At 34.5% G+C, this 57671-nt stretch carries 52 protein-coding genes, 1 tRNA gene and 1 other RNA gene (1 of these 54 running past the window's edge); 30 read left to right on the forward strand and 24 right to left on the reverse strand.

Annotated elements, in window-relative coordinates:
• Positions 1-205 precede the first annotated feature (205 nt).
• From HCX49_RS20620 to HCX49_RS20645, 6 genes are all read right to left on the reverse strand, one after another.
• Complete coding sequence (locus tag HCX49_RS20620) at positions 206-772, reverse strand: OmpH family outer membrane protein (RefSeq protein WP_031287178.1); 567 nt, start codon at positions 770-772, stop codon at positions 206-208.
• 117 nt (positions 773-889) lie between these two features.
• A complete protein-coding gene (locus tag HCX49_RS20625; RefSeq protein WP_132772033.1) occupies positions 890-1423 on the reverse strand; it encodes an OmpH family outer membrane protein in 534 nt (177 codons plus the stop codon).
• A gap of 582 nt (positions 1424-2005) precedes the next feature.
• The gene (gene bamA / locus HCX49_RS20630; protein WP_132772032.1) at positions 2006-4573 is read right to left on the reverse strand and encodes an outer membrane protein assembly factor BamA; all 2568 of its coding nucleotides are present in this window, start codon (positions 4571-4573) and stop codon (positions 2006-2008) included.
• A gap of 121 nt (positions 4574-4694) precedes the next feature.
• Positions 4695-5432, reverse strand: a complete 738-nt coding sequence (locus tag HCX49_RS20635; RefSeq protein ID WP_132772031.1) for an isoprenyl transferase — start codon at positions 5430-5432, stop codon at positions 4695-4697.
• A 418-nt stretch (positions 5433-5850) separates the two neighbouring features.
• Positions 5851-6738, reverse strand: a complete 888-nt coding sequence (locus HCX49_RS20640; protein WP_021188282.1) for an NAD kinase — start codon at positions 6736-6738, stop codon at positions 5851-5853.
• Positions 6739-6812: 74 nt separating this feature from the next.
• Positions 6813-7475: a CBS domain-containing protein gene (locus HCX49_RS20645; protein WP_132772030.1), complete on the reverse strand. Its 663-nt coding sequence runs from the start codon at positions 7473-7475 to the stop codon at positions 6813-6815.
• Positions 7476-7705: 230 nt separating this feature from the next.
• On the opposite strand from HCX49_RS20645, the gene HCX49_RS20650 reads away from it, so the two are divergent.
• Entirely contained in the window at positions 7706-8539 is an 834-nt protein-coding gene (locus HCX49_RS20650) for a 1-acyl-sn-glycerol-3-phosphate acyltransferase (RefSeq protein ID WP_132772029.1), read from the forward strand.
• Positions 8540-8543: 4 nt separating this feature from the next.
• Positions 8544-9503 carry a GNAT family N-acetyltransferase gene (locus tag HCX49_RS20655; protein WP_021188280.1) on the forward strand — a complete coding sequence of 320 codons (960 nt, stop codon included), beginning with the start codon at positions 8544-8546 and terminating at the stop codon, positions 9501-9503.
• A gap of 30 nt (positions 9504-9533) precedes the next feature.
• Here the strand turns inward: HCX49_RS20655 and HCX49_RS20660 are convergent, their stop codons facing one another.
• The 4 genes from HCX49_RS20660 to HCX49_RS20675 all read right to left on the reverse strand — a co-directional run bounded on the left by HCX49_RS20660 (position 9534) and on the right by HCX49_RS20675 (position 13368).
• Positions 9534-10847, reverse strand: coding sequence for a DEAD/DEAH box helicase (locus HCX49_RS20660; protein ID WP_021188279.1), 1314 nt, complete (start codon positions 10845-10847; stop codon positions 9534-9536).
• Between the two features lie 107 nt (positions 10848-10954).
• Positions 10955-11275 (reverse strand): GNAT family N-acetyltransferase, encoded by a 321-nt coding sequence (locus HCX49_RS20665; RefSeq protein ID WP_132772028.1) that lies wholly within the window; start codon positions 11273-11275, stop codon positions 10955-10957.
• Positions 11276-11433: 158 nt separating this feature from the next.
• Entirely contained in the window at positions 11434-11850 is a 417-nt protein-coding gene (locus HCX49_RS20670) for a VOC family protein (protein ID WP_132772027.1), read from the reverse strand.
• A 126-nt stretch (positions 11851-11976) separates the two neighbouring features.
• The gene (locus HCX49_RS20675) at positions 11977-13368 is read right to left on the reverse strand and encodes an arginine decarboxylase (RefSeq protein ID WP_132772026.1); all 1392 of its coding nucleotides are present in this window, start codon (positions 13366-13368) and stop codon (positions 11977-11979) included.
• 109 nt (positions 13369-13477) lie between these two features.
• On the opposite strand from HCX49_RS20675, the gene argS reads away from it, so the two are divergent.
• The 5 genes from argS (at position 13478) to HCX49_RS20700 (ending at position 19475) form a co-directional block, all read left to right on the forward strand.
• Positions 13478-15262, forward strand: coding sequence for an arginine--tRNA ligase (gene argS / locus HCX49_RS20680; RefSeq protein ID WP_132772025.1), 1785 nt, complete (start codon positions 13478-13480; stop codon positions 15260-15262).
• An 8-nt stretch (positions 15263-15270) separates the two neighbouring features.
• Positions 15271-16353, forward strand: coding sequence for an oxidoreductase (locus tag HCX49_RS20685; protein ID WP_237682863.1), 1083 nt, complete (start codon positions 15271-15273; stop codon positions 16351-16353).
• Between the two features lie 9 nt (positions 16354-16362).
• Complete coding sequence (locus HCX49_RS20690) at positions 16363-17556, forward strand: NAD(P)/FAD-dependent oxidoreductase (RefSeq protein ID WP_132772024.1); 1194 nt, start codon at positions 16363-16365, stop codon at positions 17554-17556.
• A 69-nt stretch (positions 17557-17625) separates the two neighbouring features.
• An RNA gene (gene rnpB / locus HCX49_RS20695) (RNase P RNA component class A) lies at positions 17626-18004 on the forward strand.
• Between the two features lie 55 nt (positions 18005-18059).
• Positions 18060-19475 (forward strand): sigma-54-dependent transcriptional regulator, encoded by a 1416-nt coding sequence (locus HCX49_RS20700; RefSeq protein ID WP_132772023.1) that lies wholly within the window; start codon positions 18060-18062, stop codon positions 19473-19475.
• 22 nt (positions 19476-19497) lie between these two features.
• On the opposite strand, the gene HCX49_RS20705 is transcribed toward HCX49_RS20700, so the two are convergent.
• The 3 genes from HCX49_RS20705 to HCX49_RS20715 all read right to left on the reverse strand — a co-directional run bounded on the left by HCX49_RS20705 (position 19498) and on the right by HCX49_RS20715 (position 21693).
• Complete coding sequence (locus HCX49_RS20705) at positions 19498-20160, reverse strand: HAD family hydrolase (RefSeq protein WP_021188276.1); 663 nt, start codon at positions 20158-20160, stop codon at positions 19498-19500.
• Positions 20161-20234: 74 nt separating this feature from the next.
• Positions 20235-21242 carry an acyltransferase family protein gene (locus tag HCX49_RS20710; protein WP_132772022.1) on the reverse strand — a complete coding sequence of 336 codons (1008 nt, stop codon included), beginning with the start codon at positions 21240-21242 and terminating at the stop codon, positions 20235-20237.
• A gap of 76 nt (positions 21243-21318) precedes the next feature.
• On the reverse strand, positions 21319-21693 hold the full coding sequence (locus HCX49_RS20715; protein WP_132772021.1) for a hypothetical protein: 375 nt from the start codon (positions 21691-21693) through the stop codon (positions 21319-21321).
• Between the two features lie 439 nt (positions 21694-22132).
• On the opposite strand from HCX49_RS20715, the gene HCX49_RS20720 reads away from it, so the two are divergent.
• Both HCX49_RS20720 and HCX49_RS20725 read left to right on the forward strand, forming a co-directional pair.
• A complete protein-coding gene (locus HCX49_RS20720) occupies positions 22133-22630 on the forward strand; it encodes a hypothetical protein (RefSeq protein ID WP_132772020.1) in 498 nt (165 codons plus the stop codon).
• A gap of 168 nt (positions 22631-22798) precedes the next feature.
• Entirely contained in the window at positions 22799-23467 is a 669-nt protein-coding gene (locus tag HCX49_RS20725) for a sterol desaturase family protein (RefSeq protein WP_237682864.1), read from the forward strand.
• Positions 23468-23655: 188 nt separating this feature from the next.
• On the opposite strand, the gene HCX49_RS20730 is transcribed toward HCX49_RS20725, so the two are convergent.
• Positions 23656-23743, reverse strand: a tRNA-Ser gene (locus HCX49_RS20730).
• Positions 23744-23866: 123 nt separating this feature from the next.
• Positions 23867-24751 (reverse strand): bestrophin family protein, encoded by an 885-nt coding sequence (locus HCX49_RS20735; protein ID WP_132772019.1) that lies wholly within the window; start codon positions 24749-24751, stop codon positions 23867-23869.
• A 68-nt stretch (positions 24752-24819) separates the two neighbouring features.
• Here HCX49_RS20735 and HCX49_RS20740 point away from each other — a divergent pair, with 68 nt between their 5' ends.
• The 3 genes from HCX49_RS20740 to trxA all read left to right on the forward strand — a co-directional run bounded on the left by HCX49_RS20740 (position 24820) and on the right by trxA (position 26894).
• On the forward strand, positions 24820-25674 hold the full coding sequence (locus HCX49_RS20740) for a glycoside hydrolase family 25 protein (protein ID WP_132772018.1): 855 nt from the start codon (positions 24820-24822) through the stop codon (positions 25672-25674).
• Between the two features lie 180 nt (positions 25675-25854).
• Positions 25855-26598, forward strand: a complete 744-nt coding sequence (locus HCX49_RS20745; protein ID WP_132772017.1) for a rhodanese-like domain-containing protein — start codon at positions 25855-25857, stop codon at positions 26596-26598.
• Positions 26598-26894, forward strand: a complete 297-nt coding sequence (gene trxA / locus HCX49_RS20750) for a thioredoxin (protein ID WP_132772016.1) — start codon at positions 26598-26600, stop codon at positions 26892-26894. Before HCX49_RS20745 ends, trxA begins: the two co-directional genes overlap by 1 nt.
• Before the next feature lie 12 nt (positions 26895-26906).
• Here trxA and HCX49_RS20755 read toward each other — a convergent pair whose 3' ends face one another.
• Both HCX49_RS20755 and HCX49_RS20760 read right to left on the reverse strand, forming a co-directional pair.
• Positions 26907-28205, reverse strand: coding sequence for a hemolysin family protein (locus tag HCX49_RS20755; RefSeq protein WP_132772015.1), 1299 nt, complete (start codon positions 28203-28205; stop codon positions 26907-26909).
• Positions 28206-28343: 138 nt separating this feature from the next.
• On the reverse strand, positions 28344-29687 hold the full coding sequence (locus HCX49_RS20760) for a Gfo/Idh/MocA family protein (protein ID WP_132772014.1): 1344 nt from the start codon (positions 29685-29687) through the stop codon (positions 28344-28346).
• 253 nt (positions 29688-29940) lie between these two features.
• On the opposite strand from HCX49_RS20760, the gene HCX49_RS20765 reads away from it, so the two are divergent.
• Together HCX49_RS20765 and HCX49_RS20770 are read left to right on the forward strand one after the other, a co-directional pair.
• Entirely contained in the window at positions 29941-31053 is a 1113-nt protein-coding gene (locus HCX49_RS20765; RefSeq protein WP_021189724.1) for a phosphotransferase enzyme family protein, read from the forward strand.
• Between the two features lie 67 nt (positions 31054-31120).
• Complete coding sequence (locus HCX49_RS20770) at positions 31121-31774, forward strand: carbohydrate-binding family 9-like protein (RefSeq protein WP_165905964.1); 654 nt, start codon at positions 31121-31123, stop codon at positions 31772-31774.
• A 23-nt stretch (positions 31775-31797) separates the two neighbouring features.
• On the opposite strand, the gene HCX49_RS20775 is transcribed toward HCX49_RS20770, so the two are convergent.
• The gene (locus HCX49_RS20775) at positions 31798-32136 is read right to left on the reverse strand and encodes a DUF2853 family protein (RefSeq protein ID WP_021189726.1); all 339 of its coding nucleotides are present in this window, start codon (positions 32134-32136) and stop codon (positions 31798-31800) included.
• A 239-nt stretch (positions 32137-32375) separates the two neighbouring features.
• Here HCX49_RS20775 and HCX49_RS20780 point away from each other — a divergent pair, with 239 nt between their 5' ends.
• The 6 genes from HCX49_RS20780 (at position 32376) to HCX49_RS20805 (ending at position 37327) form a co-directional block, all read left to right on the forward strand.
• Positions 32376-32624 carry a type B 50S ribosomal protein L31 gene (locus tag HCX49_RS20780; RefSeq protein WP_021189727.1) on the forward strand — a complete coding sequence of 83 codons (249 nt, stop codon included), beginning with the start codon at positions 32376-32378 and terminating at the stop codon, positions 32622-32624.
• A gap of 165 nt (positions 32625-32789) precedes the next feature.
• Complete coding sequence (locus HCX49_RS20785; RefSeq protein WP_168128030.1) at positions 32790-33923, forward strand: putative sugar nucleotidyl transferase; 1134 nt, start codon at positions 32790-32792, stop codon at positions 33921-33923.
• A gap of 6 nt (positions 33924-33929) precedes the next feature.
• Positions 33930-34697: a triose-phosphate isomerase gene (gene tpiA, locus HCX49_RS20790; protein WP_132772011.1), complete on the forward strand. Its 768-nt coding sequence runs from the start codon at positions 33930-33932 to the stop codon at positions 34695-34697.
• A 9-nt stretch (positions 34698-34706) separates the two neighbouring features.
• Positions 34707-35549 (forward strand): 50S ribosomal protein L11 methyltransferase, encoded by an 843-nt coding sequence (gene prmA / locus HCX49_RS20795; protein ID WP_132772010.1) that lies wholly within the window; start codon positions 34707-34709, stop codon positions 35547-35549.
• A 4-nt stretch (positions 35550-35553) separates the two neighbouring features.
• On the forward strand, positions 35554-36924 hold the full coding sequence (locus HCX49_RS20800; RefSeq protein ID WP_132772009.1) for a Mur ligase family protein: 1371 nt from the start codon (positions 35554-35556) through the stop codon (positions 36922-36924).
• A 73-nt stretch (positions 36925-36997) separates the two neighbouring features.
• Positions 36998-37327, forward strand: coding sequence for a helix-turn-helix domain-containing protein (locus HCX49_RS20805; RefSeq protein ID WP_021189733.1), 330 nt, complete (start codon positions 36998-37000; stop codon positions 37325-37327).
• A gap of 119 nt (positions 37328-37446) precedes the next feature.
• On the opposite strand, the gene HCX49_RS20810 is transcribed toward HCX49_RS20805, so the two are convergent.
• The 3 genes from HCX49_RS20810 to HCX49_RS20820 form a co-directional block, all read right to left on the reverse strand.
• Entirely contained in the window at positions 37447-37617 is a 171-nt protein-coding gene (locus tag HCX49_RS20810) for a hypothetical protein (protein WP_165902458.1), read from the reverse strand.
• A gap of 153 nt (positions 37618-37770) precedes the next feature.
• Positions 37771-38331, reverse strand: coding sequence for an SMC-Scp complex subunit ScpB (scpB, locus tag HCX49_RS20815; protein ID WP_132772008.1), 561 nt, complete (start codon positions 38329-38331; stop codon positions 37771-37773).
• Positions 38332-38336: 5 nt separating this feature from the next.
• A complete protein-coding gene (locus HCX49_RS20820) occupies positions 38337-39461 on the reverse strand; it encodes a CofH family radical SAM protein (protein WP_132772007.1) in 1125 nt (374 codons plus the stop codon).
• A gap of 266 nt (positions 39462-39727) precedes the next feature.
• On the opposite strand from HCX49_RS20820, the gene HCX49_RS20825 reads away from it, so the two are divergent.
• From HCX49_RS20825 to HCX49_RS20860, 8 genes are all read left to right on the forward strand, one after another.
• Complete coding sequence (locus tag HCX49_RS20825) at positions 39728-41044, forward strand: D-alanyl-D-alanine carboxypeptidase (protein ID WP_132772006.1); 1317 nt, start codon at positions 39728-39730, stop codon at positions 41042-41044.
• 51 nt (positions 41045-41095) lie between these two features.
• Positions 41096-42394 carry an MFS transporter gene (locus HCX49_RS20830; protein WP_132772005.1) on the forward strand — a complete coding sequence of 433 codons (1299 nt, stop codon included), beginning with the start codon at positions 41096-41098 and terminating at the stop codon, positions 42392-42394.
• A 24-nt stretch (positions 42395-42418) separates the two neighbouring features.
• Entirely contained in the window at positions 42419-43147 is a 729-nt protein-coding gene (locus tag HCX49_RS20835; protein ID WP_132772004.1) for a (Fe-S)-binding protein, read from the forward strand.
• Between the two features lie 31 nt (positions 43148-43178).
• The gene (locus HCX49_RS20840) at positions 43179-44066 is read left to right on the forward strand and encodes a sugar phosphate isomerase/epimerase family protein (RefSeq protein WP_132772003.1); all 888 of its coding nucleotides are present in this window, start codon (positions 43179-43181) and stop codon (positions 44064-44066) included.
• A gap of 345 nt (positions 44067-44411) precedes the next feature.
• Positions 44412-45995, forward strand: a complete 1584-nt coding sequence (locus tag HCX49_RS20845; RefSeq protein ID WP_132772002.1) for a peptide MFS transporter — start codon at positions 44412-44414, stop codon at positions 45993-45995.
• Between the two features lie 61 nt (positions 45996-46056).
• On the forward strand, positions 46057-47649 hold the full coding sequence (locus HCX49_RS20850) for a peptide MFS transporter (protein ID WP_132772001.1): 1593 nt from the start codon (positions 46057-46059) through the stop codon (positions 47647-47649).
• Positions 47650-47831: 182 nt separating this feature from the next.
• On the forward strand, positions 47832-49598 hold the full coding sequence (locus HCX49_RS20855) for a peptide MFS transporter (RefSeq protein WP_021189744.1): 1767 nt from the start codon (positions 47832-47834) through the stop codon (positions 49596-49598).
• Between the two features lie 52 nt (positions 49599-49650).
• Positions 49651-51183: a peptide MFS transporter gene (locus HCX49_RS20860; protein WP_132772000.1), complete on the forward strand. Its 1533-nt coding sequence runs from the start codon at positions 49651-49653 to the stop codon at positions 51181-51183.
• Positions 51184-51247: 64 nt separating this feature from the next.
• Here the strand turns inward: HCX49_RS20860 and HCX49_RS20865 are convergent, their stop codons facing one another.
• A complete protein-coding gene (locus tag HCX49_RS20865) occupies positions 51248-52249 on the reverse strand; it encodes an acyl-ACP desaturase (protein WP_132771999.1) in 1002 nt (333 codons plus the stop codon).
• A gap of 182 nt (positions 52250-52431) precedes the next feature.
• Here HCX49_RS20865 and HCX49_RS20870 point away from each other — a divergent pair, with 182 nt between their 5' ends.
• Both HCX49_RS20870 and HCX49_RS20875 read left to right on the forward strand, forming a co-directional pair.
• On the forward strand, positions 52432-53670 hold the full coding sequence (locus HCX49_RS20870) for a cysteine desulfurase (protein ID WP_206368643.1): 1239 nt from the start codon (positions 52432-52434) through the stop codon (positions 53668-53670).
• Positions 53671-53686: 16 nt separating this feature from the next.
• Positions 53687-54106 carry a SufE family protein gene (locus tag HCX49_RS20875; RefSeq protein WP_168128031.1) on the forward strand — a complete coding sequence of 140 codons (420 nt, stop codon included), beginning with the start codon at positions 53687-53689 and terminating at the stop codon, positions 54104-54106.
• 107 nt (positions 54107-54213) lie between these two features.
• Here HCX49_RS20875 and odhB read toward each other — a convergent pair whose 3' ends face one another.
• Both odhB and HCX49_RS20885 read right to left on the reverse strand, forming a co-directional pair.
• A complete protein-coding gene (odhB, locus tag HCX49_RS20880; protein WP_132771997.1) occupies positions 54214-55446 on the reverse strand; it encodes a 2-oxoglutarate dehydrogenase complex dihydrolipoyllysine-residue succinyltransferase in 1233 nt (410 codons plus the stop codon).
• Between the two features lie 65 nt (positions 55447-55511).
• Positions 55512-57671: the 3' portion of a 2-oxoglutarate dehydrogenase E1 component gene (locus HCX49_RS20885; protein ID WP_132771996.1), read on the reverse strand. It continues 579 nt past the right edge of the window; only the last 2160 of its 2739 coding nucleotides appear in the window; its start codon lies off the right edge, out of view; it ends in the stop codon at positions 55512-55514.

A 57671-nucleotide genomic window follows, 5' to 3' on the forward strand; every position in this document is an offset into this window, starting at 1 on the left:
GTAAGGTAAGGTAAGGTAAGGTAAGGTAAGGTAAGGTAAGGTAAGGTAAGGTAAGGTAAGGTAAGGTAAGGTAAGGTAAGGTAAGGTAAGGTAAGGTAAGGTAAGGTAAGGTAAGGTAAGGTAAGGTAAGGTCATAAAAAAAACAGCAGACCTTGAAGGGACTGCTGTTTTTTTATAACCTGAATTTATTTCAGGATTTAATTAATTATTTTTTTGCTGGAGTTGCAGGAGCAGCTGTTGCAGAAATACCTAATTTTGTTTTTAAAGCAGGTGTTAAATCATCTCCGCCTTGGAAATAAGGAATGTTTGTGCTTGAGATATCAAAAACATAAGCAAATCCTTTTTCTTTAGATACAGCAGTAAGTGCATCTGATACTTTTCTATGAATAGGAGAAATCAACTCTTCTTCTTTTTTGTTTAATTCTTCTTGAGCAACACGTTGGTTTTCGTTGATACGAGTTTCAATATCGCGTAGTTCAGTACCTAATTTTTGTAATTCAACATCAACAGTCTCTTTGTTTGCTTCGCTTCTGTTACGTGCTTTATCATTTGCTTCTTTTTGTTTCGTTTGATACATCGCATACATATCTTGAAGCTCTTTCGTTTTTCCGTCGCTTAAAGTTTTCAATTGGCCTTCCGCTGTTTTGAATTCTGGTGTTGCCTGAATTACTTCAGCTAAATTAACGTGACCAATTTTTTGTTGTGCCTGAGCTAACTGAGTAGCGAAAATAACTGCTACAAATGCAATAGCACCTTTAAATAAATTTCTCATTCTTTTCATTTTAATCTTAAATCGTCTCTTCAAATTATAATGAGACAAATTTTTGTGTTTCTAATTTAATACTTACTACTACTGGTATTTGTTCTCGCAATATTAATAAACTAATATTTAGTTTGCAAGTGCTGAATTAGGTTTTAATCCTAATTTAATAATGACGTCATTACTTTTATCCAATTTTGGATTTGCATATAGGAATGTTACTTCTTGACCTCTATCCAATACAAGATCGAATCCTTGCGCTTGTGCTATATCTTGAATTGCTTTGGACACGCGTTGTTGTATAGGTTGAACCAGTTGCTGACGTTGTTTAAATAACTCGCCTTCAAAACCAAATTTTTGTTTTTGATAATCTTTTACTTCTTTTTCTTTTTTCACGATTTCATCTTCGCGACGTCTGCGCATATCTTCATTTAGTAAAACTTGATCATTCTGATAAGCTTTATACATTTTTTCTATTTCAGCATATTGTTGATCTACCTCTTGTTGCCATTTTTGAGAAAGATCATCTAACTGTTTTTGTGCGGCTGTATATTCAGGGATATGCTTTAAAATATATTCTGAATTAACATAGGCAAAATTTTGTGCAAAAGTAGCTGATATGGTAACTACGACAAATGCTATTACTAAAACTATTTTTTTCATATTCTCTGAAAGTTTTATAGACTATAATATATTATTTAACACTAATTTACTTTAAGACCATGGATAAACCCAATAGTTTAATTTGGGAAAATCATCTCCAGTAAACTTACTGCCCAAAAATAATAAAAAAGAAGCAATCTATGCGATATTTTTCGGGTTTAACACTATTTAACTTGTTTGCCCTTTTTCCTTCATGTTATGAGTAGTATAGATTCTAGTGATTAATGATGATTTGATGAATTATCATTTTTTTTTGTTGGAACTTTTATTGAAATATTATCAATGATATGTAGCATTTAATGCGTGTTTTTTATTTGTTCCGTTAAATTAGTAGTATCACTTATAATCGTTTTTTATAGGTGCTTTTTCGAGGGGGTTATAATCGAGTTGCTGGATGTGAGTATGGTATTTTATACTTTTGGCATAGGAGATGAAACGCGTTTTTAGAATAATTGAAAACTTAGTGTTTAAAACAAACTTCTCAACCCTTTTAGGAATTGGTGGTAAAAAGAAAGGCTTTCACAATGGTGAAAGCCTTTCTTTTTATTTTGATAGTACCTGAGGGTTGGATAAATCCAGCGATTAAAACCCGCCCATATTTTGCATGATACTGAATGTGAAATTTTGTTTCCACTGGCTACTTTGTAAACCTGGGATCGGATCAAATGCGTGACCGTAATCGATACCTAACATACCAAATATAGGTAAGAAGATACGTGCACCAACACCCGCTGCGCGTCTTACTTTAAATGGATTGTATTCAGAGAATTTGTTCCAAGTATTACCAGCTTCAGCAAAAGCTAATACAAAGACTGTTGCTTGTTCATTTAACATGACAGGATGTCTCAATTCCATTTGGTACTTGGTGTAAATTGGACTACCTGAACGCATAGCGATATTAACGTTTTGTGTTCCTTCTGGAATAATGGAACCATTTGCATAGCCACGCATCGCGATGATTTCAGATCCCTGTAGGAAATCAAATCCTTGCATACCGTCACCACCTAGTTTGAAGCGCTCAAATGTAGAGATTCCTGTTTTGTTGGAGTAGCTACCTAAGAAACCGAACTGTGCCTGTGCTTTGAACACCAATTTACCAGCAATCTTTGCATACCATTGTGAATCAAATTTCCATTTGTGGTATTCAGTCCATTTGTATTTAACTTCCGGTGCAGATGTTTCGTAGTTAATTTTGTTAAACAATGAATATGGAGGCGTAAGTTGTACTGAAAACTTTAGATTAGACCCTGAAGTAGGGTAAATCGGTGCATCAATCGTATTACGGCTGATTTCCTGTGTTAAGTTAATGTTGTAAGCAGTACCGTTGTCAAACAAGAAATAGTTTGAATAGTTCTGTAATTTGTAACGTTGGAACGAAAGGGAAGTATTTACCTGGAACCAGTTGTCTGGCCATTGTACACGCTTACCTAATGTTGCGGTAACACCAGTCATCCAGATACGGTTAAGATCTGAATCTTTTACCATCTGCTCTCCTGTATAGTAGTTAAAACCTCCGTAAGAAGAGCTTGATGTATATGCGCTAAGACCAAAATAAATTGGTTTTTTACCGCCTAACCAAGGTTCTGAGAATGAGAAACTATAAGATTGGTAACGTTTACCTGAAGTTTGTCCACGAACACTCAATTTTTGTCCATCACCGCGTGGTAGTGGTTTCCAAGAGCTCTTATCAAAGAAGTTACTTGTCGAGAAGTTATTGAACGTTAAACCTAAGGTACCGATAATTTGTCCAGCACCGTAACCGCCTGATAGTTCAACTTGATCGGAAGGTTTTTCTGTAACGTTATAAACGATATCTACGGTTCCTTCAGCATGGTTAATATTTTCTGGAACTGGATTTGTTTTCTGTTCGTCAAAATTACCCAACTGTGCAATTTCACGAACAGAAGTCATGATAGCTTCTTTTGAAAATTTTTGACCTGGTTTTGTACGAATAGATCTTAATACTACGCGATCATTGGTCACGTCATTTCCTTTTACTATAATATTGTTGATGGTGAACTGTGCACCTTCATATACGCGTAAATTTAAATCAATTGTATCGTTATAAATACGCGTTTGTTCAGGATCAATTGAGAATGTCAAATAACCATCATTCATATACAGAGAAGAAATATCATCACTATTTCTTCCTCCACCCATCAATTTAGTCGTTAATTTTTCTTCACTAAAAATATCACCTTTACGGATTCCTAAAATTCTATTTAAAACTGTGTCTGTATATTTTGCGTTTCCTGACCATTTAATATTACCAACATAATATTTAGGGCCTTCATACACATCGATATTGACTAAGACATTTTTATCATCAACTTTAATTACGGAATCTTGGATAATTTCGGCATCGCGGAAACCTTTGTTTTGCATTTTCGCAACTAAGGTTTCTTTTGCTTCTTTATATTTTTCTTCTTTGAATTTTCCAGGTCCAAAAATACGGAACCAAGCTTTTTGCTTAACCCCTTTTAAGTTCTTACGAAGCTGTTTTTGTGTGAATTCCTTATTTCCGGTAAATGTTATCTTTTTAACACGAACTTTATTTTTACGGTCAACATCAGCAATTAATATCTCATTATTAGCTTGAGTAGTATCTTTAATAGTACTAATCTTAATTTCTGGATATAAATAAGCTTTCTCTCTTAAAAAACGTTGAATTGTATTGCGTGTTGTATTGATCAAGTTTTCATTGACAACTTTACCTGCGTTATCTTTTAATCTTTTACGAACTTCCTCTGTTTGACTTTTACTTAAACCGTTAATGTCTATACGGGTTAATCGAGGTCTTTCGTTAACACGAATGTTTAGAAAAATAGTTTCACCTTCTATTTTTTCAGCCCATAATTGGACATCATCAAAAAGTCCTTGTGCCATCATCACTTTCACGACATTTGATGTGGCCTCACTAGGAACTTCAATATATTGGCCAACGACAAGTTTGGAGATGGTAATTAATACATTGTTGTCAAGATGCTGCGTTCCCGAAACAGTAACACCACCAATAATATAGTCTTTAGGGGATAAATAACTTATCTGGTCGGGGTCATTCAGGTTTATAGCAGTTCCATTCACTTGAGCTTGTGCGAATTGTGGTTGGGTACATGCTAAAAATAATATAACAAATAGTATGCGCTTCATTTATAAATTTTTATTGATGCTAAAGTACACCAATCAGTTGTTAATTTTTGTTAATTAAGAAAAATTTAAGAACCAGCAGATATGAAGGTTTAAAATCAGTCAGCAAAGTTACTAATAAAGATTAGATCTGTTCACTTGTTTTTCCAAATCTTCTTTCTCGCTTTTGATAGTCAAGAATTGCCTTAAAAAGGTCTTCTTGTTCAAATTCAGGCCACATCTTATCTAGGAAACAGAATTCAGCATAAGCAATCTGCCATAAAAGAAAATTACTAATTCGATATTCTCCGCTTGTTCGGATTAATAAATCTGGGTTTGGTAAGTTTGAAGTGTAGAGATTTTCCTGAAATACCTCGGTTGTTATATTCTCAATTTTCAGATCTCCTTTAACAACTTTTTCTGCTATTTTTTTTGTTGCTTGGACGATTTCCTCCTGCGAACTATAACTTAATGCTAATGTTAGTATACATTTATCATTGCCGGCAGTTAAATTCATTGTTTCCTGCAATTTTTCTTGACAATTTTTAGGGAGCTTAGATAGATCTCCAATTGCATTTAAACGAACACCGTTTTTTTGGAAAGTTTTCACTTCTTTTTTTAACGAAGATACCAGCAACTCCATTAACGCTATTACTTCTAGTTTGGGTCTATTCCAGTTTTCTGTTGAAAAAGCATACAAAGTAAGGTGTTTTACGCCAACCTGTAAAGTTGCTTCTAGTGCCTCTCTTACAGCTTTTACTCCGCTTTGATGACCAAAAATCCGTAATTTTCCTTTTTCTTTTGCCCATCTTCCATTGCCGTCCATAATAATAGCAATATGTTGAGGAAGATTGTTTTTGTCAATATGATCTATTATGCTCATTTTCTATTTCTTTACTTCTGCCTATCTCACGATTGGTAAAAACATTTATTTCTAAATATATGCTACAAGTGTATCGTTTTTTCGTAAGATAGTTGTTGAAATTGGCCTGATGCCTGTTTTAATTTCAATCGTGTATACTTATTTTAATTTCGTTGTATACAAACTACCACTGCAATTAAATTATTAAATTAGTGTGAAGTGCTACGTCAGATTTCCTTGTATCAGGTGTGATTTTCATTTGAAAAATGTAATTTCCTAATATCCTCAAGAAATTGCGCTTGCCATTAAGCAATTTTTTCTTCATTAATTTTTAAGTATTGCTGCATAAGGATAACTTATATTAACCAGATTCTTTAAAATATCGTGCGGTAAATATAAATCTTTTTGACGAATAGCGGATTACAAATTCATGTTAACGCTAATAATTTCTTACATCTAAGCCCCAAAGTAGTTTCTCCCGGAGTGTTTCAAAATAGCTTTCACCTTCTAATCTGATTAAATTAATATAGAATGGCGCTTTAGTTATTTTTAGTTTGACATTACTTTCTATTGTTTCATTTTTAGAATCGCAGCTCAATATATATTTTTCGGAACGACTTTCAATTTCTAATGCTAATTCAAATTCAGATGATATAACTACTGGACGAACATTTAAATTGTGTGGTGAAATTGGGGTAATTACGAAATTGCCACTTCCAGGCATAATGATAGGTCCTCCGCAACTTAATGAATATGCCGTAGATCCTGTTGGTGTCGCGATAATTAGACCATCGGCCCAATAGGAGTTTAAAAGTTCGCCATTTAAGTACGCATTTACTGTGATCATTGCAGAACTATCATATCTAAAAACGGTAATATCATTCAAGGCATAATTACTGTTTCCGCCAAATAATTCTCTGTCAGGCGATTCTACGGCTAGTAATGCTCTTTTTTGTATTTTATAGTTTTTAGCTAGAATTTGATCAATTGAAGGTTCAAAATCTGTTTTATTTATGGATGCTAAGAAACCTAATCTTCCGAAATTTATGCCTGCAATAGGGATTCCGGAATTATGGATTAGTGATACTGCTGATAACATAGTTCCATCACCACCCAGGCTTAACATAAAATCTGTGTCTTTTGGCAGATTCTCATTAGAGCTGTAAGTGGAGAAGGTTTTATTACAGTCAAATTGTTTTTGTAGAAAAGTATAAAAGCTGTCGTAGATCCAAATCTCAACATTTTTCCCATTTAAATATTCCAGTAAATGCTTTACATGGGGAATAACTGAAGGACTAAATTCTCTACCATAAATTGCTATTCTCATATTGTACAGTATTTTTTATTCTAGCAGTAATGATTGCATTATTTTGCCAAAGATGAGAAAAAACTAGCGTATTGCTAAATATTGATGTAATTCATGAGTTGTTGGTAACGATCTTCTAAATCATCAAATTCTTGCAGTGTATTGAAAGATGCAATGACTTTATAATTTTGTCGTGCGAAGGAAGATAGTAGAGAAGCGATGTTTGACTTATTTACTTTCATTGTCACAAGCAATGTTGCATTTTCAGGGACTGTTTTTGTTGAACAGTTTAAAATTTGAGCATTTTCTGCTTCAACTAGATGTGCTATTTTAGATAAAGAAAAATCATGTATTCCAATTTCTAAGGTAATAATTGCTCCTATATCATTTAGTGATTGCAATACTGAAATCGTTTTTACCAACTCTAAAGAAGTCAATACTCCTTCAAATTTATTGTTTTCATCTAACACAGGTAAAGTACTTATGTTATAAGCTGTCATTAAACGGATCGCATCGTATGGATGTTGATTTGCCTTGATATAAATTGGGTCAGTTTTTAAATGAACAGAAGCAATTGTATTTTGATCATCAAGGGCATTCAGTAAATCATTTTGAGAAATAAATCCTAAATAATTATCACCATCAACAACAGGCAACAAATGAAATTGGAAATCTTCCATTCGATCTAAAGCAAAAGCAATTGTGTCAGATTGCTTTATCGTCGTGTTTTGTGAAAGAGGAATGTTCGCTATATACATATGGATAATTTATCTGTATACTATTGACCTTAAATTTAGTAAAATGTTTAAAGAAAACCTTTTTTATTAATAAAAAAGCTTTCTTGCATTAAAGGTCATTAAATTTTTACTTTAACTTTGCACAGTTTATATATTATTGATAATGGATTGTACAAATTTTATCTACTTTTACAAAAGTGCGATTTATATTTTGAATATATAATGAAGTTAAATCATAGTACTGAAATTTTATGAGTGAGGTTGCAAGTCGGAAATTTATTGAAGTTAGAGAAGTAATTCGCAAGAAAAGTCCCAAGTTGATAAAATGGATTCCATCTTTTTTATTAAAGTATTTGGAACGAACTATACATGAGGACGATATCAATGATATTATGACTCGGTTTTCGGACTTGAAAGGTTTGGATTTTGTTGATGCTTTAATTAAAGATCTAGGCGTTAATGTTGAGCTAAAAGGTGCGGCTAATATTCCGATTGATGAAAGCGTTATTTTTGCTTCAAATCATCCCTTAGGTGGATTAGATGGAATTGCTTTTATGCATGCTATTGGACAGTACCGTAAAGATGTTAAATTTTTAGTCAATGATATATTGATGAATGTCGGTAATCTTCAGCCGCTATTTATACCTGTAAATAAATTAGGGGGACAAGGAAAAAGTGGGATCGCCGCCATAGAGGAAGCTTACGCGTCTGATAGTGCTTTATTGGTATTTCCTGCGGGTTTAGTTTCTAGAAAACAGGGAGACGGAAGAATTGAAGATCTTGAATGGAAGAAAAGTTTTATAAATAAGGCAAAGAAATATAAAAAAGATATCGTACCTGTCTATATTGAGGGGAAAAACTCTAACTTTTTTTATAATTTTGCAAGGCTAAGACAGAAGATTGGCTTAAAGGCAAATTTGGAAATGCTTTATCTACCTGATGAAATGTTTTCTCAACGCAACCAAACTGTGACGATTGTTATTGGCAAAAAAATATCTTACACACATTTTGATCAATCTAAAGGCGAAAAAAAATGGGCTGAAGAGGTGAAGCGATTGGTTTACGGAATGTCTCAAGAAAAATAGAATTATGCAAGAAATTATTGCTCCTGTTGATAGAAAATTGTTAAAGGCAGAATTAGGTAAAGATGCTTTTATACGATATACCAACAATGGAAATAACGAAATATATTTGATTAACTATCATAATGCACCTAATGTGATGCGGGAGATAGGACGATTAAGAGAATTGACGTTTAGAGGTGCTGGTGGTGGAACTGGTTTATCAATTGATATTGATGAAAATGATACATGCGAAGATTGCTACGATCAATTGATTGCCTGGAATCCTGAAGAAGAAGAAGTTGTTGCAGGCTATCGTGTCATCAAATGTGCCAATGCTTCGGTAAAAGATGGTGTCCCAAATTTATCAACAGCTCATTATTTTCAGTTTTCCGAACGATTTAAAACGGATTATTTGCCCTATACAATTGAATTAGGCAGGTCTTTTGTCCAACCAAAATTTCAACCAGCAATTGATAACCGCAAAGGAATCTTTTCTTTAGATAATCTATGGGATGGATTAGGTGCATTAGTGATGATTAATCCAGATATTAAGTATCTTTTCGGTAAAGTGACCATGTATCCGCATTATAATAAAGAAGCCCGTGATTTGTTGCTTTATTTCATGGAGTATCACTTCCCTGATCATGAAAATTTAGTGGTACCAATCCCAAGTTTAAATTGTGAAAATGATTTTTCTAAATTTGAAGGTATTTTCGATGGATTAGATTATAAGGAGTCTTATAAATTATTAAATAGTAAGGTTCGTGCGTTGGGTGAGAATATTCCTCCTCTGATTAACACTTATATGAATCTATCTCCAACGATGAAATCGTTTGGGACAGCAATTAACGATGAGTTTGGTGAAGTTGAAGAAACAGGGATTTTGATCATTATTGACGATGTTTATCCTGTGAAAAAAGAAAGACATATGAATACTTTCGAACGTGATCGGGAGTATGGTAATAAAAAACCAAAGAGAGGCTAAGCCTCTCTTTTTTTGTAATTATTTTTTGCTTTAAGAATCTCTTCTTCTCGAAGAAGTTCTGTTTCTATTTTCAGATCTTGGACCGGATGACGTTCTTCTTCTATTTCCTCCAGGACTAGCGTTATTTGAACTTTGGCCATTTCTGGATGTAGATGATGGTCTGCCAGATTTCTTTGCTGTACCAGCTTTCTTTGGTGCTACACCTGAGATATGTAAAGCATAGGGATGCTTCTCAACTAAAGGGATCTCCATACGGATGGATTTTTGGATATCTAGTAAGAATGCATATTCTTCTTCGTCGCAGAATGAAATCGCTTGACCATCTTTACCTGCTCTACCTGTACGGCCTATTCGGTGTACATATGATTCTGGTATATTGGGTAAATCATAGTTGATTACAAATGCCAACTCATCTATATCAATACCACGTGCAGCGATATCGGTAGCAACCAGTACACGTAGTGTACGATCTTTGAAGTTTTTAAGGGCATTTTGACGGGCACTTTGAGATTTGTTTCCATGAATGGCCGCAGATTGAATATTCTTTTTTGCAAGATCTTTAACGATGCGATCTGCACCATGTTTAGTTTTAGAAAAAACTAACACGTGATTTATATTTTTCTCCTTTAAAACATGGATTAACAAATCTTTTTTATCGTTTTTCTTAACGTAATAAACTTCCTGTTGGATCTTTTCTGCAGTAGTAGATTCTGGAGTTACTTCAACCTTGATAGGATCAACAAGAATATGATTTGCTAATTTCTGAATCTCAGGTGGCATTGTTGCTGAGAAAAATAATGTTTGTCTTTTTTCAGGTATTATTTTAATTAGCTTCTTTACGTCATGGATAAATCCCATATCTAACATACGGTCAGCTTCATCTAAAACAAAAAATTCTAAATGTTTTAAATCGATATATCCTTGACCGTATAGATCTAGTAAGCGGCCTGGTGTAGCAATAAGCACATCAACACCTCTCTTCAAGGCATCACGTTGTGGTTGTTGTCCGACACCTCCAAAAACAACTAGACTTTTAAGTGGAAGATCTTTGGAGTATTGATTGAAATTTTCTTCAATTTGAATTGCTAGTTCACGTGTGGGTGTTAAAACTAATGCACGAATATTTTTTTTCGCAGTTTTAACTTTTGAATAACTTAACATTTGAAGTATAGGAATGGCAAAGGCAGCTGTTTTACCAGTACCTGTCTGAGCGCAACCTAATAAATCATTTTTTCTAAAAATAATAGGAATCGCCTGTTCCTGAATTGGGGTAGGAGTAGTATATCCAACAGCTTCCAATGCCTTAAGGATTGGTGCTATGAGTTTTAAATCTTGAAATTGCAATCTAATTTATTTATTTGTAAGCGACAAAGGTAGCTTAATTTTATGGATTGCAACTGAAATTTGTTGAAACATTTATTTTTAATATGATCTAAAAATATGATTAATACCTACTTATCCTCTTGAAATCCTTCAAAACTTGGGTCAACGATTTCTTTCCATTCTGGATGTTTTTTTATATACGCGTATACCAAAGGGCATAATGGAAAAAGGGTGTAATGATGTTCTTTCAGGTATTGTAATGTTTTTTCAATGACAGCAGTTGCTACTCCTTGACCCGCTAATTGAGGGTCGGATTCGGTATGAATGAGCCAAACTTTACTAGGTCTTTCTTTGAATGCGATAAAGGCTTGGTATTCTCCTATATGAAGTTCAAAATGATTTAATTGATCATTTTTAGTTAAAGGTAAGTTGATAAATTCTTCTTTCATGGTTTGTTATATTTTATATGGATATAATATCAATTGCATGCATATTGTTTTGACGGGTCGAATGATAATGGTGCTTCGGGTAGACAAATAATCTTATTTTTAGCATAAGAGTTTCCTGGTAGCACTACTGGCGATCTCAGTCTGTTATTCATCTTATTTTAGCATGCTTCTTCTAAACCCTTTATATTAATTTTTTTCATCTTGACCAAAGCTTCCATTGCTTTTGGATTTGAAATGAGCATATGAATTCTTTTAGGAATTATTTGCCAAGAAAAACCAAATTTGTCTTTTAGCCAGCCACACATATTTTCTTGACCTCCATTTGCGGTCAACATATTCCAATGGTGATCGATTTCTTGTTGATCTTCACATTCAACGACAAATGAGACAGCATCTGATGGTTTATATGATGGACCTCCGTTAAGTCCCATAAATCGAGTTTTGTTAATTTCAAAAATAACGACCAGAGAATTGGATGAGATGATTTTTCCATCTTTAAATACTGAACAGTAGAAGTTTGCTGCATCTTGGGCTTGACCATCAAACCATAAACAATTATAAATTGAATCTGTCATAACTATGGTTGGGTTAAAGTATTATATACCTAAAATACAAATTAATCATGAATAACAGATATTAAATAAAACAAAAAAGGTTAGAAATGAAAATTTCTAACCTTTTATTGTGAGTTGACTACGCGCTTATTGGTAGCCCAATAATTTCATAACCTGTTTTGAATTTTGTTCCTCACCAAAAACTTCGTAATTGAATGTTTCGTCGCGGTTACGGCGAATCAGTACATGCTTTGGAGATGGTAATAAACAATGATGTATACCGCCATAACCACTCAATACATCTTGGTATGCTCCTGTATGGAAGAAACCTAGATATTGTAATTTACGTGTTTTAGGCATGAATACTGAACTAGTATGTGCTTCTTGATTGTAATAATCTTGGCCATCACAAGTAATACCACCTAGGTTTACCCGTTCATATTCAGAATCCCAATTGTTGATCGGAAGTAAGATATATTTTTGATTTAAAGCCCAAACATCTGGTAAGTTTGTAATAAATGAGCCATCAATCATAAACCATTTTTCACGATCATTTTGTAATTTACGACCTAAAACCTTGTAAAGGATACCTGATGCTTCGGCAACGGTATATTTACCAAATTCAGTAATAATATCCGGTTCCATTACTTCATGTTGTGCACAGATCTGCTTGATCCTGTTCACAATTTCATTGACCATGTACTCATAGTCAAAATCATGCACTAATGAATCTTTGAAAGGCATGCCTCCACCGATATCTAAAGTATCTAAGTCTGGGTTTACTTTTTTAAACTTACAGAACAATGTAACATATTTTTCTAGCTCATTCCAGTAATACGGGGTATCCGATATACCTGAATTGATAAAGAAATGTAACAGCTTTACTTTGAAGTTAGGATTGTTCGCAATTTTGTTGTTATAGAATTCTATAACTTCTTCGATACGAATACCTAGTCTTGAAGTGTAAAACTGTGAGTCTGGCTGTTCTTCCGATGCGATACGGATACCTAAAGCACATGGTTCATCCAATTCAATTTCATCATCATAGAGATTGAATTCCTCTTTGTTATCTAGGACGGGGATAATATTCTTATACCCATCATGGATCATGTCGATGATATACTGTTTGTATTGGTATGTCTTAAAACCATTACAAATCACTGTAATGTCTTTTTTTACTGTACCTTGACGTTCTAAGGAATCGATCATCGGCATATCAAATGCAGATGATGTTTCTAAGTGAATCTCATTCTTCAATGCCTCTTCAACAATATGTTTGAAGTGGGAAGATTTGGTACAATAACAATATTTGTAGGACCCTCTGTAGTTGTGTTTCAAAATTGCGGTTTGAAACAAAATTTTCGCTTGTTGAATTTTTTTGCTGACGATTGGCAAATAAGTAAAACGCAACGGCGTACCGTACGTTTCTATCATTTCCATTAAATTCAAATCGTGGAAATACAATTCGTCGTCGATGATTTCGAATCCGTCTTGCGGAAAACCAACACTTAGGTCAAGAAATTCCTGATAGCTCTGCATTTTTTATTATTTTTGCAAAGATATACTTTCAATATGAATACAAGAATAGCGAATGTGAATTATTTTTGTATTCTATTTCAGGGAGTTGCATATTTTACATAATCATTACATGGCGAATTCTATTCAAAACAGACTTATTGAAGTCACTGTTCAAGCTGTAAAACAGCTTTATAATGCAGATATTTCTGAAAATCAAATTGCTCTGCAAGAGACACGCAAAGAGTTTGAGGGGCAAATTACAATTGTAACTTTTCCTGTTACCCGATTTTCTAAGAAATCTCCTGAGCAGACTGGTACGGAAATAGGTGAGTATTTGAAAACTCATATCTCAGCTATTACTGATTTTAACGTTATTAAAGGGTTTCTAAATATTTGTCTTTCGGATGAATACTGGATTTCTCTTTTAAACGAGACTATCGTGAAATCTGATTTTGGGGTATTTCCTTCGAATGGTAAAAAATTAATGGTGGAGTATTCTTCTCCAAACACCAATAAGCCGCTTCACTTAGGCCATATTCGTAACAACCTATTAGGATATTCTGTTGCAGAGCTTTTAAAGGCTTATGGTTATGATGTCATAAAAGCCAATCTGGTAAATGATCGCGGTATTCATATCTGTAAATCTATGCTTGCATGGCAAAAATTCGGAAATGGAGAAACTCCTGAGTCTACGGGTATGAAAGGTGACCATTTGGTGGGTAAATATTATGTAGTTTTTGATAAAGAATATAAAAAAGAAATAGAAACACTCAAAGTTGAAGGTCAAACTGAAGATGAGGCTAAGAAGAATGCGCCATTGATTAAAGAAGCACAAGCGATGTTACAGCAATGGGAAGCTGGTGATGAGGCTGTGATTGATCTTTGGAAAACAATGAATACCTGGGTATATGCTGGTTTTGAAAAAACGTATAAGCAACTAGGTGTTAACTTTGATAAATATTATTATGAATCAAATACGTATTTGTTAGGAAAAGATATCATTCAAGAGGGTTTAGATAGTGGTGTTTTCTTTAAGAAAGAAGATAACTCTGTTTGGATTGACTTAACTGCCGACGGATTGGATGAAAAGCTTGTCCTGCGAGGCGATGGTACTTCTGTATATATTACTCAAGATTTAGGTACAGCTCAATTGAAATACGATGAGTTCAAGATGAATGATTCTATTTATGTGGTCGGTAACGAACAAGATTACCATTTTAAAGTATTGTTTTTGATCTTAAAAAAACTTGGTAAATCTTGGGCAGATGGCTTATTCCATTTATCTTACGGGATGGTCGATTTACCTTCTGGAAAGATGAAATCGCGTGAAGGTACAGTTGTAGATGCTGATGATTTGATGAGTGAGATGATCGAAACAGCGAAAGAGCGCACAGAGGAACTGGGTAAAACGGAGGGCTTGTCTGAAGAAAATAAAAATGCACTTTATAATACCATCGGTATGGGGGCTTTGAAATATTTCTTATTGAAAGTTGATCCCAAAAAACGTTTATTGTTCGATCCGAAAGAGTCTGTTGATTTTCAAGGAAATACAGGTCCTTTTATCCAATACACTTACGCTCGTATTAAGTCTGTTCTTTCTAAAGTAAATTTTGATGAACAGTCGAAAGTATCGGTGCCAGTATCCATATCGGCTTATGAGCGTGATTTGATTATGACTTTGGGTAATTTTCCAAGTATTATAGCAATCTCAGCTCAAGAATTCAGTCCAGCGCAGATGTCTAATTATATTTATGATGTAGCTAAATTGTACAATAAGTTTTATCATGAAGAGACTATTTTAAAGGCAGAAATTGAAGAAGTGAAGAATTTCCGTTTGCACCTTTCGGCTTCTGCAGCAAAAGTTATTGCAAAAGGAATGAGTTTATTAGGAATTGAAGTTCCTGAACGTATGTAATTTATCTCATGATGGCTCAAAAAATCCGTGTTGGTTTAATTGGTTTTGGTATTTCAGGACAAGTATTTCATGCTCCTGTTATGCGATCTATTGCTGACCTAGAATTAGTAAAAATAACTGCTCGCAAAGCGGAGCAAAAATTAATTGTAAGTGAAAAGTATCCTACAGCGTTGGCTGTAGATCATGCTGACGAAATATTAAATGACGATTCCATTGATTTGGTGGTTATTGCTACCTCTAATGATATGCACTATCCTTTTGCTAAGCAGGCATTGCTAGCAGGGAAACATGTGGTAGTCGAAAAACCGTTTACCAATACATCTGAACAGGCTGATGAATTGATCGCATTGGCAAAAGAAAGTGGTAAAATTTTATCTGTATATCATAATTTAAGATTCAACTCAGATTTTAGAACGATCAAAGAGGTGATTAAGGATGAACGATTGGGGCAGATCAAGAATTTTGAAGTTCGTTACGATCGTTTCCGTAACCATCTTAGACCGGGTGCGTGGCGAGAAGATAATCTGCCTGGTTCAGGAATCTTTTATGATCTTGGAGCGCATTTAATTGACCAGACGCTACAACTCTTCGGTAGACCAAATGCTGTATTTGCAGATTTGACTATTCAAAGACCTGGAGCGGGGGCAATTGATAATTTTGAAATACTACTTTACTACCCGGAAATGCGTGTTTCTTTGAAAGGAGGGATGCTTGCTAAAGAGCCGACTCCGCGATACACTGTATTTGCATTAAACGGAAACTTCCTTAAAAATGGTGTTGATCCTCAAGAGGAATTATTACGTGCTGGTGCATTTCCTGATGAAGATCCAAACTGGGGCAAAGAAGATCCAGCTATTTATGGTAAATTAAATTTACTTTGGAATGGCGAAGATCTCGAAGAGACCGTTACTTCGAAATTAGGCAGCTATCCTGATTATTACCAAAATATAGCAGATGCTATTCTTGGGAAAACTCCTCTAATTGTTACAGCAGAACAAGGACGTGATGTTATTCGTATTATCGAACTGGGGATACAAAGTCAGGCGGAACGCCGTGTCATTTCATTAGATAATGAACTAATAGGCTATTAATATATAAATATGAAGCAATATGATGCCATTATAGTTGGGGGAGGGGCGTGTGGGCTCATGTGTGCTGCTCAAGCTGGATTATTAGGTAAGCGAACTTTAGTGATTGAACGAAATGATAAAGTTGGAGCTAAGATTCTAATTTCGGGCGGAGGAAGGTGTAATTATACCAATTTGGGTACTGACATCGATAATTTTGTGTCTGAGAATGCAGACTTTTTAAGATCTGCATTTAGTCAATGGACGGTAGATGATACATTGAGTTTTTTTGAGTCGCATGGTATATTTGGTGAGGAGAAAACGTTGGGACAATTATTTCCTTCTTCGAATAAGGCTAAAGATGTTGTAGCCGTTTTTACTAAGATCTTATTTGCTACGGATCAGGATATAAGATTAAACACGGTTGTTAAAGCTATAGAAAAGCTTGAGGATGACTTTGTCTTAACAGTGGAAAGTGAAAAGGGCATTCAGCAGTTAACGACAAAGAAAGTTGTTATGGCCAGCGGAGGTTTACCTGTCGCGAAGTTGGGAGCCTCTGATTTTGCTATTCGTACGGCTAAGAAATTTGACATGGCAATTGTCCCTACCGCACCTGCTTTAGTACCTCTAACTATTACAGGAAAGGAGGCTGAATGGTATGCTTCTTTAGCTGGTAATTCAGTTTTTTCTAGAGTTTATAATCATAAGATTAGTTTTGAAGAGAACATCCTTTTTACGCATTGGGGCTTAAGTGGTCCTGCGATTCTACAGATTTCATCTTATTGGCGTGCTGGAGAAGAGTTTTATATTGATCTTTTACCTCGGTTTCAATTGGATAAAATAATCAAAGATGAACGTAATGAAGGTGGAAAACGTTTGGTTTCGAGTATCTTGAACGATTACTTTACTAAACGTATGGTGGAGGCACTGGGTAAATTTCTTCCTTTAGAAACTAAAATAGCATCTTTAAGTAAAGCGGATGCAAAATTGATTATTGATACTATTCATAAATTTAAAGTCAAGGCTGCTGGAGATAAAGGGTACGATAAAGCAGAGGTAATGCGTGGTGGTGTTTCTACTGCAGAGCTGCATGCTAAGACTCTAGAAAGTAAGCGGGTAAGGGGATTGTTTTTTGGAGGAGAGGCTGTTGATGTCACCGGTTGGTTGGGAGGCTATAATTTTCAGTGGGCTTGGGCATCTGGTTATGCTATAGCACAAGCACTTTAAATTCAAAATTTCATTCTTTTCTTTATTTATAGGGAATAATTATCAATCTAAATCCTACCTTTGCAGAAGAAGCAAACTGGTTCTACCGCTGCTCCCTTGAGGAGGAGAGGAAAGTCCGGGCAACGCAGAGCAACACGCTTCCTAACGGGAAGGATGCTGTTACAGCAGACAGAAAGTGCCACAGAAAATATACCGCTTTTCGGAGTAAGGGTGAAAACGTGAGGTAAGAGCTCACGGTCTTGTATGGCGACATACATTGCGGTAAACCTCGTGTGTTGAAAGACCAAATAGGTTGCGAAATTCGAAGGCTGCTCGTCTTCTTTTAGTTTAGGCTAAGATTCGTAATGGGTAGGTTGATGGAGCTAGTTAGTGATGACTAGCCTAGATAAATGGTAGAAACTCCGATTTTTTCGGTTTACAGAACCCGGCTTATAAGGTTTGCTTCTTTTTTACTATATTACCAATAATTTAGATAACCTTTAAGGAAGAGTAATAATACTTTTATGAGTACAATATTAATTATTGATGACGAACGGGCAATCAGAAATTCACTAAGAGACATCTTAGAGTATGAAGATTATAATATACTAGATGTAGATAATGGTATTGAGGCCTTAGAGATCATTAAGAAGGAAAAAATTGATCTTGTTCTTTGTGATATTAAAATGAATAAGATGGATGGTATGGAGGTTTTGGCAACTGCCCAAAAAACAAATCCAGATCTTCCTTTTATTATGATTTCGGGTCATGGTACGATAGAAACTGCTGTCGAAGCCGCTAAAAAAGGTGCCTTTGATTTCTTAGAAAAGCCACTTGATTTAAATCGTTTACTTATCACGGTAAGGAATGGCTTAGAGAAGGTCTCATTAGTTACTGAAACTAAAGTTTTAAAGAAAAAGGTAACGAGCTATAAAACCAAAGAAATCTTAGGTAAATCTGAAGCGATTAGTCGTATTAAAGAAACAATTGATCGGGTTGCACCTACGGAGGCTCGCGTACTTATTACAGGTGCAAATGGTGCCGGAAAAGAACTTGTTGCACGTTGGTTGCATGAGAAATCTAATCGTGCAGAAGGTCCTTTAATTGAAGTTAACTGCGCAGCAATACCATCGGAATTAATTGAGTCTGAATTATTTGGTCACGAAAAGGGATCTTTTACTTCCGCTATTAAACAACGTCTTGGTAAATTTGAATTAGCTACCAATGGTACACTTTTTCTGGATGAAATAGGCGATATGAGCCTTTCTGCCCAAGCTAAGGTGTTAAGGGCTTTACAAGAGCATAAGATAACCCGTGTAGGTGGTGATAAGGAAATTGATGTGAATGTTCGTGTTGTTGCAGCGACGAATAAGAATCTCTTTAAAGAGATTGATGAAGGGAATTTTAGAATGGATTTATACCATCGCCTTTCTGTAATTCTTATTCACGTACCTTCATTGACTGAACGTGTGGATGATATTCCTTTATTATCGAAAAATTTTTGTGAAGAAATTTGTAATGAATATGGGGTTCCAATAAAAGAAATTACACCTGCTGCATTAAAAGAGTTGAGTAATCTTCCTTGGACGGGTAATATTCGCGAATTACGTAACATGATTGAACGCTTAATTATTTTAAGTGATAAATCTATTACGGATAGGGATGTTATTGCATTTGCAAATCCTTCAAACACGGTGAATGCTATTTCTTCTCATGCACATACGGATAATGGATCTAGCCATACGACTCAAAATGGTGGAAAGGTTGATCTAGATAACTTTGCTTCTTTTCAAGATTTTAAGGATTTTGCAGAGAAGGAGTTTATCAAATATAAATTAGAGAAAAACACGTGGAATGTTTCTAAAACTGCTGATGATTTAGATATTCAGCGAAGTCATTTATATAGTAAGATCGAAAAATTCGGTCTTAAAAGAGATTAGAAAAAAGGGCTTGATAATTTTATCAAGCCCTTTTTAGTAATTCTAAAATCTTGTAAGTTGATATCTCCGTGTAGTCATTGATGTATGCATGACAGGTTGGAAGTTGATCTTTGGTGTGGGTAGATAATACGCCAACTACTGTCATTCCCGCATTCAGACCAGCTGTAATTCCTGAAAAAGAATCTTCAAAAACGACGCAATTTATAGGCTCTACCTCTAAATTATTAGCGGACGTTAGATAAACTTCTGGATGTGGTTTATGATGACTAACATTTTCACTACATAAGATCGAACCCATTTTGGATCGGATATGAAGTGCATCTAAGATTAAATCCATATTTTCTTTAGGTGCAGAAGTGGCCACTCCAGTTTTTAAATCATTTCTCTTGAGGTCTTCTAAAAATTCTAAGTAACCTGCTATTGGTGTGATCTGATCTTTATAAATAATTCTAAAGAGTTCTTCTTTCTCAAACTCTAACTTGATCAATTCATCAGGAGCTATTGTTCTCTTGAAAAAATGTTGCATGATATAGCTATTGTGTTTACCATACATATGCTCCTGAAATTCTTCTTCACTACTTTCAATATTGTATTTTTTGAAAAATGCTTCAAAAGCTTTAGCGTGATAGGGATTGGTGTGACAAATAACACCATCCATATCAAAAATAACTGCGTAATTACTCATAGTGCTAAGGTACATTTTTGACATTAAAATATGATATTATCCTGGTTAAGTTTTGTCATTTGTAACTTAAAAAACTAGGAACAAAAAATAATTCGTATTTGTTTTGCTTGCTTAGCGGGAATTTTAAAGTGATTTATTGCTTTGTTAATGAGTTGTTGTTGTAGAAATGTTGCTATAATGGATAGTGTGAGAATAGCTATCCAATTTAAATACCAGTTTTCTAAATTGATCAAGAATAGAAATAATATATGCCATAGATAAATCCAAATTGTTGAAGAGCCTATGAAATTTAAAATAGGTTTGTTTAATTTTTGAATAGTTGGTTTTATACAAAATATAAGTGAGAAAATACTTACTGCATAAAAAATATAAAACGAATGTGGTGGATATTTCAATGCTCCAATATCAAATGGTATTCCCAGGTGGAATTTAAAATATATCAAGCCTCCAATACTTATCAAAGCACTTATGATAAATAATAGTGTTTTAGTTCTTACATCATAATTTCGGTATTGTGCTCCTAGCATGAAGAAAATGAGAAAACCTAAGCTATAGGTGCCAAATTGATTGAAGTATTTTTGTACGCCTGGTTGAAATAAATCAGTTGAAAACTGAACGACCATTTCATAAATGGCATAATAAATCAGTAATTGCCATTTATTTTTAATGACTTTACTGAACAATGGCCCTAGGATGGCAATCATTAAAAAGATGCGTATAATCCAAACATAGCCAAAGCCATCTAATAGCAGATAGCTCGAAATCATAATATCTGGAAACTGTGTGTAATTGATCTTAAAGGATAAGGGGAAAAAGTACTGAATGATGTAAAATATCGATAAGAAAATCCATACGGGTACAACAAGACGGAAAAAGCGTTTCCATAGATAGGTTGTAAAATCGGTTATGGATTTAAAGGTTTGATTTTTGTTCCCAAATAAATATCCTGAGATAAATACCATTAAAGGAACATCAAAGTTTCTGATTTGAAAAATTGTAAAGGGTGGGTTTACATGTGCGAGAATAATGCACAATAAACCTACACTACGTATAATATCCAGTGAATTGTCCCTTTCTAGCATCTTTTTTTTGCGAAGATAGTGAATAGGTGAAATTTGCAAAGGACTTATACGTATAATCGAAAAAAAATATTATTTCTTACTCTGGCTTCTTCAGTAGATCTTGAATTGTTGCGGAAATTATTGCAGGATCTTCACCATCTTCTAAAAGTGAAAAAGCAATATAGGTGGCATATATTTCAATACTGAAAGTTTCGTGTTTGTCAGCAATAAACCCGTCAATTTGTTGTTCGTTACAATCAAAACCAATTTGTTGTAATTCATTAAAAAGGTTTGTTGAAATCGTTGCATGATCTTCGCCACATGCGAATGCAACTAAAACATGAAATAGAAATTTATCGATGATTTCACTATCAGTTTCTTTGAATAAAGATAAAATATGTTTGTAATCAAACCTTGTTTTTGCACTGTTAACAATGCTGTCCCAAATTTCATATTCTAAAGTTGCTTCCATACTTCAGCTGTTTTTTATTTATAATCGGTAATCTAAATATACTGAAAAACAATTAGTAATGAAAGCTTTGTTAGAAAATTTTTATTCGTTATGAAATTCTTTTTTTTGCTTTTTACGTCAACAATTGATAAAAAGAAAAAAGAATCTCCCCAATAAAGCAACCCAGCAGTATTCCTAATATTATCGAACCAGTTACTTTAAACCAAGAGGGAGTTTGTATTAATTGTAATTTCATGATGCAAAACTCGTAATTAGATTGGTTTTCCTAATCAATTTTGGTTTCATTAGTTTTATTTGTAGTCGTTTACTGACGTTGTATTTTCAACCTATTAACCAATGAGAATTATATCTGATAATTTTTTAAGATTTAGCACTTTTTTTGAGTAATTTTAAGAGAGCAAGAATAAACTGACACATTTAATTTTAAAACCTTTTATTTATGACAATTAAGATTCTTTTATTTTTTTTAATGATCGGTTCTCATGCTTCAGCACAAGAATTGAATCTTCTTAAAATTCGTAAAGAGTATTCTTTAGCAGTGAAAGATGAAAGTATTTGTGAAAATAATCTGAATTTACTACGGGCTAAAGCGAAAGAAACGACTGATAGAGGTTATTTAGCTGTTTATGAAATGGTTTTTGCTAAACATATGGGTAATCCATTCCGGAAACTTGGTCAATTTAATAAAGGTAAAAATTTATTAGAGACCTTAATTAGGGAAGAACCTAGTAATGTTGAACTTCGTTTTATCAGGTGGAGTGTTCAAACTCATGCACCTTCTATTTTAAATTACAGCAATGATATCAAAAAAGATAAATCTTATATAATTGACCACCTATATAGTCTTCAGCATCGGGATGTAAAAGAAATTATATATAAATATATCAAAGGTGCAAACTCTTTTAGTGAAGATGAATTGAAAGAATTGATGAAATAATGATTTTTAAATTAGATTTCTTTTATAGATATTTTTATAGGTTTAACTTTTATGTTTAAAAAGTCAGTAATGTGACTTTAACTTGATGAATGGTGTTTTATATATTTTTTTATAATTATTATTTTTGCAAAAGATAATCTGTAGCAATTTTATTAATAAATTAATTGTATGGCAAAGCGTAATTTTGTTTCAAATTCCACTGAATCTTCAAGGATGTTTAAAAGTGATTTTTTAGAATCATTGACAAAAGTCCATTGGAGTGTTCCTTTAATATTTTACTTACCAATAATTGGTTACTTTTCATGGACTGCTTTAGGTCCTGGAGATATGAGTATTCTTTGTTATATCCAGTATTTTGTCTTTGGACTTGCTTTCTGGACTTTATTCGAATATGCATTACACCGTTGGGTTTTTCATTATCATCCAACAACTAAGTGGGGTAAGAGAATAGCATTTATTTTTCACGGTGTACATCATGATTATCCAAAGGATAGATTAAGATTGGTTATGCCATTATCTGCGAGTATACCTTTGGCAGCATTGGTTTATTATTTGTTTACTTTCTTTTTTAGTTCGGATATTATATTGGCGTCTTTCTTTTCGGGTTTTATGATTGGTTATTTAATTTATGACGAATGCCACTACGCAATGCATCATGCTAACTTTAAGAGTGGAATTTTTAAACGAATTAAACAACACCATATGTTGCATCATTATTCTGATCCAGAACACGGATTCGGTGTAAGTTCAGCTTTGTGGGATGAGATCATGCGCTCTGGCTTTCCAAAAGAGGATGAAAAAGTAGAAAAAACAGAACGAATCAGTATGGATAAATAATACTTAAAAAACAACAAAAGCCCAACTTTGCAGTTGGGCTTTTTTATTGGCGGAGAGCGAGGGTTTATCCCATGATTCCAAATGAGGATATACTACAATAAAACATTCGCTTTGCTCATTTCTTTGTTAAGCAAGTATATAAAGTTCTATAAATGACAAAAGCCCAAATTGCTTTGGGCTTTGTTATTTGGCGGAGAGCGAGGGATTCGAACCCCCGGACCTATGACAGTCAACAGTTTTCAAGACTGCCGCATTCGACCACTCTGCCAGCTCTCCGCCACAAAAGTAGAAAAATTCATTTAGTCGCCAAAACTTATTTTTTACTCCATTGAAAATGAGGGAGATTAATTTTTTAAGCTATATTTTAGTTAAAAAAAAGGCTTAAATTACTTTTAAAGGCTATGGAAGTAAGATTTCATAACAGTGTTTTTTGATGTTCTGTGCGATTTTGTCAATCGGTAAATCATCACTATCCGTTCCGAAAGGTTCTTCAATGGATTCTCCAATTAATTCTAATGATGCTAGTACATAAAATATAAATGGTACTGCTGCAATGACAAAATAACCAATTGAAAAGACGTATCCGATGGGGAGTGTTGCTGTATAAAGGATGATGAACTTTTTTATGAATGCGTTATAGGATAGCGGTATTGGTGTGTTTTTAATCCGTTCACATGCTCCACATACATTGGTGAAAGATTCAAGTTCATTGTTGATGATTCGAAATTGATCTCCTGTTATTTTTCCTTCTTTATAGAGGGAATTTGTTTTTTTAAAAATTAATGATGCTACCTGATTGGGACCATGTTTTTGATCATCCAGATTTTCTAATTCCGGATGTGACACTTCATCAAGCATAAATTTGGTGTAGTCCGAACGAAGAAAGGTATAGAGTGTTTCTGCATAAAGCGGAATTGCTTTCCTATAAAAGCTGCGGTTTACCTTATCATCGCTTTCCAGAAATGCATTCATTTTATAGGATAAACTTCTACTGATGTTTGTTAATGAACCCCATTGTTTTCTAGCTTCCCACCAACGGTCGTATGCAGTATTAGTTCTAAATACAAGCAAAAGGGAGAGTACGAATCCAAGTAAGCTATGAACTATTGTGATATTTTTAATCCAACTTTTTTCAGCTAGTTTTAGATATTCCAGTTCTAGGTACGCAATGCCCCAAGAATATAAAGATGCTAAGATAAGATATGGAAATAATTTACGGAAAGTATCCGTTTTATGGAGTTTGAGAGTTGAAGTAAGCCAATCTTTTGGGTTGTAAACAATCATAGACAAAAATACAAAATGTTTATTTTAATTTTGATTCTTTGTAAAAGATAGATTAAATTCATTGCCAAATGAAGAAAAAGAAAGTTCAGCGCAAGAAATCAGGCGAGATCACAGATGACAATGGTAAAAGATGGAAGTATATCGCATTTTCTGGAGCTTTTATTCTTCTTGTTCTTTTAGCGTTTGCATGGCATTATCGTGCGGGAATTAGATATTACCTCAGTACTTTGGGGAAAGCTCGAGGAACTGCTCATAAAGAGGCTAAATATGATATTCGAAATGTGGAGATTATGTCGAGCCATTCAGATAAGATTTTTGGTTTAGATATATCGCAATATCAAGGTGATATTAACTGGATAGAAGTTAATACAATCAATGATCAATTTCCAATAGATTTTATTTTTGTAAGGGCAACGATGGGTGAAAGTAAGGTGGATGATCGATTTGATGATAATTGGAAAGCAGTTGCTACTAGAGCGAATTTAAGAGGGGCTTATCACTATTTTAGACCAAATGAAAATTCCGTTAAGCAGGCTAAAAATTTTATTAGGACTGTTAAACTTGAATCAGGAGATCTACCGCCTGTATTAGATATTGAGGAATTGCCTAAACATCAATCCATGGACAGTCTGAAAGTTGGTTTAAAACGGTGGCTGGACGAAGTTGAATCACATTATAGGGTAAAGCCTATTTTGTATTCAGGAGATAAATATTATACAGATTTTCTTCAAAAAGAATTTAGTAATTATATTTTATGGATTGCCAATTATAATTTTTGGGTCGAAGATCTTAAAGATCATTGGAATTTTTGGCAGTTTTCCGAGAAGGGGACTGTTAGAGGGATTAACGGGAATGTGGATCTAAATATCTTTAATGGTACTATTGAAGAACTTGAAGAAATTACTATTCCTTTTAAAAATTGAAATTACATAATCTTGAGACAATAAATACAGAGGATGTTTAAGGGGGGATATTCCTCTTTGAAATTTATAAACATACATCATTATTTTCTGGTGGAAGCGATCAGCATCGCACATCAATTCACAAAAGAAGTTGAAAGTATCGGTTTTAATTGCTTTATCTTCTTTTAAAAATTAATACAGATGAAAAAAGAATATTTAACTTATATAGTTGGCGCGTGTGCAACAGTATTTTTTATTTTAACATTTACACAGATCGGTTTTGGAAAAGCAATATCGGAAAGTGAAAAGAGATCTCCTTCTATTTCGCTTATCCCTCCTGTTTCAGCTTTGAATTTAACGCAATTTATGTCATTGGAAGCAACAGGAGCATTGGTGTTAGATACCAGGTCGGTAAAAGATTTTGCAGCAGGTTATATTCCTAAGTCGGTGTTTATCGGTTGGAACGGCCCATTTAAAGCTTGGGTTCCAAAAATATTAGCCAACAAAGACCAACCGATTATACTCCTTTCAGATCAGGAAACAGTAGCACAGGTATGCTTAACATTGGAAGAATTAGGCTATACGCATATATTAGGGTATCTTGAGGGAGGTGTGGGTAGTTATAAAAAGCAGTACCTTTTAGATTCTATACCAGAGGTCGATGCTTCGACTTATTTAGATTTATCAAACGAAGGTCAAATAATAGATGTCCGGTCGGAAAAAGAGTTTGCCACAGGGCATATTGACAATGCTATGAATTTTCCATTAAAAGATTTAGGTAACTTTAATCTAGATTTACCAGACAATAAGAATTATTATGTCCAATGTCTTTCTGGATATCGTAGTATGATTGCTATGTCTATTTTGAAGAAGAAGGGCTTTGAGCATGTAATAAATATTAGAGGTGGATATCAGGCATTGAAACAATTAAAAGAGGAGAAATAATGGCTACATTCGATGAGATTATTAAATCAAATAATGTTGTACTGGTAGACTTCTTTGCAACTTGGTGTGGACCGTGTCAGACCATGGCACCCATATTACAAGATGTAAAAGAGTTTTATGATGAAAGTTTGTCAATTATAAAAATTGATGTGGATAAAAATCCTAAGATAGCATCCATTTATAAAGTAAGTGGAGTTCCTACTTTTGTATTATTTAAAAATGGTACTCAAGTATGGAGGCAAAGTGGAATGATTACTAAAACAGATCTACATAAGCTTATTGATGCTCACAAATAAAAAAGGAGATGATTAATCATCTCCTTTTTTTCTGAATGAAATTTTATCAATTCGATTACCATCCATATCCAAGACTTCAAATTTTATATTTTTGTACTGGACCTGTTCTCCTTCTTCAGGAACGTGGTCAAGGAGCAAAAATACAAGTCCACCTAAAGTGGTAATATTATTTATTTCATCTTCGTCTTCTTCAGAGAGACCAATTTCAAACTCTTCCATAAACTTATCCAGTTGGTATTGCCCATCTGCAATATAGGATCCGTCCTCACGTTTACGGATTCGAGGTCTGTCGATTGATTGATCTTCAGGTAAATTACCTACCAGGTCAGATAGAATATCCCGAAGGGTAATAACGCCTTGTGTAGAGCCATATTCATCAATTACGATAGCCTGGTGTATATGCGATGCTCTCAGGCTTGTTAAAATACTGTAAGCGGAGCTATGCTCGTTAACAAATTTAATAGGTTCTATCAAACTGTTTAAATCTATCGGTTTTTCTTTTAAATATTGTGAAAGTAATTTTTTTACATGTACGACTCCTTTTATGTTATCAAGATTACCTTCGCAAATTGGGTACATGGTATGCTCCGTGTTCATAATGATATGTCGATGTTCTTCGAAACTATCTTCTAGGTCTAAAAAAGCAATATTACTTCTATGGGTCATTAGATTTATTGCTTTTTTATCGCCTAAGCTTAATAATCGGTCTACAATATCGTGTTCTATCCCCTCAATAGCTCCACTATCCACTCCTTCATCGACCAATGCTTTTATTTCTTCTTCTGTTACTGAATTGTGTGTGCTTTTGATATTAAATAGTTTGACAATACAATCTGTTGAAATACTGAGTAGCCAGACAAAGGGACGAACTATTTTACTCAGTAGATTCATTGGGTAAGCGATGACCATGGCATACTTTTCTGGAATAGCCATACCGATTCTTTTTGGCACTAGTTCTCCAAGTACCAAAGAAAAAAAAGTGATGATAAAAACAACGATTACTACAGACAACTGTTCACTGTATGGTGCTAAAAATGAGATTTGAACAAATATCTGCTTCAGGTAGACTGCAATACTTCCGCCGCTAAAAAAACCTGTTAGAATCCCTATTAAAGTAATTCCTATTTGAACAGTGGATAAAAAATTGTTTGGAGATTCTTTTAAAGCTAAGGCTATTTTAGCTGCAGGGTTATTTTTGTCAGATGCTGCTTGCAGTCGGGCTTTTCTACTGGAGACGATTGCAATTTCTGATGCAGATAATACTCCATTTAGAATAATTAGAGCTAATATAATAAGGACTTCTGTGAGCATGTTTTTTTTATACTTAGGCTAAATGTAGTAAATTTTTAGAAATTTATATGTAAAAAAGATTGAGAGATCTCTTTTGTCAGGGCATTAGCCTTCGTCTATAACGTAAAAAGGCTTCTATTTAGAAGCCTTTTTGTTATTTTACAATCCGCTATCATCTAGCATGAATGTGTTTTTCTTCGTTTTCCATTTTCCGGAAGTAAAATCAGGAAATTCAACAGTTTTATTACCTTGTTTAATTGATTCTGTTGATAATGGGAATACTGCACTCATTGTAACAGAGTCGTAAACATCGAAAGGAGTTTGTTTTCCTTGTTTGGTAGCTTGGATAAAAGAGTTGAAGACAAACCAGTCCATTCCACCGTGACCTGAGCCTGTTGCTAATGTTTCATACTTTTTCCAAATTGGGTGATCGTATTTATCTACCCATTCCTTTGCAGGGTCCCAAGTATGAGGTTTTGATTTCCCTTCAATATGGATACCTTGTGCAACGTCCATCCAGATTCCCTCTGTACCTTGAACACGGAAACCGATTGAGTATGGTCTTGGCAAGTGCGTATCATGTGTTAACATGATAGTCTCTCCATTTTGACACTGAATCATTGTTTGGGTGATATCACCATTTTTATAATTCAATTTTGCATTTGGATGACCTGGAGATTGTTTTTCAACATATGCAGCCAAGCCTCTCGCTTTACTCGAATAAGACGTAAGGTGTGTAAAACGATTTCCAGCATTAATATTAACGAAAGGAAGAATTGGACCTAAACCGTGCGTCGGATATAAATCACCATCTTGTTCTACGTTATATTTTGTGCGCCATTGTGCCTCAGAAATTGCTTTAGGGCCAAATTCTACACCTTTACCGTAGTAGCTTTTTCCATCATTAAAAAGAACTTCACGTAAATCATGTTGGTACCCACCTTCTAAATGAAGTAATTCTCCAAATAATCCTTGGCGGTGCATGTTAAGAACAGCCAATACATCACGACGATATGCCACATTTTCTAAAGTCATGTAAGGTTTCCCTGTTTGTTCAGATGCTTTTACTACATCCCAGTGATCTTGTACTGTTAGTCCTGCAATAACTTCGCAACCTACATATAGGCCTGCCTTCATGGAGTCAATTGCTTGATCTTTGTGGAATTCCCAAGGAGTTGCAATGATTACAGCATCTAACTTTTCTTTACTTAACATTTTCTTGTAAGCATCGATACCGCCTGTGTATTCTTTCGGAAGTTTAATTCCTTTTTTATCAAATTGCTTACGACATTGTGATAAAGATTCTTCTTGTGTATCACAAATTGCAACAACTTCAACATCGTCGCGGTTTAATGCGATAGCAACATGGTTACGGCCTCTAAGTCCTACTCCAATAAATGCTAACCTAACTTTACCATCTTTTGCAAATAAATCTGTACTAGAAAGGATACCCAGTCCAGCAGTTGTAAGTGCTGTAGATTTTATGAAATTTCTTCTGTCCATAATTTTTGTTCTTTTATAATCAGGATATTAAATATCCCTTTTAAGTTATATTGTGAGTTTAGTGTGATATAACTTAATTCGCTATCAAACAAATATATAAAATTGAAAATACAAACTTAATGTGCAAACGTTTGTCTAAAATGAAAAAAAAGAACAAACGTTTGTGTTGATATTTTATTAGCACTTTTCACAACTATTTGGGATATTGCAGTCCAGTTAAAAACTTAATTATTTATAGTTAGTATAATTTTTAATGTCAAATTCGAATCAAATGAATGGTCTGAAAGCAGCAGCAGCGTTTTCTTTAAGTGAAGATATCATAAGTGTGGAAGCTTTTGGTTCAGGACATATCAACGATACATATCGTGTAACAACAAGAAATACCATTGGTAAAACCTTTTTATTACAAAGGATAAATCATCATATTTTTCAAAATGTTGATGGTCTCATGTTAAACATTAAACATGTCACCGATCATTTAAAAACTAAAATTGCGCATTTACCAATTGAAATTCAAGAGTCAAGGGTACTCACTATAATTCCGACTAAATCAAATGATTTATATCATCTTGATGAAGATGGAGATTATTGGCGGATGTTTATTCTTATTGATGGTACCAAAAGCTACGATGTTGTGGAGACGACAACGCAAGCTTCAGAGGGAGGGAAAGCTTTTGGTCAATTTCAATTACAGTTGGCAGATTTAGATGCTACTCAAATTGTTGAAGTATTGCCAAATTTCCATAACATCCAGTTTAGGTTGGATAATTTAAGGAAGGCAATTGCGGCTGATTCACAAGGACGTGTTGAGGGCGTAAAAGATATTTTAGAATTTATCTTCTCTAGAGAGGACCGTATGCGAACAATTCTTGATCTAGCTTCTAAAGGAGATCTTCCTTTACGCATTACTCATAATGATACAAAATTTAATAATGTATTATTGGATCAAAATGATCAGGCGCAATGTGTGATTGATTTAGATACGGTCATGCCTGGATATGTAGCATATGATTTTGGAGATGCAATTCGTACGATTATTAATCCAGTGGAGGAAGATGAGAAAGACTTGTCTAAGATTGTTTTAAATATTCCTCTTTATGCAGCATACGCAGAAGGATATTTAAATGAAGCTAAAGAGTTTTTAACTGATATTGAGGTGCACTCTTTGTTAGAAGGCGTATTTTTACTGCCATATATGCAAGGTGTACGATTTTTAACAGATTATCTTGAAGGAGATCATTATTTTAAAACAAAGTATGATGATCATAATCTCGTTAGAACCAAAACGCAATTGAAATTGGTTGAAGAGATGGAAAGACAAGAAGAGGAGTTAAAAACTGCCATTAGTTCAGTTTTGCAAGATTAGTAATCAAATAGTAGAGAGCATTGATATTTCAATGCTCTCTTTTTGCTTTAATTTAGTATTATTGTATATGACAAATTCAATCATTATATCATCAATTAATCTGGAAAATAGTGATTTAAAGGGGTATCAATCTTTAAATGAATTATTACGTTCTACATCTTGGAATCATATAAATGTCGCGAACTGGAATGAAGATTACCCATATATTCCTCAAGCTAAGTTTAGGGTAGCGTATGATCAAAAGGCGATAATTATTCAGTATGAGATCGAGGAAGAAGTTATCAAGGCACAATATCATGTACACAATGATAATATCTGGGAAGATAGCTGTGTTGAATTCTTCATTTCATTTGATAACAAAGAGCACTATTACAATTTTGAGTTTAATCCTATTGGAGCAGGGTTGATTGGGTATGGCACTAATGTGAAGACTGAGCGCTCGCGATTAACAGAAGAGCAAATTGATCAAGTTGATGTATTTAGTACTATTGAGCGTACTCAAACAGGCTCTAAATGGAGCTTGATTCAGTACATTCCATTTACAGCTTTTACACATAATCAAATTACAAATTCCTTTTTAAAGGAAAATAAGATTTTTGCTAATTTTTATAAATGTGGAGATCATTTACCTCGACCTCACTTTTTATCTTGGAATAAAATAGATCATCCAACTCCTAATTTTCATTTACCTGAATTCTTTGGTGAATTGATTTTTGTATAAGAGTTGGATGACTCTTATTCAAATTATTTGTATAAACTTTCTTTCTTGAATTTCTTAACAAGCAGTGCATATACTAATGCACGGTATTTGTTGCGGTTTGATTTGCCAATTTGAGTAAAAACTTCTTCAATAGCCGCATCTAATTTTGCATCATCTGTAAGACCTAATTTTTTGATTAAAAAATTGTTTTTTAATCTTTTAATTTCTTCAGGATCAGAAGATGCGATTGTTTCAGCATCTGCTTTGTAAATAGAAGGACCTAACCCTTTTGTAACAGATTCGATAAGAGAGTCTTCTAAGGATAGTTTTAATTTTTTTGCCTCTGCAATATATGCTGAGATTTTTTCATCTAATTTGCTCATAATGTGGTCTTGTTAAATTAAGTAGTTTCTAATTTATGTTTAAATTAAACAATATTCCTTAAATAAGGAATAAATATTATCTTTTTTTATGCTAAAATTGACTATATTTGCAGTAGGAGTAAAGGGTAAAAAATAAATACCTTATTTGGAATATTTGTTACGGAATATTCTTGCAAATAAGGTTTTAATAAATTATCTTTGCACCTCAATTATTGAATATACGTAATCATAAGATAAAAATGAAAAAAGATTTGCATCCTTCAAATTACAGATTAGTTGTGTTTAAAGATATGTCAAATGACTATTCTTTCATCACAAAATCATGTGTTGATACAAAAGAGACAATCACTTGGGAAGATGGTAATGAATATCCAGTTGTAAAATTGGAGATTTCTCATACTTCTCACCCTTTCTATACTGGTAAAATGAAATTGGTTGATACGGCTGGTCGTATTGATAAATTCCGTAGCCGTTATAACAAAAAGTAATTTTTGTTATCCTAAGGGTAGCACAATATTAAAACTCGATAATATCCATTATCGAGTTTTTTTTGTTATTTTTATAGGGTGATAGTTATCTTATTTGATCAGTCAACAGAGTCAAGGTACTTACAATGTTTTAATGGATTAGGGGATCTATTTAACTCTGATTCTTTGTGGCCCTTTACAGAAGTTAAACCTACCGCTTCGTTACGTATTGGAATACTTCCCTTGTTTGAAAAGTGGAAACATGCTTTAGATGCTGTTGTTTTATATGATTGCTTAGACAATTCTTTATCTATCGATGAACAGATTGCATTATCATCTTATGAAGCAGAGGAACTCTACTTTGTGTCTGTAAATGTTATTCCCAATGAATCCTTTCTTGAAAAATTAATTTCGTTGTCGAAGGGCCAGTATCTTAAGTCTGGTAATGATCTACTTGCATTAAGGGCTGATTTTGACGAGCCTTCTAAAGTGAGGGTGGCCCATATACCTTTTGATGAGACCCTCATTCGTGTCCGATTTATAGAAGATCTGTATTTACATGTTGGTACGGAGATTATACGTGATTTTGAGATCTTGACAAAACATTTTTCAGGTGCACTTTATTCTGAGAGCAATACGGTGATTGGTGATCAATTGTATATCGGTAATTTCGTTGAGATGGAATGTGTGACTCTGAATACAAAGACAGGTCCAATTTATATAGAAGAGGGTGCTGTCGTTATGGAAGGGGCTAATTTAAGAGGACCATTGTATATTGGAAAGCATGCTGTTGTTAAGATGGGGACAACGATTTACGGAAATGTTTCAATTGGTGAATGCGCAGTAGTAGGAGGGGAGATCGCGAACTCAAGTATCGGGAATTTTAGTGCAAAAGGGCATTACGGATATTTGGGTTGTTCGGTGATTGGTGATTGGTGTAACCTTGGTGCGGGCACAACAAATTCAAACTTGAAGAATAATTTATCTCCTGTTGAGCTTTATGATTATTTATCGAAAGGATTGCGTGATACAGGATTGATGAAGTGTGGTTTATATATGGGAGACTTCAGTCGATCTGGAATACAGTCAGCTTTTAACACCGGAACTGTTATTGGTACAGGATGTATGTTAGCATTGACGGATTTTTATCCTAAATTTGTTCCGTCATTTACTTGGCTATACGGGGACATAAAGGAAGCTTATCAACTTCAAAAGTTTATTTCTGATTTAGAAGTTGTATTTTTATCAAAAAATAAAAGATTAGACAAGAGACTAATTGAAAGAATTATAGAAATTAATCAATCAACATTTAAAAACTAAAGTATTATGCGTAAGAAAATTGTAGCAGGAAACTGGAAAATGAATTTGGATTATCAGGATGGAGTTAGCTTGTTCTCTGAAGTTGTGAATATGGCTAAAGATGAAATTGTTGGTGACCAACAAGTCGTTGTTTGTAGCCCATTTATTCATTTACATAGTATTGCGCAATTGGCAAAGACGGCTTCTCATGTTGCTGTAGGTGCACAAAATATCCACCAGGCTGAATCTGGAGCTTATACAGGAGAAATTTCTGCAAGTCAAGTTAAATCTGTAGGTGCTGATTATGTTATATTGGGACATTCGGAGCGTAGAGCTTATTTTGGAGAAACAAATGCCTTATTAAGTGAGAAGGTTGATGCTGCGTTAAAGCATGGTTTGTTACCAATTTTCTGTATTGGTGAAACTAAAGAGGAAAGAGAGTCTGGAAAGTTTTTTGATATTATAAAAACACAATTGGCAGAAGGGGTGTTTCATCTATCCAAAGAGGAGTTTGCGAAAGTTGTGTTGGCTTATGAGCCAGTTTGGGCTATCGGTACTGGTTTAACAGCTTCTCCAGAGCAAGCTCAAGAAGTTCATGCTTTTATTCGTGCTACTGTAGCGGCTCATTATGATCAATCTGTTGCGGATGAGACTAGTATTTTATATGGAGGAAGCTGTAACCCTAAAAATGCAGGTGAATTGTTTGCACAACCTGATATTGATGGTGGATTGATCGGTGGAGCTTCTTTAAAATCAAGAGACTTCTTAGATATCGTTAAAGTTTTTAATAAGTAAAAATCTATTATGAAATATAGTGAGGTAATATTTACGCGAATAGTAGGGGAAGAGTGGCAACAGGATTTGTTTATTGCCGAGCTAGCTGATATAGGTTTTGATACTTTTGAAGATACTGAGACAGGGTTTGCAGCTTTTATTCCAACTGCAAACCTTGATCTTCAGGCATTGGAAACAGTTATTCTTCAACAAGAAGACGGTTTCGAGGTTCGTTATGAAGTGGTGGATATACAAGATCAAAATTGGAATAAGTTATGGGAAAGTAACTTTAGCCCGATTTTAATTGATAATGATTGTTATGTCAGAGCTAATTTTCATCCGGCTAAACCGGAAATTCGTTATGAAATAATAATAGATCCTAAGATGTCGTTTGGTACGGGGCATCACCAGACCACAACTATGATACTTCGTTATATCCTGGAAAATAACATTCAGGATAAAGAAGTTTTGGATATGGGTTGCGGTACAGGTATATTGGCTATTTTAGCATCACAAAAAGAAGCAAGACATGTATTTGCTGTAGATTTTGATGATGTTTGTATCGCTAGTGTTGAGGAAAATAAATTACTGAATAACGTTAGTAATATAGAATCAAAATTAGGTTCATATGAAACATTAATAGGTCGGGAATTTGACATCATTTTAGCTAATATAAACCGTAATATATTGTTAGAACAATTTCCGCAGTATAGCAAGTCTCTTCGATTAAACGGAGAGTTGTATATTAGTGGTTTTTTTGATGGGGAAGATTTATCAATTTTGAGAACGAGTGCAGAAGCTATAGGTTTTGAGTTTGTTTCCAATAAAGTAATGGACAACTGGTGCTCGGCTAAGTTCGTGAAAGTAAAATAATAATATGCGCATACATTTTATTGCGATAGGAGGAAGTATCATGCATAACCTTGCTATTTCTTTGGAAAGGCAGGGGCATCAGGTCTCTGGGTCTGATGATCAGATTGTGGAACCTTCCCGTAGTCATCTCATTGATGCAGGTTTATTGCCTGAGCAACTAGGGTGGTTTGACGAAAAAATTACCGATGATATTGATGCTGTAATTTTAGGAGCTCATGCACTTATCAATAACCCTGAGCTTATAAAAGCGCAGGAGTTAGGGTTAAAGATTTATTCATTTCCCGAATTTATTCAAGAACTTTCTCAAGATAAAACGAGGGTGATCATAGCAGGTAGTTATGGTAAGACTACGATCATGAGTATGATCATGCATGTTTTAAAAACTCTTGAAAGACCTTTTGATTATTTAGTTGGAGCGCAACTTGAAGGTTTTGATAATTTGATCGAAATTACAAAAACAAACAAAATTATATTAATCGAGGGTGATGAAAATGTAGCTTCTAGCTTGAGTAATAAGTCAAAGTTTATGTTTTATAAACCAAATATTGCCTTGATTAGCGGTATAAATTGGAACGAATATAGCACGACAATAACTTTCGATAACTATTTAAAACAGTTTGAAGACTTTATTAATACGATAGAGTCTAAGGGAACTCTGATTTATAACAAAGAAGATAAATATCTGCAAAAGATTATAACAGATACTAAATCTTGTAAAATTAATCGGCATGGATATCAGATTCCTGAATATGCTATTAATAAAGGTACCACATATATTAAGTCCGTAAAAGGTGATATTCCTTTGCAGGTATTTGGGAAGCATAACCTTTCAAACATTGCTGGGGCATATACGGTTTGTGAGTGGCTTGGTATTAAGAAGGAGGATTTCTTTGACGCCATAAAAACTTTTAAGAGTTCAATTCGTTATCTGGAATTTGTAGCAAGTTTCGAGGGATCTGTTGTTTATCAGGATTTTGCTCATACTCCTAAGAAACTGAAAGCAAGTATTCATGCTATTAAAGAGCAATTTCCAAGTCAAAAGTTGGTTGCAATAATTGAATTAAACGCTTATGACAGTTTGGATGAGAAATTTGTGAGTCAATATAAAGATACGATGAATGAAGCGGATCTTCCGGTTGTTTTTATAAATATGGAATCAATTAAGGAGGTAAATAAGTGTACTACACATCTATTGGAAGACATCCGAAACGCGTTCAATCGATCAGACGTGGACATTGTGACGAATTTAGGTGATCTCTACGATTTCCTTGAGAATTTTAAATCAAAAGGCAATAATTTATTGCTGATGAGTTCTGGCAATTACAGTGGGGTTAATTTGACCGAGCTGGCGGATCATTTTTTTAAGAATTATTAATAAAATTGCCTTAACACTTTGAATAAAAGATTTTTTATTTTATATTTGTTTTGTAAATAAAAAAATCTACCAAATGAATGCACTAGGAAAAAAAATTAGACTACTGAGACACCAAAAAGGGTGGAGCCAAGAGGATGTTGCAAAGAGATTAGATATCTCAATTCCAGCTTTTTCAAAAATTGAAACAGGAATTACAGATGTTAACCTTTCACGCTTAAATCAAATTTCGAAATTATTTAATTTGTCAGTAGTTCAGCTTTTATCAACTTCCGATATGGAAGAGGATAAAGAAGCTATCAATGAATTGGCAGAATTAACTAAAAAATTGCAATCCCGTGAAACTGAAGTTATCGAGTTGCAAAAGAAAGTTATTGATCTTTACGAGCAATTGCATAAGAAATAGGTTTTATTCAATTTTGGGAATGAATAAAATAAAGGCTTGCAGATATTAATCTGCAAGCCTTCTTACTTTTTGACTGACAACGTAAGTTGTTTTCTATAGATCTTTGTGATTGATTTGGATTAAAATTCGTCTTCGTCTCCGAAATCGTCAAATTCTCCAATAGAGTCAATGTCTTCTAAATTAAAGTCATCTTCTAAGATATCATCAGAATCATCATCAGGTCCATTAAATGAACCAAATTTATCATCTTCTACATTCATAGATTCACTTTTCATCATTGCCGTGTTCATAAAATTATATTTTTTTTTGCTTATTTAATAATGTAAAATTATATAACAAAATTCGAACTTTAAACTTTTTTTGAAAAAAAATAATCAATCTAAAGGGCTGATTATTAGTGTTATTCGTTGATTTGTAAATGCGGAGCAAAATTACTAATGTCGTTATTCGACGACCTCACCAATTTCATTGTCTACAGAAACGATATCTTTAAGTTGTGGTAGGTCTCTTACACCATTAATGCCGAAGTGGTTCATAAATTGAGCACTTGTGCTGTACAGCAGAGGTTTTCCTATTGAATCTGACTTCCCAGCAATCTGAATTAGTTTTTTTTCTAAAAGTCGTTGAACGGAGTAGTCACAGCTCACACCTCTTATCTGTTCGATTTCTAGCTTTGTAATAGGTTGTCTATATGCAATGATTGCTAAAGTTTCCAATGCCGCCTGACTTAACTTTTTCTTGTCCCGATGCAACTGTAATTGATTGATCGTTTCATGGTAAGTTGATTTTGTCAAAAATTGGTAGCTGTTATTAATCACTTTTAATTCCAACACTTCATCTTCGCTTTGATGCTTAATGATGATCTTATCTATTAAATTTTGCAATTCATCTTTTGAAATTTCGATCGCTAAAGCTTCTTGCAATACATGTTTGATATCTTGCGACGTAATGCCGTCTTCCGAAGCATATATAATTGCTTCTATGTTACGAATAATATCCTTCACTGATTTTAGTAATTGATGACTTGTTCTACCATATGTTCAGGAAGCTCGCGGAACTCATAACGCTGCGTTCTCAGTTGGGGTTCAAATCCAGCTTCTTTGATCGCTTGTTGAATAGATTTTGCTGTAAATCTATGCGGAGCTCCAGCAGCAGATACTACATTTTCCTCGATCATGATGGAACCAAAATCATTAGCACCGGCATGTAGGCATAATTGAGCTGTTCGTTTACCTACGGTCAACCAAGAAGCTTGAATGTTTTTAATATTTGGAAGCATGATTCTGCTTAAAGCAATCATACGGATATATTCTTCCCCAGTTACGTCATTTGTAATGCCTCTGAGCCTTTTTAGTAAAGTACCATCATCTTGAAATGGCCAAGGAATAAATGCTACAAAACCGAAGTGGTTTTCAGGCTTTTCAGTTTGCACTTCTCTAATCCAGACCAGATGCTCGAAACGTTCTTCAATTGTTTCGATATGACCAAACATCATTGTTGCTGAGGTTGGGAGATCAATTTGATGTGCTGCACGCATTACATCTAACCATTCTTTTCCGCCACATTTCCCTTTTGATATAAGGCGTCGTACACGATCATTTAAGATTTCTGCACCAGCTCCTGGTAATGAATCTAATCCGGATTCCTTTAGGGCTTTTAATACTTCAATATGAGATAGATTCTCTAGTTTAGCAACATGGGCAATTTCTGGAGGACCTAAAGCATGGAGTTTCAATGTTGGATAGAGCTCCTTTAATTGTTTAAAAATAGTCGCATAAAATTCTAAACCAAGATCCGGGTGATGTCCCCCCTGTAACAATAATTGATCTCCTCCGTACATAAAGGTTTCCTCAATCTTCTGTTTGTATGTTTCAAGATCTGTGATGTAACTATCTTCATGGCCAGGTCTGCGAAAGAAATTACAGAATTTGCAGTTTGCAATACAAACATTTGTGGTATTTACATTACGATCGATTTGCCAAGTTACCTTTCCATGAGGTACTTGTATTTTACGTAATTCATTTGCAACATAGCTTAGATCAGCTGTGGCTGCATTATGATATAAATATATGCCTTCTTCTTTGGTTAAGAACTCAAATTTTAAGGCTTTTTCTAATAAATTGCTTACATTCATTAAGAACAAATATAAGGACCTTTTACTTTATATTTATTGATTGTCTGTAAGTTTTCATTAATACTCATACGAAATGTTTGAAGTAGCTGATCATTAATTAAGCAATGTTTTTTAGTGTAATAGCTTTCTGCTTGTTTTTATATTGAAAGCGAATGTTTACTTAGGTTAAATAATAATTGTTTGGCTGTTTCCCTCATGCTCATTTATGGCCATGAGGGAAACAAGTTAAATCCGTATTATGTCTCAATTTTCGTAGTTTTACAGGGATGGAATTTTTTAAGAGAATATTTATTGTTTTAATTTTAGTTATTAATATTTATAATGTTAATGCCCAGGTGTTTAGTGAAGTTTACGCTAAATTGCAGCAATCTCAAATACTTAATGATCATTTTTTTGGATTTTCCTTATACGATTTAGACAGTAATCGTTATGTAGTTGATATTAATGGTCACAAGCATTTTACACCGGCTTCTAATACTAAGGTTTTTACGCTTTATACAGCTCTAGAAATGCTTGGTGATTCAATTCCTGGGTTACAGTATGTTGAAAAAGGTGATTCGCTCTTATTTTGGGGAACAGGTGATCCGACTTTTTTACACAGTAAAATGGATTCACATGTTGTCTACAACTTTTTAAAGAAGACAGAAAAAAAGCTGTTCTTTATTCCAACTCCTATGCAGAATCGTTTTTTTGCTGCAGGTTGGACAATGGATGATTTTGATTCTTATTATCAACCCGAAATTGCAACATTTCCAATTTATGGAAATGTCGTTACTTTTAGAGAGAATTCGAACAATGGTCTGAAGCTTGTTCCAGACTTCTTCCAAGATAAGTTAACGATTGATCATTCTTTAGATAAAGGTAAGTTTACATTAAGTAGATCATTTATTGGAAATCAATTCTTACAATCTCGGGAAAAGGTACCTTCCAACTATGTTAACGAAATTCCTTTTAAATATTCGGATACTTTAGCCATTAGATTATTATCAGACACTTTAAATAAATCTATTCAGATCATTGAATATAGTAAACCAACTGAGGTAAAAACTCTTTACTCTAATGCTACCCGTTATGTTTTACGTGAAATGATGTTACCTAGTGATAATTACCTCGCTGAGCAAATTCTCATGATGATATCACTACAGAAATTTAAGATGTTTGATACTTATTTAGTCCGCAACTGGATGAAGGAGCATTATTTTAAATATTACTCGGATGAAATTGTATTACATGATGGATCTGGGCTCTCTTCTTATAATAAGATAACGCCACAAAACATGATTGATGTTTTAGTGGCTATAAAAAATAAGCTTCCAGATGAATCTCAACGATTTAAACTTTTTTCTACAGGTGGCGTTGATGGTACATTAAGACGTTCATACAGTACTGACCGTGGTGTTCCATTTGTGTTTGCTAAAACAGGAACCATTACATCAGTTTACTGTCAAAGTGGATACTTAATAACCCGATCTGGAAAAAAACTTGCTTTTTCTTTTTTAAATAATAATTTTATTGATGAAAGAAGCGCGATTATTAGAAAGGAAATGGTTAATATCATGACTTATATCAGGCAGAATTATTAATATTTCAGTTTATACTGCTTAATTATTATTTTTATCGACTAAACCTTCAGTATGTCTGTTATTAAAAAAGATAATAAAAAATTAATTCGTTCTTGGGCCATGTTTGATTGGGCTAATTCGGCCTACAATCTGGTTATTACATCAACGATTTTTCCTGTTTACTATACAACAATCACCAATACAAAAGAACATGGTGATGTGGTTAAGTTCTTTGGGTTTGAATTTGTTAATACGGCATTATCAAATTTTGCTTTAGCATTTGCTTATTTGGTCATGGCATTGACTTTACCTTTTATTTCTTCGTACGCAGATGCAAATGGCAAGAAGAAACAAATTATGAAGTTTTTTACTACTGCTGGAGCAGTCGCATGTATGGGACTCTTTTTCTTTAAGCTGGAAACTTTGGAAGTTGGTATTATCTGTTTTGTGATTGCCGCGATGGGGTATATAGGCGGTGTTCTATTTAACAATTCTTATCTTCCTCTTATCGCTTCTGTGGAACAGCAAGATAAGGTGAGTGCACAAGGTTTTTCCTATGGTTATGTGGGCTGTGTTACCTTACAGATTTTATGTTTTATCATTGTATTGAAACCTGATTGGTTTGGTATTACTGATCCTTCTTTACCGGCAAGGGTTTCCTTTTTAATGGTTGGAATTTGGTGGTTGGGATTTTCTCTTATTCCTTTCAAATATCTTCCTAACATTCCGGCTACCCGAAAAGGTGAGGGTTCGTCATTAATTAACAAGGTAAAAGCAGAAATTTCTTCAGTTTGGGGGCATATTCAGCAGATAGAGGAGATCAAAAAATTTCTTCCCGCATTTTTCTTTTACAGTATAGGGGTACAGACATTAATGATTGTCGCATCGGCATTTGGAGAGAAGGTATTGCATTTGGGCGCGACTAAATTAATTGGTACTATTTTATTGATTCAACTTGTTGCAATTGCAGGTGCATTTATTATGTCGGCTATTTCAGCTCGTATTGGAAATGTTCGAGTGTTGATGTTAGTTGTGGTTATTTGGATCAGTATCTGCATTTCTGCTTATTTTTTAACAACCGAAATTCAATTTTATATATTGGCAGCTTTGGTTGGACTGGTAATGGGAGGAATTCAATCGCTTTCAAGATCGACATTCTCTAAATTAGTTCCTGAAGGTATACAGGATACAACGGCTTTTTTCTCTTTTTATGATGTTACAGAGAAATTAGCAATTGTGGTGGGTTTGTTTTCGTTTGCGCTGATTGAACAAATGACACATAATATTAGATATTCGGCATTATCCTTATCTTTATTTTTTGTAATTGGATTGTTACTGCTCGCTCGTCTGTTGCGGTTCAATAAATCCTAAATTTAAATTTTAGAATATTAACATATGAAAGTTGAACTTTTTGTTCCTTGCTTTATAGATCAGTTGTATCCGGAAACGGCTTTTAATACTATTCGACTGTTAGAGAAAGCAGGATGTGAAGTTACTTATAACGCAGAACAAACATGTTGTGGTCAACCTGCTTATAATGCCGGTTTTTGGGATGAGGCAACAGTTGTTGGGCAAAAATTTTTAAAAGATTTTAGTGCAGATCATTATATAGTTTCGCCATCTGCATCATGTACCGGAATGGTGAAGCATAGTTACAATGATTTATTCACGGGCTCTATTGAGCAGTCACACTGTCGTTCGATACAGAAAAATATATTTGAAATTTCTGATTTTTTAGTAAATGTCGTTAAGAAGGATTATTTTGGTGCTGAGTTAGAGGGGATTGCTGTTTATCATGATGCATGTTCAGCATTACGAGAGTGTAAAATCAAAGATGAACCGCGGCATTTATTAAGTAAAGTCCTTGGTCTAGAAATGGTGGAAGTAAAGGATAGTGAAGTTTGCTGTGGTTTTGGTGGGACATTTTCAGTAAAATTTGAAGGAATCTCTTCTGCTATGGCAGAGCAAAAAGTAAAAAATGCCATGGATATGCATGCTGATTACATTATTTCGACAGATGCCTCATGCTTACTTCAGTTACAAGCATATATCGATCAATATCGATTGCCAATAAAAACTATTCACCTGGTTGATGTTTTAACAGCTGGTTGGGGTAATATTTAAAAATAAAGAACTTAAACTAAATACTATAATTATGAATTCAAGAAGAGATTTTCTCAAAAATTTGGGTTTAACGGCTGCCGGAGTAGCCTTAATGCCGAGCTTAGATTTGCTGGCAGCACCTAAAAACTGGTTCGATATTTCATTAGCTGAGTGGTCATTGCACAAAACATTATTTAAGGGAGATCTTAAAAATATCGATTTTCCTGAATTAGCGGCAAAAAAATTCGGAATTTATGGAGTTGAATACGTGAATGCTTTTTTTAAGGATAAAGCACAAGATATGACGTATTTGAAAGATCTTAATAATCGCGCTAAAGACAATGGTGTTCGTAACGTTTTAATTATGATCGATGGCGAGGGTAATTTAGGTGATGAAGATGCTACTAAACGTAAACAAGCTGTTGAAAATCACTATAAATGGATTGATGCGGCAAACTTTTTGGGATGTCACGCAGTACGAGTAAATGCCGCTGGTAAAGGTACTCCAGAAGAAGTTAAAAAAGCTGTAGTAGAAAGTTTATCTACTTTGGCTGATTATGGTAAAAAATCGAAAATAAGTGTTATCGTTGAAAATCATGGTGGTATTTCATCACATGGCGATTGGTTAGCAGATACTTTAAAAACTGTAGGTAAAAAGAATTGTGGAAGTTTACCTGATTTGGGTAATTTTTATGAGTATGATCGTTATCAAGGTGTTCAGGATCTAATGCCGTATGCCAAAGGAGTGAGTGCTAAAACACATGATTTTGATGCAAATGGTAATGAAACTCAAATTGATTACGCACGCATGCTTAAAATAGTAAAAGATGCTAAATTTAAAGGTTATATCGGTATCGAATACGAAGGAAGCAATATCAGTGAAGAAGCAGGTATTTTTGCTTCAAAAAAATTATTGGAGCGTTTACGTCCAACAATTTAATAGTTAAGTATAATAGCGTACAAAACTTTTAGATAGCTGAAACCCTTTATTTATGCATTTGCATAAATAAAGGGTTTTTTTTGTTGAATTTAAATCTCTATTAGACTTATCTGTGGGATTGATTATTTTTCTAAGCTGTGAAGAAACTGCGTGTCATTGTATTACTTTAAGACCATTTAGTACCTGTCTCATGTCGCTAGCGTGTTGAAGTATGACTTTTAAATGCTTAAGATAAGGCAAAAACAGTTTTATGAAAAATTCGATTGTTCATACGGCAACTGAATTAAATTAGTATTTTGCAACTCCTTATTTAAAGAAAAACAAATATTAAAACAAACCAAAAATATGAATCAGGTAAAAGATGATGCTCTTGCCAAGCATTTGCATCAGCTGCAAGTAGAAAACATTTTAGTAAAAGGTCATCCAGCGGGTTTATTTGTTTTATTTTTTACTGAAATGTGGGAACGTTTCAGTTATTACGGTATGCGCGCTTTGCTGACAATTTTCTTAATTAGTGAAATTTCAAGTGGGGGATGGGGATGGACGAATGCTGAAGCGATGAAGCTGTATGGTCTTTATACTGGTTTTGTGTTTTTAACTCCGCTCATCGGAGGAGTAATTGCTGATCGCCTGCTTGGATATAAAAATGCAATTTTAATTGGTGCCTTAACGATGACCATAGGTCACGCTTCCATGGCGTTGGAAGGAATAAATTCTAATTTTTTCTTTCTAGGATTAGTACTTATGATTTTAGGTAATGGAATGTTTAAACCCAATATTGCTTCGATGGTTGGAAAATTATATCCCGATTCTAGTAGTAAGAAAGATGCCGGTTACACTATTTTTTATATGGGTATCAACGGTGGTGCATTTTTGGGTATGATGTTATGCGGTTATATCGGGGAGAAAGTTGGTTGGCACTTTGGTTTTGGCTTAGCAGGTGTTTTCATGTTCTTGGGTATGTTGCAATTTTATTTTGCTCAAAAGATATTTGGAATTATAGGCGATTCGCCCCAATTGCAACAAGTTGATCAGGTAAAAGAAATAGATGATCCTAATGAGTTAAAAACACCTGCACATGTAACCCGTGACCGATTAATTGTTATCGGTATTTTTATGTTTGCGAGTATTATTTTTCATTTAGCTTTCGAGCAAGCTGGAGGATCAATGACAATTTTTGCAAAGAATTACACTCAACGTGTTCTCGAGGGAAATACTGCGATTATTTTTAAATGGGTCGATGCGGCTTTGACGGTATTTCCAATACTCGTCGTTTCCGCCGTTTTATTTGCTTTAGCAAAAAAGATCTGGTCCAAGTATCCACTTATTGTCATATGTTCGGCACTTTCATTTTTAATTATCTGGATACTTTGCGGTTGGAAATTATTTAGGGAATTCAATTCGTTGAGTTCTGAAGTTACTGTCTCTTGGTTTCCAATGCTAAACTCGTTTTTTATCATTACTTTAGCGACCTCTTTTAGTCGTATCTGGGAAAGAGTTTGGAATCCTTCGGGGCCTATAAAGCTTGCTTTAGGTTTAGCAATTGTTGGTTTAAGTTTTGCAGCGTTGGCCTATGGCAGTTTAGCTATCCCTCAAGGGGCTAAAACAGCTTCAGTGAGTATGATCTGGTTGGTATTGGCTTATTTTCTTCAGACAGTTGGAGAGCTCTGTTTATCACCAGTTGGTCTTTCTTATGTAAGTAAATTATCGCCTCAGAAAGTCATTGGTCTTCTATTTGGTATCTGGTATTGCGGAAATGCGATTGCCAATTTTATAGGAGGTTTTATAGGTTCTTACATAGATGATATTACGGCAACACACTCTATGTCTTATTTCTTTGGTATGTTTACCGTTGTTTCTTTTATATTTGCCTTAATATTGGTTTTGTGTAGTTCGGGGATTAAGAAAATGATGCACGGTATTCATTAATCCATAACTTTTTGTTAATTTGCTAAAATTTTAAACTTAGATAACCCTATTAATATATTATATGTATCAAGAAAGAGATGAAGCTCTTGTTATCCATTTGAAAAAACAAGGTGTGGACGATAAGATGGTAATTGGACATCCTGCGGGATTATTTGTCCTATTTTTTACCGAAATGTGGGAACGTTTTAGTTATTATGGCATGCGTGCTTTACTGACATTATTCTTAATCAGTTCTCTTGCTGATGAAGGATGGGGATGGAGTAATGAGGAAGCCATGAAGCTTTATGGACTTTATACTGGTTTGGTTTATTTGACACCATTAATTGGTGGAATGATAGCTGATAAGTTGACTGGATTTAAAAAAGCAATTTTAATTGGTGCATTGATTATGACCATGGGCCATTTATCTATGGCTTTTGAAGGGATAAACCAAAATTTCTTTTACGTTGGCCTTGGTTTAATGATTCTTGGTAATGGTATGTTCAAACCAAATATTTCCTCCATGGTTGGAAATCTTTATCCAGATGCTAGTGCTAAGAAAGATGCGGGATACACGATATTCTATATGGGTATTAATGCGGGATCTTTTCTTGGTATGTTACTTTGTGGTTATATTGGAGAGAAGGTTGGCTGGCACTACGGATTTGGTTTAGCTGGTGTTTTTATGTTTTTTGGAATGTTGCAATTCTACTTTGCCCAGAAGATTTTTGGTGTCATTGGTGAGTCTCCAAAAGCTACCAAAGCTTTTCATGATGAAAAGATAAAAAATCACGAAGAAGAACCTGAGGAAGTGATTCCTCCAAATGTGGTAAGGGACCGTTTGATTGTGATTGCGGTATTAATGATTGCAAGTATCGTTTTCTTCTTAGCATTTGAGCAGGCAGGAGGATCAATGTCTATTTTTGCTAAAGATTATACACAACGTGTTCTTTCGGGAAACACAGCTACTACTTTTAAATGGATAGATACCATTTTAACCATTGCACCAATGGTTATTGTTAGTGTTGTCTTGTTTGCATTAGCAAAACGTATCTATAAGCAATACCCATTAACTATTATATTTACAGGAATTTCATTTGCAGTTATCTGGTGTTTAGGTTTATGGAAAGTTTTTAGAGAATTTGGCGCTACAGAAACAGAAGTAGCTGCTTCATGGTTCCAAATCTTAAATGCTTTTTTTATCATTTCATTAGCAAATTCATTTAGTAAGTTTTGGGAAAAGGTCTGGAATCCATCAGGTCCAGTGAAATTTGCTTTAGGACTTGCTTTGGTAGGTGTCGGTTTTGCCGCTTTAGCTTACGGCGCAAGTGAAATACCTCAAGGAGCTAAGACTGCAACTGTGAGTATGATCTGGTTGATTATTGCTTATTTCTTTCACTCTACAGGAGAATTATGCTTATCGCCAGTTGGTCTATCTTATGTAAGTAAGTTATCTCCTAAGAAATTATTAGGTCTATTGTTTGGATTTTGGTTCTGTGCATCTGCAATCGCTAATTTTATAGGTGGTTACTTAGGATCATATATTGATAAAATTACTGCTGAACATTCTATGTCATACTTCTTTATGATTTTTGCCATTGTTCCAGCAGCTACAGCTTTAATTTTATTAATTCTAAACCCAGTGTTAAAGAAAATGATGCACGGTATCAATTAATCTGTGCTCATTATATAATATTTAGAAGAGGCGTTTCGGTAGAGACGTCTCTTTTTGTTTTTAAATGATGCCTTATAATAGAGATAATACAATTATTCAGTAAAAAATGCGATTGTTTTTTGTTTCTTTGTAGACTGTTAATACATTTTTTTAATACGCATAAATAGATTTAAATTATTGATATGAGTCAAGCATCTAAGGCTTCATTTTCAGGAGGGACGACTTCTGATTTTTATAAATCAAATGTTTTAGGACAACGATCGGGATTATTTGTCCTATTCTTTACCGAAATGTGGGAACGATTTTCGTTCTACGGTATGCGGGTATTGTTGATCCAGTTTTTGACTGCTGCAGTTCTAAAAGGAGGCTGGGCATGGAGTGCAGAACAAGCCGGAGCATTATACGGTACATATGCGATGATGCTGTATTTAACTCCAATTTTGGGTGGTATTATTGCCGACAAATATATTGGATCACGTAAAGCTGTAATTATTGGATCTATCATCATGACAATCGGTCATGCTTCAATGGCATTTGATACACAGATGATGTTTTTTATTGGTTTAGCATGTTTAGTGATCGGTACAGGTTTCTTTAAGCCTAATATGCCATCTATATTAGGTGAAATGTATAAAGATCTACCTGAAAAGAAAGATGGCGCTTACACGATCTTTTATATGGGGGTCAATGCAGGGGCATTTTTTGGTATGATGCTTTGTGGTTATATTGCTGAAACACAAGGATGGCACTGGGGATTTGGTTTAGCCGGAATTTTTATGCTTTTAGGGACATTACAATTTGTGTTTGCTAAACCTTTAATGGGTAATCTAGGGATATTAGGTAAAGCGAAAGACTTAAGTGCTGAAGATAAATTGTTAGAAGATGCTGACAAAAGAAATCCTTTTACTTCTCTTGATTACATCTTAATAGCTATTATCTCGATCATAGGATTTTTATATGCTTTTAATGATCCATTGTCTAAAAATGGTATTATAGATATGTTTAGTGCATTGGACTTACCATTCCTGAGAGGTCAATACCTGATGATCTTTATTGCTTTAGTTCTTTTCATCTATTTAATTGCATCTCGTATAGGACGATATGATAAAGTTGTAAGGGATAGAATGATAGCTGTGGTATTTCTAGCATTCTTTTTAATATTCTTCTTTATGAGTTTTGAGCAGGGAGCTACTTCATTGGTTATAGTTGCTCGGGATTATATCGATAGAAGTTTAACTGGTGCTGCTTTGACTACTTTTAATATTGTAAATGCGTTATTAACGATTGTTCCTTTGGGACTTATATCTTGGGTATTAATCAAGTTAGCAAAAGCGACATGGAATAAAATTGCTTTATCTAATATCATTTTGATTATTTGTTTTGTACTTATTTGGGGTGCAGCAATCTGGATGTTGAAAAATGAGTTTTCTAAAGAAGCTTCGGAGATTACTGTTTCTTGGTTCTCAACATTAAATTCCTTTTTTATTATTGCTTTAGCTTCAACGGTTTCTAAACTATGGGAGTCTAAGTATAATCCTTCTGCCGCGATGAAATATGGTTACGGTTTAATTTTAGTAGCGATTGGATTTTTGGTCATTGGTTTAGGCTCATGGGGAATTGGTGAGGGTGTTAAAATTTCCATGATTTTTCTAATTCTTACTTATTTATTCCACACTTTGGGTGAGTTATTTATCTCTCCGGTAGGTCTTTCTTATGTTTCGAAACTTGTACCAGGCCGTATGCTGGCTTTTATGTTTGGTATCTGGTATTTAGCTATTGCGATTGCGCAAAAAGTTGCCGCCGTATTAGGTGGACAAGTTGAGACTATTCAGCAGGAATACTCCTTAAGTCACTTCTTCTTTTTGTTTACTGCTATTCCAGCAGCAGCAGGTTTGTTAGTAATGGTATTTAATCCTATTATTAAAAAATTGATGCACGGCGTTAAATAATGAAATCTGATAGAGCTTCCTAAAAAGGAAGCTCTTTTTAATAATAATCGAAATGTCAAAACAAGGACAACAAACATTAGAACAGGTTCAACATTTTGAAGGAAAATATCCAAAGCAGATTTGGAGTTTATTTTTCTCGGAAATGTGGGAACGCTTTTGCTTTTACGGTATGCGGGGTATGCTGGTTTTCTTTATGATCACGCAGCTTAATTTTGCAGAAAAGGAAGCAAATTTGCAATACGGAGCGACTCAGGCTTTTGTATATGCTTTTACTTTTATCGGTGGTTTATTTGCTGATAAAATATTAGGATTTAGAAAATCCCTTTTTTGGGGTGGTACTTTGATGATTGTAGGTAGTGCATTATTAGCAACAGATCCACATCAATTTTTCTTCTTCGGATTAGCATTTATCATTATCGGGACGGGTTTTTTTAAGCCAAATATTTCAACAATGGTGGGTGAATTATATCGCTCGGATGATAATCGAAGAGATGCGGGATTTTCATTATTCTATGCTGGGATTAACTTAGGTGCATTCCTAGGTGGGTACATTTGTGTTGCAATTGGAAAGGGGTATATGCTAGCTTCAGTAATTGATGAAGCACATCGGTGGAATGTTGCTTTTGGTCTAGCTGCTATCGGTATGCTGATCAGTCTCATTAATTTTCATTTTACCAAGTTTCACTTAGGACCTATCGGTTTAAAGCCAGGACATCCAGATGCTATTGTTAAAGTTAAGGCATTACCTAAGTGGGCAGAATATGCTGTTTATCTAGCGACTTTATTATTAATACCGTTAGTGCAGGTGATGGTTTCTAAAACGGAGTATACGGATATTTTTATGTACCTAATCGGTCCATTGACATTGATATACTTGTTCTATGAAATGACAAAACTGAATAAGGTCGAAAGAAATAAATTGATTGCTGCTTTGGTCTTTATTTTATTTTCTATCATTTTTTGGGGAATTTACGAACAGAGTGGTGGTTCATTGAGCATTTTTGCAGCGAAGAATTTGAATGACTCCATGTTAGGTGGATTATTTCATTTAGATCCTAATGGCGTTAATAATTCGGGAGGAGCATTTTTCATTATTATTTTGGCTCCAATTTTTGGACTATTATGGATTTGGCTGTCAAAAAGAAAGATGGAACCGAATACCATTATTAAATTTGGTTTAGGATTTATTTTTCTAGGTTTAGGTTATTACGTATTATTTGGAACTAAATTTTTTGCGCAGGATGGAATCGCATCTTTAGATATCTTTACTTTAGCGCTTTTAGTGATCACTGTTGGTGAATTATGTTTATCGCCTATTGGTTTGTCTATTATGACTAAACTGTCGCCAGGGAAGCTGCAGGGCATTATGATGGGGATGTGGTTTTTAGCAAGTGCTTATGGTCAATATGTAGCGGGTTTAATAGGAGCTAGTATGGCTGAAGCTCGAGAAGGTGATTCTTTGGCGGATAAATTAATCACTTATACGGATAGTTATAAGCAACTGGGTGTTTATTCTTTAATAGCCGGGGTGGTTTTAATTGCTTTATCACCATTGGTGAAGAAATTAATGGGGGGAGTGAAATAATCCACTTCTCCATAATTTTGTGAAATAATAAAAAAGCTCGATAATTAATTATCGAGCTTTTTTATTATTTCTGATCGTAGATCCATTTAAACTTATATTCCGTTTCTGGAACCTTCATTCTGTCTGCTAATCTAAGTAAGCGATCTGGTAGTCTCATTAGATAATCTCTCGCTTTTTCTCCTTTTTCATTTAAACCGGTCACTTGATCGATTTTCCAATCAGCATTTAATTCTTTTAATATATCAACATAATCAATTGCTGTATAGATATTGAGACGTTGTGCTGCATCAGAAAAGTGCGCAAATGCTTCCCCTTGTGGTTCTCCAGACTCTCTTAAGAATTGAGCAGGCATAACAATTTTCTTACGCATCATATCTTCAAAAGCAATCATTACTTCACTAGGGTCAACGACTAATGCATGTGATATAAATGACATATATGCTTTTGCATGACGTGCTTCATCTGAAGCAATAACACCGCACATTTTTGCTAATAATTTATCACCGCTCTTTTTGGAGAGACCTGCGACGCGGCGGTGAGAAACATTGGTTGCTAATTCTTGGAAAGATGTGTAAATAAAGTTACGGTAAGGGTCTGCCCCGGTACCAATATCAAAACCATCTTTTATTAAATATTGTGTTGAGATCTCGAATTGACGCATATCAATTCTTCCTGATAAATATAGATACTTGTTCAGAAGGTCACCATGACGATTTTCTTCAGCAGTCCAAGCACGTACCCATCTCATCCAGCCACCTTGTTCATTTTTCTCTACATCCTCAACCATGGTTAACCACGATTCGTATGTAGGTAACGCTTCTTCTGTAATCGTATCACCAACTAATACAGCAACTAAATCATATGGAAGTTCTCTTGCACTCTCTTGTAAATCTCTAATTTCTTCAAAAAATGTATCTCTAGAAGCATCTGGTAGAAAATCTGCAGGTTGCCACATTTCGTCTACAGGCTTTAAATAATCGCTCATCTCGTTAAGCATGAACGGTTCCAAATAGCTCATAACTTCTTTTCGTGAGCCTTCGGGTAAATTTAGAGGTAATTCTTGCATATCAATACAAAGATAATTAAATAGGTTCAATATTGATTGTATTAGAAAAAAGATTATACGTTTATGTGATAAAAATCAAGTATAGAGGTGGATTAAAAAATTGGGACAAATGTATCGCTATATTTAAAAAGTAGATAGCGAAGACATTTTTTCGCTAAAATACTGTTAACTTTGCTCATATCATGGAGCAAAACAAATTGAAAGATTTCGATGTAAGTAAGATAAGAGCAGACTTTCCAATACTTAAAAGGGAAGTCAATGGAAAGCCTTTAGTTTATTTAGATAATGGAGCGACGACTCAAAAGCCGCAGTCTGTTATTGATGCAATAACTCATTATTATTCAGATATGAATAGTAATGTTCACCGAGGAGTTCATTATTTAAGTCAAATTTCCACGGACGCTTTTGAAGTGACTAGAAGGAATATTCAGTCTTTTATAAATGCTAAGCATGAGCATGAAATCATTATCACTACAGGTACTACCCATAGTATTAATATAATTGCGACTTGTTTTGGTAAAGCGAATATTGGTTCTGGTGATGAGATCATTATTTCTGCAATGGAGCATCATTCGAACATAGTTCCTTGGCAGATGATCTGTGAAGAGAAAGGTGCTATTTTAAAAGTTATTCCTATGAATGAGCAGGGGGAACTGGATATCGAAGCTTATAAAGGGTTGTTCTCTGAAAAAACTAAGATTGCTTCTTTTACTTATGTTTCAAATTCATTAGGTACGATCAATCCTATTAAAGAGATGATTGCTATAGCACATGAACATCATGTTCCTGTTTTATTAGATGCAGCTCAAGCTATTCAACATATAAAAATTGATGTACAAGATCTAGATGTCGATTTTCTTGCTTTTTCTGGACATAAAATGTATGGCCCTACGGGTATTGGAGTTTTATATGGAAAAGAGGATGCTTTGAATGCTATCCCTCCTTACCAGGGTGGGGGAGATATGATTAAAGAAGTGACTTTTGAGAAGACAACGTATAATGAATTACCATTTAAGTTTGAGGCGGGGACACCAAATATTGAAGCAGGTATTTGTTTAAATGCTGCTATCGAGTACATTAATGCTATCGGTATTGATGAGATTGCTTCTTATGAGGAAGAATTATTGACTTACGCACAAGAGCAATTGGAAACTGTACCAGGAATCCGTTTTATTGGTACAGCGGCTCACAAGAGTTCGGTAATCTCTTTTCTGATTGATGGTACTCACCCTTATGATGTTGGGGTTATTTTAGATAAGTTAGGAATTGCAGTTCGTACAGGGCATCATTGTGCACAGCCGGTTATGGACAAATTCGGTATTCCAGGTACAATAAGGGCTTCATTTGCCTTGTACAATACGAAACAAGAGGTGGATACTTTAGTTGCAGGTCTAAAGAGGGCTGCAAATATGTTAGTTTAAAAAAATATAAATAGTAATGACTATTAACGAAATACAAGATGAGTTAATTGAGGATTTTTCTTTTTTTACAGATTGGATGGAAAAATATGAATATATCATTCAATTAGGAAAGGAAGTTCCATTAATAAGTGAAGAACATAAAAAAGATGATTACATCATTAAAGGATGCCAATCGAAAGTTTGGTTATTTCCTGAAGTGAAAGATGGAAAAGTGTATTTCACTGCTGATAGTGATGCAATCATTACAAAAGGCTTGGTGAGTTTGATGGTAAAGGTTTTGTCTGGTCATACAGCAAAAGAAATTGTGGATGCTGATTTATATTTTATTAATCAGATCGGTCTTCATGAACATCTTTCGCCGACTCGTGCCAATGGATTGCTATCCATGGTGAAACAAATGAAATTGTACGCCTTGGCTTTGCAGGCGAGAGCATAAATAAATTAGAACACTATTAAGTTAAGGGTTTAAGTTTTATTAAATAAAAAAATCCCGAGGAGAATAATTCTCATCGGGATTTTCTATTTAATAGCTTTTATTTGTTATTAAACTTCTAATAACAAACGAGCAGGATCTTCTAATAACTGTTTTACACGTACTAAGAAGCTTACAGACTCACGACCATCAATCACGCGGTGATCATATGAAAGTGCGATATACATCATTGGACGGATAACGACTTGACCATTCTCTGCAACTGGACGTTGGATGATGTTGTGCATACCTAGGATAGCAGATTGTGGAGCATTGATAATCGGAGTTGACATCATTGAACCAAATACACCACCGTTCGTAATTGTAAATGTACCACCAGTCATTTCGTCGATCGTTAATTTGTTGTCACGTGCTTTTACAGCTAATGCGCCAATTCCTTTTTCGATTTCATGTAATGACATTGACTCTGCGTTTCTAAGAACAGGAACTACTAATCCTTTCGGAGCAGAAACTGCGATTGAAATATCTGCAAAATCGGAATATACTAATTCATTTTCTTCAATTCTAGCGTTTACTGCAGGCCATTCTTTTAATGCTGTTGTAACAGCCTTAGTGAAGAATGACATGAAGCCTAGACCTACACCATGCTTTTCTTTGAAGGTATCTTTGTATTTAGCACGTAGATCCATGATCGGTTGCATGTTAACTTCATTGAAAGTTGTTAACATTGCTGTTTCATTTTTAACAGAAACTAAGCGTTTCGCAATTGTTTTACGCAATGAAGTCATTTTCTCACGACGTTCGTTACGTGAACCAGCTACAGCAACTGGAGCAGTAGCCTTTGGTGCTTCTTTAGCAGGAGCAGCTGCTTTAGGAGCTACTTGTGCTTTTTCAGCATCTTCTTTTGTAATACGGCCTTCTTTACCTGTACCCTTAATAGTAGCAGGATCAATTCCTTTTTCTCTTAAAATTTTAGCGGCAGCAGGAGAAGCAGTTCCAGCAGCATAAGAATCAGGATTCTCATCAGCAACATTAGCTGTTGCAGCAGGAGTGCTAGCTTTTTCTTCAGAAACAGCAGCTGCAGGTTTTGCATCACCAGCAGGAGAACCACCTTCTTCGATAGTACATACTACAGCACCAATTTCTAAAGTATCACCTTCTTGAGCAATGATTCTTAAAATACCTGCTTTTTCTGCTGGTAATTCAAAAGTTGCTTTATCAGATTCCAATTCAGCGATGTTTTCGTCCATTTCGACGTAATCGCCATCTTGTTTCAACCATTGTGACAAGGTTACCTCAGTAATGGATTCACCTACGGTTGGTACTTTAATTTCTAAGCTCATATATAATGTTCTTTACAGACAATTGCGTCTTTTTGATAAAAGACGCAATTGGATAAAAATTGTTTTTATTCGAATGATTTATTTAAAATGCTAGCTTGTTGTGCTACGTGCTGTTTCATATAACCAGTAGCAGTACTACCGCTTTCCTTACGTGCTACAAATCCAGTGAATGCAATTTCAGTATTCATTAGTTTACGACAGTAGTAAGACCAAGCTCCCATGTTTTCGTTTTCTTCTTGAACCCAAATAAATTCTTTTGCTTTGTTGTATTTTTTACGGATAGCTTTCAATTGTTCCTCAGGAATAGGGAATAATTGTTCTAACCTCACAATTGCAATATCTTTACGTTTATCAGCTTCTTGTTTTTCTAATAAATCGAAGTATACTTTACCAGAGCAGAACAACACACGTTTTACATCTTTTGCATTTACATTTGCATCGTCAATTACCTCTTGGAAAGTGCTGGTCGTGAAATCTTTCAATGAAGAAACAACTTTGGGATGGCGCAACAACGATTTTGGAGTAAACGCTACTAATGGTTTGCGGAATTCACGAACTTGTTGACGGCGTAATAAATGGAAGTAGTTTGCAGGTGTTGTACAGTTTGCTAAGATCAAGTTTTCGTCCGCACAAAGCTCTAAGAATCTTTCGATACGAGCCGAAGAGTGCTCAGGACCTTGCCCTTCCATACCGTGAGGTAATAACATTACTAAACCATTAGAACGTTTCCATTTCGTTTCTGCAGATGATAAATACTGATCCACAATAATCTGTGCACCATTGTAGAAATCTCCAAATTGTGCTTCCCAAATTGTTAATGCATGTGGGTTTGCTGAAGCATAACCATATTCGAAACCTAATACTGCATACTCAGAAAGTAGGGAGTTGTAAATTGAGAATTTATCTCCACCATTGATATTTGCTAATGGTGTGTAAGTTTCTTCTGAATTTTCTAATGTTAATACAGCATGTCTGTGAGAGAATGTACCACGCTGTACATCTTGACCAGAAATACGTACGCGGCTTCCTTCATTTAATAATGTAGCATAAGCCATTAATTCGCCCATTGCCCAATCGTAAGAATCTTTTTCAATCATCTTTGCACGATCTTCGAATAAGCGAGAGATTTTACGGAAGAAGCTTTTATCTTTAGGAAGTGTTGTAATTTCTTTTGCTAACTGTAAGAATGTTTTATCCGATACATTGGTTTTTACAGGTTTGAAAGATTCACCTTTTTTAGCAGGACGAAGACCTTTCCAAGCGCCTGAGAACATTGGAGTTTCTTCTGTTAAGTTAACAACTTCTTTTGATTCTTCTAATTTCTCTTGTAGAATTGCTTTGAAGTCTTTTTCTATTTTTTTAGAATAAGCTTCATCTATACTACCTTCTTCGATTAATTTTTTAGCATAAACTTCCTTTGGATTCGGATGTTTTTCGATCAATTTGTACAGTAATGGTTGCGTAAACTTAGGTTCATCAGCCTCATTATGACCAAATCTTCTGTAACATAATAAATCAATGAAAACGTCAGTTTTATATTTTTGACGGTATTCCACTGCCAATTTAATGGCATATACTAAAGCTTCAGCATCATCACCATTCACGTGGAACACAGGTGAAGAAGTAATTTTTGCAACATCTGTACAGTATGTACCAGAACGGGCGTCTTTATAATTTGTTGTGAAACCAATTTGGTTGTTAATGACAATGTGGATTGTACCACCTGTTTTATAACCATCCAATTTGGACATCTGTGTTACTTCATATACAACACCTTGACCAGCGATAGCAGCATCACCATGAATAGCAATAGGAGCGATTTTAGATGAATCGCCTTCATATTTCATGTCAATTTTTGAACGAACTAAACCTTCAACAATTGGATCTACGGTTTCTAAGTGAGAAGGGTTTGGAGCTAAACTCAAATGGATTGTTTTACCATCATCTGTTTTAACATCTGTTGAATAGCCTAAGTGATATTTTACGTCACCACCAAAGTTAATTTCAGGGTCTTCGGCATAAGTTTTACCTTCAAATTCTGAAAAAACAGTTTTGTAAGGTTTACCCATGATATTTGTTAATACATTTAAACGGCCACGGTGAGCCATTCCGATTACAAATTCTTGGATACCTAATTCAGATCCTTTTTCGATAACAGCATCTAAAGCTGGAATTAAGCTTTCTGCACCTTCTAAAGAGAAACGTTTTTGACCTAAGAATTTTGT

It is taken from the genome of Sphingobacterium sp. B16(2022) (genome assembly GCF_012030425.1).
GTDB lineage: Bacteria > Bacteroidota > Bacteroidia > Sphingobacteriales > Sphingobacteriaceae > Sphingobacterium > Sphingobacterium anhuiense.

Coding starts and splice junctions, on each gene's coding strand:
- HCX49_RS20820 (WP_132772007.1), bottom strand. CDS start 39,461: ATGAATGTAAGCAATTTATTAGAAAAAGCCTTAAAATTTGAGTTCTTA.
- HCX49_RS20640 (WP_021188282.1), bottom strand. CDS start 6,738: ATGAGAATAGCAATTTATGGTAGAGAATTTAGTCCTTCAGTTATTCCC.
- HCX49_RS20800 (WP_132772009.1), top strand. CDS start 35,554: ATGCGCATACATTTTATTGCGATAGGAGGAAGTATCATGCATAACCTT.
- HCX49_RS20670 (WP_132772027.1), bottom strand. CDS start 11,850: ATGACAGATTCAATTTATAATTGTTTATGGTTTGATGGTCAAGCCCAA.
- HCX49_RS20690 (WP_132772024.1), top strand. CDS start 16,363: ATGAAGCAATATGATGCCATTATAGTTGGGGGAGGGGCGTGTGGGCTC.
- HCX49_RS20860 (WP_132772000.1), top strand. CDS start 49,651: ATGTCAAAACAAGGACAACAAACATTAGAACAGGTTCAACATTTTGAA.
- HCX49_RS20875 (WP_168128031.1), top strand. CDS start 53,687: ATGACTATTAACGAAATACAAGATGAGTTAATTGAGGATTTTTCTTTT.
- HCX49_RS20755 (WP_132772015.1), bottom strand. CDS start 28,205: ATGCTCACAGAAGTCCTTATTATATTAGCTCTAATTATTCTAAATGGA.
- HCX49_RS20780 (WP_021189727.1), top strand. CDS start 32,376: ATGAAAAAAGATTTGCATCCTTCAAATTACAGATTAGTTGTGTTTAAA.
- HCX49_RS20855 (WP_021189744.1), top strand. CDS start 47,832: ATGAGTCAAGCATCTAAGGCTTCATTTTCAGGAGGGACGACTTCTGAT.
- odhB (WP_132771997.1), bottom strand. CDS start 55,446: ATGAGCTTAGAAATTAAAGTACCAACCGTAGGTGAATCCATTACTGAG.
- HCX49_RS20700 (WP_132772023.1), top strand. CDS start 18,060: ATGAGTACAATATTAATTATTGATGACGAACGGGCAATCAGAAATTCA.
- HCX49_RS20865 (WP_132771999.1), bottom strand. CDS start 52,249: ATGCAAGAATTACCTCTAAATTTACCCGAAGGCTCACGAAAAGAAGTT.
- HCX49_RS20710 (WP_132772022.1), bottom strand. CDS start 21,242: ATGCTAGAAAGGGACAATTCACTGGATATTATACGTAGTGTAGGTTTA.
- prmA (WP_132772010.1), top strand. CDS start 34,707: ATGAAATATAGTGAGGTAATATTTACGCGAATAGTAGGGGAAGAGTGG.
- HCX49_RS20775 (WP_021189726.1), bottom strand. CDS start 32,136: ATGAGCAAATTAGATGAAAAAATCTCAGCATATATTGCAGAGGCAAAA.
- bamA (WP_132772032.1), bottom strand. CDS start 4,573: ATGAAGCGCATACTATTTGTTATATTATTTTTAGCATGTACCCAACCA.
- HCX49_RS20805 (WP_021189733.1), top strand. CDS start 36,998: ATGAATGCACTAGGAAAAAAAATTAGACTACTGAGACACCAAAAAGGG.
- HCX49_RS20740 (WP_132772018.1), top strand. CDS start 24,820: ATGAAGAAAAAGAAAGTTCAGCGCAAGAAATCAGGCGAGATCACAGAT.
- HCX49_RS20705 (WP_021188276.1), bottom strand. CDS start 20,160: ATGAGTAATTACGCAGTTATTTTTGATATGGATGGTGTTATTTGTCAC.
- HCX49_RS20835 (WP_132772004.1), top strand. CDS start 42,419: ATGAAAGTTGAACTTTTTGTTCCTTGCTTTATAGATCAGTTGTATCCG.
- HCX49_RS20720 (WP_132772020.1), top strand. CDS start 22,133: ATGACAATTAAGATTCTTTTATTTTTTTTAATGATCGGTTCTCATGCT.
- HCX49_RS20665 (WP_132772028.1), bottom strand. CDS start 11,275: ATGAAAGAAGAATTTATCAACTTACCTTTAACTAAAAATGATCAATTA.
- HCX49_RS20725 (WP_237682864.1), top strand. CDS start 22,799: ATGGCAAAGCGTAATTTTGTTTCAAATTCCACTGAATCTTCAAGGATG.
- HCX49_RS20620 (WP_031287178.1), bottom strand. CDS start 772: ATGAGAAATTTATTTAAAGGTGCTATTGCATTTGTAGCAGTTATTTTC.
- HCX49_RS20850 (WP_132772001.1), top strand. CDS start 46,057: ATGTATCAAGAAAGAGATGAAGCTCTTGTTATCCATTTGAAAAAACAA.
- HCX49_RS20735 (WP_132772019.1), bottom strand. CDS start 24,751: ATGATTGTTTACAACCCAAAAGATTGGCTTACTTCAACTCTCAAACTC.
- trxA (WP_132772016.1), top strand. CDS start 26,598: ATGGCTACATTCGATGAGATTATTAAATCAAATAATGTTGTACTGGTA.
- HCX49_RS20765 (WP_021189724.1), top strand. CDS start 29,941: ATGTCAAATTCGAATCAAATGAATGGTCTGAAAGCAGCAGCAGCGTTT.
- argS (WP_132772025.1), top strand. CDS start 13,478: ATGGCGAATTCTATTCAAAACAGACTTATTGAAGTCACTGTTCAAGCT.
- HCX49_RS20825 (WP_132772006.1), top strand. CDS start 39,728: ATGGAATTTTTTAAGAGAATATTTATTGTTTTAATTTTAGTTATTAAT.
- HCX49_RS20840 (WP_132772003.1), top strand. CDS start 43,179: ATGAATTCAAGAAGAGATTTTCTCAAAAATTTGGGTTTAACGGCTGCC.
- HCX49_RS20770 (WP_165905964.1), top strand. CDS start 31,121: ATGACAAATTCAATCATTATATCATCAATTAATCTGGAAAATAGTGAT.
- HCX49_RS20655 (WP_021188280.1), top strand. CDS start 8,544: ATGCAAGAAATTATTGCTCCTGTTGATAGAAAATTGTTAAAGGCAGAA.
- HCX49_RS20745 (WP_132772017.1), top strand. CDS start 25,855: ATGAAAAAAGAATATTTAACTTATATAGTTGGCGCGTGTGCAACAGTA.
- HCX49_RS20685 (WP_237682863.1), top strand. CDS start 15,271: ATGATGGCTCAAAAAATCCGTGTTGGTTTAATTGGTTTTGGTATTTCA.
- HCX49_RS20625 (WP_132772033.1), bottom strand. CDS start 1,423: ATGAAAAAAATAGTTTTAGTAATAGCATTTGTCGTAGTTACCATATCA.
- HCX49_RS20760 (WP_132772014.1), bottom strand. CDS start 29,687: ATGGACAGAAGAAATTTCATAAAATCTACAGCACTTACAACTGCTGGA.
- HCX49_RS20715 (WP_132772021.1), bottom strand. CDS start 21,693: ATGGAAGCAACTTTAGAATATGAAATTTGGGACAGCATTGTTAACAGT.
- HCX49_RS20830 (WP_132772005.1), top strand. CDS start 41,096: ATGTCTGTTATTAAAAAAGATAATAAAAAATTAATTCGTTCTTGGGCC.
- HCX49_RS20845 (WP_132772002.1), top strand. CDS start 44,412: ATGAATCAGGTAAAAGATGATGCTCTTGCCAAGCATTTGCATCAGCTG.
- HCX49_RS20635 (WP_132772031.1), bottom strand. CDS start 5,432: ATGAGCATAATAGATCATATTGACAAAAACAATCTTCCTCAACATATT.
- HCX49_RS20645 (WP_132772030.1), bottom strand. CDS start 7,475: ATGTATATAGCGAACATTCCTCTTTCACAAAACACGACGATAAAGCAA.
- HCX49_RS20810 (WP_165902458.1), bottom strand. CDS start 37,617: ATGAACACGGCAATGATGAAAAGTGAATCTATGAATGTAGAAGATGAT.
- HCX49_RS20650 (WP_132772029.1), top strand. CDS start 7,706: ATGAGTGAGGTTGCAAGTCGGAAATTTATTGAAGTTAGAGAAGTAATT.
- HCX49_RS20675 (WP_132772026.1), bottom strand. CDS start 13,368: ATGCAGAGCTATCAGGAATTTCTTGACCTAAGTGTTGGTTTTCCGCAA.
- tpiA (WP_132772011.1), top strand. CDS start 33,930: ATGCGTAAGAAAATTGTAGCAGGAAACTGGAAAATGAATTTGGATTAT.
- HCX49_RS20870 (WP_206368643.1), top strand. CDS start 52,432: ATGGAGCAAAACAAATTGAAAGATTTCGATGTAAGTAAGATAAGAGCA.